The sequence below is a fragment of the Sulfurimonas sp. RIFOXYD2_FULL_34_21 genome, assembly GCF_001830805.1.
Taxonomy (GTDB): domain Bacteria; phylum Campylobacterota; class Campylobacteria; order Campylobacterales; family Sulfurimonadaceae; genus Sulfurimonas.
Genome location: NZ_MICH01000015.1, coordinates 200,326 through 257,996, shown reverse-complemented (window position 1 = coordinate 257,996; position 57,671 = coordinate 200,326). Strand labels below are relative to the sequence as shown.

At 34.1% G+C, this 57,671-nt stretch carries 54 protein-coding genes and 1 pseudogene (2 of these 55 only partly in view); 29 read left to right on the top strand and 26 right to left on the bottom strand.

What is annotated here, in order from left to right; translation table 11 throughout:
* Positions 1-105 carry the 3' end of an Hsp20/alpha crystallin family protein gene (locus A2530_RS11360; protein ID WP_294885263.1) on the top strand. 321 nt of this gene lie to the left of the window's left edge, so the window shows 105 of its 426 coding nt (coding positions 322-426); the start codon falls outside the window, past its left edge; the stop codon is at positions 103-105.
* 37 nt (positions 106-142) lie between these two features.
* Here the strand turns inward: A2530_RS11360 and A2530_RS11355 are convergent, their stop codons facing one another.
* The 7 genes from A2530_RS11355 to A2530_RS11325 form a co-directional block, all read right to left on the bottom strand.
* On the bottom strand, positions 143-676 hold the full coding sequence (locus A2530_RS11355) for a hypothetical protein (RefSeq protein ID WP_294885264.1): 534 nt from the start codon (positions 674-676) through the stop codon (positions 143-145).
* A 19-nt stretch (positions 677-695) separates the two neighbouring features.
* Positions 696-1,598 (bottom strand): uroporphyrinogen-III synthase, encoded by a 903-nt coding sequence (locus A2530_RS11350; protein WP_294885265.1) that lies wholly within the window; start codon positions 1,596-1,598, stop codon positions 696-698.
* Positions 1,599-1,670: 72 nt separating this feature from the next.
* Positions 1,671-2,438, bottom strand: coding sequence for an enoyl-ACP reductase (locus A2530_RS11345; protein ID WP_294885266.1), 768 nt, complete (start codon positions 2,436-2,438; stop codon positions 1,671-1,673).
* A 1-nt stretch (position 2,439) separates the two neighbouring features.
* Positions 2,440-3,333, bottom strand: coding sequence for a 4-hydroxy-tetrahydrodipicolinate synthase (gene dapA, locus A2530_RS11340; protein WP_294885267.1), 894 nt, complete (start codon positions 3,331-3,333; stop codon positions 2,440-2,442).
* Between the two features lie 139 nt (positions 3,334-3,472).
* Positions 3,473-3,802: a hypothetical protein gene (locus A2530_RS11335; protein ID WP_294885268.1), complete on the bottom strand. Its 330-nt coding sequence runs from the start codon at positions 3,800-3,802 to the stop codon at positions 3,473-3,475.
* 99 nt (positions 3,803-3,901) lie between these two features.
* Positions 3,902-5,152, bottom strand: coding sequence for a pitrilysin family protein (locus tag A2530_RS11330; RefSeq protein ID WP_294885269.1), 1,251 nt, complete (start codon positions 5,150-5,152; stop codon positions 3,902-3,904).
* A 38-nt stretch (positions 5,153-5,190) separates the two neighbouring features.
* Positions 5,191-6,249, bottom strand: coding sequence for a quinone-dependent dihydroorotate dehydrogenase (locus tag A2530_RS11325; protein ID WP_294885270.1), 1,059 nt, complete (start codon positions 6,247-6,249; stop codon positions 5,191-5,193).
* Positions 6,250-6,390: 141 nt separating this feature from the next.
* On the opposite strand from A2530_RS11325, the gene A2530_RS11320 reads away from it, so the two are divergent.
* The 5 genes from A2530_RS11320 to A2530_RS11300 all read left to right on the top strand — a co-directional run bounded on the left by A2530_RS11320 (position 6,391) and on the right by A2530_RS11300 (position 10,824).
* A complete protein-coding gene (locus A2530_RS11320; protein ID WP_294885271.1) occupies positions 6,391-6,951 on the top strand; it encodes a DJ-1 family glyoxalase III in 561 nt (186 codons plus the stop codon).
* Positions 6,952-7,003: 52 nt separating this feature from the next.
* Entirely contained in the window at positions 7,004-8,188 is a 1,185-nt protein-coding gene (locus tag A2530_RS11315; RefSeq protein WP_294885272.1) for a saccharopine dehydrogenase family protein, read from the top strand.
* A 9-nt stretch (positions 8,189-8,197) separates the two neighbouring features.
* Positions 8,198-9,052, top strand: a complete 855-nt coding sequence (locus A2530_RS11310; protein WP_294885273.1) for an HDOD domain-containing protein — start codon at positions 8,198-8,200, stop codon at positions 9,050-9,052.
* A 13-nt stretch (positions 9,053-9,065) separates the two neighbouring features.
* Complete coding sequence (gene nspC / locus A2530_RS11305; RefSeq protein ID WP_294885274.1) at positions 9,066-10,205, top strand: carboxynorspermidine decarboxylase; 1,140 nt, start codon at positions 9,066-9,068, stop codon at positions 10,203-10,205.
* Positions 10,206-10,269: 64 nt separating this feature from the next.
* Positions 10,270-10,824, top strand: a complete 555-nt coding sequence (locus A2530_RS11300) for a methyltransferase domain-containing protein (protein ID WP_294885275.1) — start codon at positions 10,270-10,272, stop codon at positions 10,822-10,824.
* Between the two features lie 7 nt (positions 10,825-10,831).
* On the opposite strand, the gene A2530_RS11295 is transcribed toward A2530_RS11300, so the two are convergent.
* Both A2530_RS11295 and recO read right to left on the bottom strand, forming a co-directional pair.
* On the bottom strand, positions 10,832-12,424 hold the full coding sequence (locus A2530_RS11295; RefSeq protein WP_294885276.1) for a methyl-accepting chemotaxis protein: 1,593 nt from the start codon (positions 12,422-12,424) through the stop codon (positions 10,832-10,834).
* Between the two features lie 147 nt (positions 12,425-12,571).
* Positions 12,572-13,192 carry a recombination protein RecO gene (gene recO / locus A2530_RS11290; protein ID WP_294885277.1) on the bottom strand — a complete coding sequence of 207 codons (621 nt, stop codon included), beginning with the start codon at positions 13,190-13,192 and terminating at the stop codon, positions 12,572-12,574.
* 177 nt (positions 13,193-13,369) lie between these two features.
* Here recO and gltB point away from each other — a divergent pair, with 177 nt between their 5' ends.
* From gltB to A2530_RS11255, 7 genes and pseudogenes are all read left to right on the top strand, one after another.
* Positions 13,370-17,809: a glutamate synthase large subunit gene (gene gltB, locus A2530_RS11285; RefSeq protein ID WP_294885278.1), complete on the top strand. Its 4,440-nt coding sequence runs from the start codon at positions 13,370-13,372 to the stop codon at positions 17,807-17,809.
* 2 nt (positions 17,810-17,811) lie between these two features.
* A complete protein-coding gene (locus tag A2530_RS11280; protein WP_294885279.1) occupies positions 17,812-19,197 on the top strand; it encodes a glutamate synthase subunit beta in 1,386 nt (461 codons plus the stop codon).
* A gap of 235 nt (positions 19,198-19,432) precedes the next feature.
* Positions 19,433-19,555: pseudogene (locus A2530_RS11275) on the top strand (NAD(P)H-dependent oxidoreductase); the annotation flags it as partial.
* A gap of 271 nt (positions 19,556-19,826) precedes the next feature.
* A complete protein-coding gene (locus A2530_RS11270) occupies positions 19,827-20,861 on the top strand; it encodes an HD domain-containing phosphohydrolase (RefSeq protein WP_294885280.1) in 1,035 nt (344 codons plus the stop codon).
* Positions 20,862-20,870: 9 nt separating this feature from the next.
* Positions 20,871-22,007 (top strand): FIST signal transduction protein, encoded by a 1,137-nt coding sequence (locus A2530_RS11265; RefSeq protein WP_294885281.1) that lies wholly within the window; start codon positions 20,871-20,873, stop codon positions 22,005-22,007.
* 1 nt (position 22,008) lies between these two features.
* The gene (locus A2530_RS11260; RefSeq protein WP_294885282.1) at positions 22,009-24,852 is read left to right on the top strand and encodes an ATP-binding protein; all 2,844 of its coding nucleotides are present in this window, start codon (positions 22,009-22,011) and stop codon (positions 24,850-24,852) included.
* On the top strand, positions 24,849-25,478 hold the full coding sequence (locus A2530_RS11255) for an NAD(P)H-dependent oxidoreductase (RefSeq protein WP_294885283.1): 630 nt from the start codon (positions 24,849-24,851) through the stop codon (positions 25,476-25,478). The genes A2530_RS11260 and A2530_RS11255 overlap by 4 nt, the downstream gene beginning before the upstream one ends.
* On the opposite strand, the gene A2530_RS11250 is transcribed toward A2530_RS11255, so the two are convergent.
* Positions 25,475-26,206 carry an endonuclease/exonuclease/phosphatase family protein gene (locus A2530_RS11250; protein ID WP_294885284.1) on the bottom strand — a complete coding sequence of 244 codons (732 nt, stop codon included), beginning with the start codon at positions 26,204-26,206 and terminating at the stop codon, positions 25,475-25,477. The two genes, A2530_RS11255 and A2530_RS11250, sit on opposite strands and share 4 nt — an antisense overlap.
* Positions 26,207-26,222: 16 nt before the next feature.
* Positions 26,223-27,584, bottom strand: coding sequence for a phospholipase D-like domain-containing protein (locus A2530_RS11245; protein ID WP_294885285.1), 1,362 nt, complete (start codon positions 27,582-27,584; stop codon positions 26,223-26,225).
* A gap of 97 nt (positions 27,585-27,681) precedes the next feature.
* Here A2530_RS11245 and A2530_RS11240 point away from each other — a divergent pair, with 97 nt between their 5' ends.
* Positions 27,682-28,599: a manganese-dependent inorganic pyrophosphatase gene (locus A2530_RS11240; RefSeq protein ID WP_294885286.1), complete on the top strand. Its 918-nt coding sequence runs from the start codon at positions 27,682-27,684 to the stop codon at positions 28,597-28,599.
* A gap of 14 nt (positions 28,600-28,613) precedes the next feature.
* Here A2530_RS11240 and A2530_RS11235 read toward each other — a convergent pair whose 3' ends face one another.
* On the bottom strand, positions 28,614-31,190 hold the full coding sequence (locus A2530_RS11235; RefSeq protein WP_294885287.1) for an EAL domain-containing protein: 2,577 nt from the start codon (positions 31,188-31,190) through the stop codon (positions 28,614-28,616).
* A 120-nt stretch (positions 31,191-31,310) separates the two neighbouring features.
* On the opposite strand from A2530_RS11235, the gene A2530_RS11230 reads away from it, so the two are divergent.
* The 7 genes from A2530_RS11230 to A2530_RS11200 all read left to right on the top strand — a co-directional run bounded on the left by A2530_RS11230 (position 31,311) and on the right by A2530_RS11200 (position 37,545).
* On the top strand, positions 31,311-33,086 hold the full coding sequence (locus tag A2530_RS11230; RefSeq protein WP_294885288.1) for a YgiQ family radical SAM protein: 1,776 nt from the start codon (positions 31,311-31,313) through the stop codon (positions 33,084-33,086).
* Positions 33,087-33,175: 89 nt separating this feature from the next.
* Complete coding sequence (locus A2530_RS11225; RefSeq protein WP_294885289.1) at positions 33,176-33,424, top strand: RNA-binding S4 domain-containing protein; 249 nt, start codon at positions 33,176-33,178, stop codon at positions 33,422-33,424.
* Positions 33,421-34,407: an anthranilate phosphoribosyltransferase gene (trpD, locus tag A2530_RS11220; protein ID WP_294885290.1), complete on the top strand. Its 987-nt coding sequence runs from the start codon at positions 33,421-33,423 to the stop codon at positions 34,405-34,407. Before A2530_RS11225 ends, trpD begins: the two co-directional genes overlap by 4 nt.
* Positions 34,404-34,817, top strand: a complete 414-nt coding sequence (gene tsaE, locus A2530_RS11215; protein ID WP_294885291.1) for a tRNA (adenosine(37)-N6)-threonylcarbamoyltransferase complex ATPase subunit type 1 TsaE — start codon at positions 34,404-34,406, stop codon at positions 34,815-34,817. The genes trpD and tsaE overlap by 4 nt, the downstream gene beginning before the upstream one ends.
* The gene (gene lptB / locus A2530_RS11210; protein WP_294885292.1) at positions 34,805-35,527 is read left to right on the top strand and encodes an LPS export ABC transporter ATP-binding protein; all 723 of its coding nucleotides are present in this window, start codon (positions 34,805-34,807) and stop codon (positions 35,525-35,527) included. The genes tsaE and lptB overlap by 13 nt, the downstream gene beginning before the upstream one ends.
* 13 nt (positions 35,528-35,540) lie before the next feature.
* Entirely contained in the window at positions 35,541-36,809 is a 1,269-nt protein-coding gene (locus A2530_RS11205) for an RNA polymerase factor sigma-54 (RefSeq protein ID WP_294885293.1), read from the top strand.
* Positions 36,778-37,545, top strand: a complete 768-nt coding sequence (locus tag A2530_RS11200) for a TIGR02757 family protein (RefSeq protein WP_294885294.1) — start codon at positions 36,778-36,780, stop codon at positions 37,543-37,545. The genes A2530_RS11205 and A2530_RS11200 overlap by 32 nt, the downstream gene beginning before the upstream one ends.
* Here A2530_RS11200 and A2530_RS11195 read toward each other — a convergent pair.
* Positions 37,542-37,910, bottom strand: coding sequence for a diacylglycerol kinase (locus tag A2530_RS11195; protein ID WP_294885295.1), 369 nt, complete (start codon positions 37,908-37,910; stop codon positions 37,542-37,544). The two genes, A2530_RS11200 and A2530_RS11195, sit on opposite strands and share 4 nt — an antisense overlap.
* 123 nt (positions 37,911-38,033) lie before the next feature.
* Here A2530_RS11195 and A2530_RS11190 point away from each other — a divergent pair, with 123 nt between their 5' ends.
* The 7 genes from A2530_RS11190 (at position 38,034) to A2530_RS11160 (ending at position 45,240) form a co-directional block, all read left to right on the top strand.
* Entirely contained in the window at positions 38,034-38,462 is a 429-nt protein-coding gene (locus A2530_RS11190; protein ID WP_294885296.1) for a CoA-binding protein, read from the top strand.
* Positions 38,463-38,471: 9 nt separating this feature from the next.
* Complete coding sequence (ilvA, locus tag A2530_RS11185; protein ID WP_294885297.1) at positions 38,472-39,674, top strand: threonine ammonia-lyase; 1,203 nt, start codon at positions 38,472-38,474, stop codon at positions 39,672-39,674.
* 3 nt (positions 39,675-39,677) lie between these two features.
* Complete coding sequence (locus A2530_RS11180) at positions 39,678-41,804, top strand: hypothetical protein (RefSeq protein ID WP_294885298.1); 2,127 nt, start codon at positions 39,678-39,680, stop codon at positions 41,802-41,804.
* Positions 41,805-41,883: 79 nt separating this feature from the next.
* Positions 41,884-43,578, top strand: coding sequence for an acetolactate synthase large subunit (locus A2530_RS11175; protein ID WP_294885299.1), 1,695 nt, complete (start codon positions 41,884-41,886; stop codon positions 43,576-43,578).
* Complete coding sequence (gene ilvN, locus A2530_RS11170) at positions 43,578-44,051, top strand: acetolactate synthase small subunit (protein WP_294885300.1); 474 nt, start codon at positions 43,578-43,580, stop codon at positions 44,049-44,051. The genes A2530_RS11175 and ilvN overlap by 1 nt, the downstream gene beginning before the upstream one ends.
* Positions 44,052-44,066: 15 nt before the next feature.
* Positions 44,067-45,017, top strand: coding sequence for a UDP-3-O-(3-hydroxymyristoyl)glucosamine N-acyltransferase (gene lpxD / locus A2530_RS11165; protein WP_294885301.1), 951 nt, complete (start codon positions 44,067-44,069; stop codon positions 45,015-45,017).
* 19 nt (positions 45,018-45,036) lie between these two features.
* Positions 45,037-45,240 carry a hypothetical protein gene (locus tag A2530_RS11160; protein ID WP_294885302.1) on the top strand — a complete coding sequence of 68 codons (204 nt, stop codon included), beginning with the start codon at positions 45,037-45,039 and terminating at the stop codon, positions 45,238-45,240.
* 8 nt (positions 45,241-45,248) lie between these two features.
* Here A2530_RS11160 and A2530_RS11155 read toward each other — a convergent pair whose 3' ends face one another.
* The 5 genes from A2530_RS11155 to hisS form a co-directional block, all read right to left on the bottom strand.
* Complete coding sequence (locus tag A2530_RS11155; protein WP_294885303.1) at positions 45,249-46,415, bottom strand: pyridoxal phosphate-dependent aminotransferase; 1,167 nt, start codon at positions 46,413-46,415, stop codon at positions 45,249-45,251.
* A 76-nt stretch (positions 46,416-46,491) separates the two neighbouring features.
* Positions 46,492-47,193 carry a serine O-acetyltransferase gene (gene cysE / locus A2530_RS11150; protein WP_294885304.1) on the bottom strand — a complete coding sequence of 234 codons (702 nt, stop codon included), beginning with the start codon at positions 47,191-47,193 and terminating at the stop codon, positions 46,492-46,494.
* Positions 47,194-47,202: 9 nt separating this feature from the next.
* Positions 47,203-49,032, bottom strand: coding sequence for a biosynthetic arginine decarboxylase (gene speA, locus A2530_RS11145; RefSeq protein ID WP_294885305.1), 1,830 nt, complete (start codon positions 49,030-49,032; stop codon positions 47,203-47,205).
* A gap of 9 nt (positions 49,033-49,041) precedes the next feature.
* Positions 49,042-50,760, bottom strand: coding sequence for an FMN-binding glutamate synthase family protein (locus A2530_RS11140; RefSeq protein WP_294885563.1), 1,719 nt, complete (start codon positions 50,758-50,760; stop codon positions 49,042-49,044).
* An 11-nt stretch (positions 50,761-50,771) separates the two neighbouring features.
* On the bottom strand, positions 50,772-51,983 hold the full coding sequence (hisS, locus tag A2530_RS11135) for a histidine--tRNA ligase (protein ID WP_294885306.1): 1,212 nt from the start codon (positions 51,981-51,983) through the stop codon (positions 50,772-50,774).
* Between the two features lie 186 nt (positions 51,984-52,169).
* On the opposite strand from hisS, the gene A2530_RS11130 reads away from it, so the two are divergent.
* On the top strand, positions 52,170-52,847 hold the full coding sequence (locus A2530_RS11130) for a superoxide dismutase (protein WP_294885307.1): 678 nt from the start codon (positions 52,170-52,172) through the stop codon (positions 52,845-52,847).
* Position 52,848: 1 nt separating this feature from the next.
* Here A2530_RS11130 and A2530_RS11125 read toward each other — a convergent pair whose 3' ends face one another.
* From A2530_RS11125 to A2530_RS11090, 8 genes are all read right to left on the bottom strand, one after another.
* Positions 52,849-53,406: an HPP family protein gene (locus tag A2530_RS11125; protein ID WP_363114082.1), complete on the bottom strand. Its 558-nt coding sequence runs from the start codon at positions 53,404-53,406 to the stop codon at positions 52,849-52,851.
* A 96-nt stretch (positions 53,407-53,502) separates the two neighbouring features.
* On the bottom strand, positions 53,503-54,078 hold the full coding sequence (tmk, locus tag A2530_RS11120; protein ID WP_294885309.1) for a dTMP kinase: 576 nt from the start codon (positions 54,076-54,078) through the stop codon (positions 53,503-53,505).
* Positions 54,063-54,554, bottom strand: coding sequence for a pantetheine-phosphate adenylyltransferase (coaD, locus tag A2530_RS11115; protein ID WP_294885310.1), 492 nt, complete (start codon positions 54,552-54,554; stop codon positions 54,063-54,065). The genes tmk and coaD overlap by 16 nt, the downstream gene beginning before the upstream one ends.
* Positions 54,554-55,081, bottom strand: a complete 528-nt coding sequence (locus tag A2530_RS11110; protein ID WP_294885311.1) for a UbiX family flavin prenyltransferase — start codon at positions 55,079-55,081, stop codon at positions 54,554-54,556. Before A2530_RS11110 ends, coaD begins: the two co-directional genes overlap by 1 nt.
* Positions 55,078-55,947, bottom strand: a complete 870-nt coding sequence (gene flgA, locus A2530_RS11105) for a flagellar basal body P-ring formation chaperone FlgA (protein ID WP_294885312.1) — start codon at positions 55,945-55,947, stop codon at positions 55,078-55,080. Before flgA ends, A2530_RS11110 begins: the two co-directional genes overlap by 4 nt.
* Positions 55,948-56,014: 67 nt before the next feature.
* On the bottom strand, positions 56,015-56,734 hold the full coding sequence (locus A2530_RS11100; RefSeq protein ID WP_294885313.1) for an energy transducer TonB: 720 nt from the start codon (positions 56,732-56,734) through the stop codon (positions 56,015-56,017).
* A complete protein-coding gene (locus A2530_RS11095; protein ID WP_294885314.1) occupies positions 56,712-57,518 on the bottom strand; it encodes an acyl-CoA dehydratase activase in 807 nt (268 codons plus the stop codon). Before A2530_RS11095 ends, A2530_RS11100 begins: the two co-directional genes overlap by 23 nt.
* A protein-coding gene (locus A2530_RS11090; RefSeq protein ID WP_294885315.1) for a 2-hydroxyacyl-CoA dehydratase family protein crosses the window boundary here: on the bottom strand, positions 57,518-57,671 show its 3' portion. Its footprint extends 1,112 nt past the window's final position; the window shows 154 of its 1,266 coding nt (coding positions 1,113-1,266); its start codon lies beyond the right edge, outside the window; it ends in the stop codon at positions 57,518-57,520. The genes A2530_RS11095 and A2530_RS11090 overlap by 1 nt, the downstream gene beginning before the upstream one ends.

Sequence of the window (57,671 nt, the reverse complement as noted above, 5' to 3'; positions counted from 1 at the left end):
AACATTAACAAAGAGAATGTAGATGCAAAATATGAAAATGGCAGATTATATATAACTCTTGAAAAAACAGAGTCAAAAAAAGCAAAAAAAATAGAAATAAAATAGAGTAATCGATATATTGCCAATAGGCGGTATATCGATTTTAAAACATATTTACCACGCCGTATTCCAGCAGTTCTTCGTATTGTTCTTTTGTGAGTACTGCTTTTACCTTTTCAATGCAATCTAAGTGAATTTTAGTCAGTTCCGCTTTTAGTTTTGCTATTTCATCAACAGTTGGATAGAACTCTGTTACTTTTGGGCTTTTATATTGTAAAGATATTTTTTGCATCATGTCAAGTTCAAGTTTTTTAATAACAAGTGCTTTTTTTGCAGCTTTTGAAGTTAACTCCTGTTTAATCTTTAAAATAGAATCTATCTGTTCTTTAGATAAGTTTAGTGTTGAGCTTGACGGGTCATAAAGAGATAACCCGACTAGGTAAGGCAGATTTTTTGGTATCAAAAAATAATCTTTAGGAAAGTTCTCTTTTACCGTAAATGCTCCCGCAGGACCTGCCATTTTTTCAAGTTTAACAAAATCCTCAACTGGAGGCGGAAGATTTGGCTTTGCTGCCGCAACAGTAGCAAATAATATAGTATATGATAGTAAAGCAGATGTTGTTTTGTTTAATTTCATTGAAGAATCCTTTTTTTGTTTAATTTATTAATTCAAGAGCTTTTTTTACACATGAATCAAGCGATGTAGTTTCTGAGATATGCGGTTTTATATAACTAGGAAAATACTTTTCAGTCGTATGTCCTATCGATATCGCTTTATAACTCTCATCCCAAGTCATGTTTTGTAAAAAACACTCTATTGTGGATGGAGAAGAAAATATAATTATAGAGTTTTTTGGGAGTTTTATTTTATTTTTTAGGTTTATACATGTAGTTTGATATACGATTAATTCATCACATAATACATCGTTTGAATTTAGCGTATCAACTAAATCTGAAACTATCTTTGAACCTCTTACATAGAGAACTTTTTTGTTTTTTAAAGGAGTTATTAACTCTTTCGCAAACTCGTTGCCATGTTTTTCTTTGCCTACAAATTTTACTTTTCCACCAAGGTCGCTTGCTATTTTTGCAGTTTGAGGGGCTATAACATAAAGAGGTTTTTTCTTCCATGTTTTATCAAAACTATTTAGTGAAGATACGGCATTTTTAGATGTAAAAATTAAAGCGTCATAGGAAGAAAAATCAACATTACTTTTAATGGTCTCAATTTTAAAAACAGGTATATTTTTTGCCCACTTTACCTTTTTATCGCTTAGTATATATATGTTTAAATTATTGTTTTTAATATTTTGTATAAATAAGTTTAGATATCTTTTTATCTTAAGCAAAATAGTATCTTTCGCATTTAAGACTAATGACTTTTGCTCATCTACAAAAAAAGTTATATTATGCTTACTTAACATGTAGGTTATTTTTATTAGTTCTTCAAAGATATGCTCATTAGAGTAGTTTCTATCAAGCACAAAAGAGTTACTAACTTTGTCGTACTCATAGTAGATAAGATTGAGAGGCTCTATTAATTTTTCTATGTTTTTCATAGAGCAGATGATATCATCATATCAGTAAATATTTTTCAAAAAAAATTGAAAAATATTTAAAAAAAAGAGGGGTTATTGAAAAGTAGTTCCGCCGTCAATTACGATAGTTTGACCTGTAAGCCATGATGATTCATTTCCGCAAAGAAATAGACATGCACCCGTTAAATCGTTAGCTTCACCCATACGAGAAAGAGGAGAACGTCTCACAACTTCGCTCTTTACCTCTTCATAGTTTGGAAATGCTTTTAGTGCGTCAGTGTCGATAGGACCGCCGCTTACAGCGTTTACTCGTATGTTTTTTTCGCCAAGCTCAGCCGCGGCATATCTAACCATAGCTTCAACTGCCGCTTTATTTGTACCGTGTCCTGCATAGTTTGGCGTATATACAAGATTTCCTGTCGAACTCATACTAATTATACTTCCGCCACCTGTTTGCTCCATCCTTTTTGCCGCTTCTTGAGCGCCCACTACAAACGCATCAACAGTAGCAGTATAAATGTTGTTTAAACCTTTTGGTTTTAGTCTCATAAAAGGACCGAATCCTCCGACAACGGCGCGACCTGAGATAATTGCATTTGATATAAAAAAATCAAGTCTATCAAAATCTTCATCAAAAAGTTTATATACGTCTTTATAAGTATCCGGTTCTAAAATATCCAAGTTATAGGCACGTGCTTTAACACCGTATTTAGCTTCTACATCAGCAATAATCTCATTTGCAGTATCTGCTTTTGTTGCATAGGTAAATGCCACATTACACCCTTTTTGCGCAAAAGCATATACGATAGCTTTGCCGATTCCACGAGTTCCGCCGCTTACAAATAGAGTTTTACCTTGCATATTATAATCCTTTGATTTCATAGTTTTTCATAACTGTTTCTAGCTTTTTCATATTTTCCACACTTGGAGCAACAAGAGGAAGTCTGTATTCCAATGTATCAATAAGTCCTGCAATATACATTGCAGCTTTTATCATAATCGGATTTGACTCTAAAAACAGAGCTTTATTTATAGGAAATAACATGTCATTAATAGCTTTTGAACCTGCAAAATCTCCGCTTAATGCTTTTTTTACTAATTCACTTTTTAAATCAGGAATCAGATTTGATGTAACCGAGGTAATTCCCGCTCCGCCGTTTGCAAGTATAGGGTAGTCAATTGCATCATCACCGCTAAATACTTTAAGCTCAGGTCTGCGTGATAGCAGTTCAATAGTTCTCTCTAAACTACCTGTTGCCTCTTTGATACCATAAATATTTTTAACATCGTCAAAAAGTCTTATAACGGTATCTGCACTTATATCAACAACCGTGCGTCCTGGAACATTGTAGAGCATAAAAGGAAGCTCACTTACCGATTCTGCGATTGCTTTATAATGTTGATAAAGTCCCTCTTGAGATGGTTTTACATAGTACGGAGCAACAGAAAATATAGCATCTACACCACACTTTTGAGCAGTTTTTGCAGCTTCTATCGCTTCTGCCGTTGAGTTACTTCCGGCACCTGCTAGAACTTTAGTATTTGTGCCTTTACATACTTCAACTGCAATTTCTATACATCTTCTATCTTCATCATATGTAAGCATTGCGCTCTCACCGGTTGTTCCTACGGGGCATACAGCATTTATACCGTTGTTAATTTGTCTTTTTATTAAGTCTGCATAAGTTTGTTCATCAAGTTTTTTATTTTTAAAAGGAGTTATTAATGCAGTGGTTGAACCGGTTACGATATTCATCTATATAGCCTTATTAAATTAATGTGCAATTATATCAAAAAAGTATTAAAAGGAGAGGGAACGAACATTTTATTTTGTACGAATATTAGTGGGAAAACTCATTCCAAATCCGTAATGATTGGAACGAGCTATATGTTAATTAATTATTGCGACCTCTACCGTTGCCAGGTCCCATTCCTTGTCCTTGTCCTTGACCCATTCCTCTTGCAGGCGGTTCATCTGGAATTGTTACACCCTTTTCCTTAGCTCTAACCTTCATCTGTTCATGATGCTCTGCACGAATTTTTTCTCGTTCTTCTGCAGATTTTGCATCACGCATCTTAGAGCGGTACTCAGTTCTCTCTTTTTGTGTCATAAGCTGACTTCCGTAAACACTCTCTTTAGCTTGTGTTTCATCAGCCGCTGATAAACCTGTAAATAGAAGCATTGCAGCTGCCAAAGCAGATATTATTAATGGACTTTTTATCATCTTAAACTCCTTATAGTACGAGTGATTAGATTTGCAATATTTGATATTGCAATTCGCCTACAAAGATTATATACTCAATAACCTTAAACAAATTTATCTCTACTTTTTTAAAATTAGTGTCGTAGATTTATCAAAGTTAAAATATTTGTTTGCAGCTTCTTGAATCATATCTACTGTTATCTTTTGTATGTTTTCTTCATAATTCAAAAGAGGTGTCAAGTCACCTCTAACAAGATAACTTCCAAAAAGTTCCGCAACAGATGTTGAACTCTCTAAGGAATAGATAAAATCAGCTTTTGTATTTATTTTTACCTTCTCTATCTCTTTCTCATCTACTTTTTTATTTTTTATAAGCTCAATCTCTTTTACTAGCTCTTTTTCTACATCTTCAGCTTTTACACCTGGATTACATGTTGCTAAAAATATAAAAAGACCGGGGTCTATATTTTCCATATTATATGCATAAATAGTGTTTACAAGACGTTTTTTCTCTATTAACTCTTTGTATAATCTTGAGCTTTTACCTGAAAATAGTATTTCTGAAATTACGTTTAGTGTAAGTTGATCTTTGTCTTTAAAATCAGGAATATGAAAAGTTATAGCTAGCATCTCAACTTCGCTCTCTTTATGAATCACTACTCTCTTAGCACCGTTTTGCTCAGGTTCTATAAACTTAAATTCAGGAATTTTTGCTCTGTTTTTAATCTTTGAAAATTCTTTGTCGGCTTTTTTAAAAACTTCTTCTGCCTCAACATCGCCGGTTACCATAAGAATTGCATTGTTTGGTTGATAGTACGTTTTGTGAAAATCTTTTATATCTTTTAATGTCCAAGTTTTGATATCGTTCATAAATCCTATCGGAGTCCAATGGTATGGATGATATACATATGCATTATTAAATAAGGCAAAATATAAATAGCCCATAGGAGAATTTTCAGTTCTCCATCTTCTTTCTTCGGCAACAACATCGCGTTCCGGTTGAAACTCTTCATCTTTTAGTTTGAGGTTTTTCATAAGTTCTGCATATAGTTCTAATGATTTTCCAAGATTTTGTGTACTTGATTTAATATAGTAGTGCGTATAGTCAAAGCTAGTTGATGCGTTGTTTACACCGCCTATGCTTTTTACCTCTTTATCAAACTCGCCTGCATCTAAGTTTTTTGTAGATTTAAAGTTCATGTGTTCTAACATGTGGGCAATGCCGGTTTTACCCATAACTTCGTTTCTGCTTCCCACCTTATAGAAAATATCAGTACTAATTACATTTGTACTATTTTTGAGAGGAATAACAACAATTTGCAGTCCGTTTTTTAGAGTTTTTGTTTCATATTTTGGTAGTGAAGATGCCATTAAAGTTCCTAAAATTAGAGTAAGGATTAAGAAAATTTTCATTTTCTATCACTTCCTATAGCCTCTGTAATATTTGTATATCCGTCAGCTTTTATAAGTTCGGTGAGTCTTATATTTATATTTTTAATCATGTCAAACCCGTGAAATATAAGTCCGCTGTATATTTGTACAAGTGAAGCTCCGGCTTTTATGCGTTTATAAGCCTCTTCCGCAGAATCTATACCGCCAACGGAGATAAGTGTTGTTTTGCCGTAAAGTTCTGATGCTATTGCATCAAATATTTCAAAGCTTTTTTTCTTTAAAACTGCTCCGCTAAGACCGCCTATATTTTTTGGATTTTTTACAAGAGAGTAGTCTATTGTCGTATTTGTAGCTATTATTCCATCAGCACCTTTATCAACCGCCATAGTAGTGAGTGCAACAGCATCTTCAATTGACATGTCAGGTGCAATTTTTAGTAAAATAGGTTTTTGTGTAATGGCTTTAGCTTCGGCAAAAAGTCTTGTAATAAACTCCTCATTTTGCAAATCTCGCAGACCGGGAGTATTTGGCGAAGAGATATTTATAACTAGATAATCACCGAGAGAATGAAGTGCTTTTATAAGTGTCGTATAATCATTTATAGCTTCACTCTCCGGAGTTAGTTTATTTTTTCCTATATTTACTCCAATAGGAGTAGTAAAAGGAAATCTTGTTTTTAATCTTTTTTGAACTTTTAATAGTCCTTCGTTATTGAATCCCATGGCATTTTGAAGACTCTCCTCTTCTACATGTCTAAACATTCTAGGTTTAGGATTTCCCTCTTGAGGTTTTGGTGTAACTGTTCCGATTTCGGTAAAACCAAATCCTAAAATCTGCATACCGCGAATCATGGTTGCATTTTTATCAAATCCGGCGCCAAGACCTACAGGGTTGAAAAATGTACGCCCAAAAAGCTCTTGAGTCAGTATATCGTTTGTAATAAAGTGAGATTCTAAAAACGGATTAAAAGGTATTTGACAAATATTAGGCAGTCTCAATACACATTCAGCAACATAGTGAGCACTTTCCGGCTCTAGTTTATATAACCAAGGTTTTATACTTTGATAATTTATCATGAGATTGTCTCTTTATTCTTAAAAAATTTAGTGATTATACTAAAAAAAAGTAAAGAGCAGTTGATAGTAGTAAAGTACTTTGCTTGTAAAAGTAACCAAAAAAGTATAGAATAAAAAGATAAAAAATATTAGGAGATAGCAATGAGCAAAGTTTTAATACCTCTGGCAAATGGGTTTGAAGAGATAGAAGCGATTAATATAATCGATGTTTTAAGAAGAGCGGAAATAAAAGTTTATATTGCCTCTTTGGATAATAAGGCCGGCGTTAAAGGTGCTCATGGTATTACAGTTCTTAGTGATATAGAGATAAAAGATGTAGATATCGATGGACTTGATATGATAGTTTTACCGGGTGGATGGGGTGGAACTCTTGCTCTGTGTGATGATAAAAATGTGCAAAATATTCTTAAAGTTATGGATAAAAAAAATAAAAGCATAGGTGCAATTTGTGCGGCACCGCTTGCGCTTCATAAAGCCGGAGTACTAAAGCATAATTATACATGTTATCCTTCAATCGAAGAGCAGATAAGAGAGGATGGTTTCTTTGGAGATAAAGCAATGGTTGTTGAGGATGGCAATGTAATGACATCGCGTGGACCGGCAACTGCCATATGTTTTGCACTGCAAATTGTAAAAAAATTAAAAGGACAAGAGAGCTACAACCTAGTTAAAGAGGCACTTTTGGCTAATTATTGTAATTAAAAAAAAGCAAAAAAATGCTAAAATAAGGTTAGTAAATTAAAGGATATAAATTTTGAGAACAACATTAATTATTGGTGCAGGCGGAGTAAGCCGTGTGGTTGTATATAAATGCGTACAAAATGCAGATGTTTTTGGCAAGATAGTACTGGCTAGTAGAACGCTTAAAAAGTGTCAAGATATAAAAGACGAGTTGCCAAATGCGGATATTGAGGTTGCTTCAGTAGATGCCGATAGTACAGAAGAACTTGTAAAACTCATCAATACATGTAAGCCTAGTATTGTTATAAACGTTGCTCTTCCTTATCAGGATTTGACAATTATGGATGCATGTATTGCTACAAAAACACCATATCTTGATACTGCAAATTATGAACATCCAGATGAAGCTAAATTTGAATATAAACTTCAATGGGCAAGAGATGCAAAATTTAAAGAAGCAGGGATTATGGGGCTTTTAGGAAGCGGATTTGACCCTGGGGCTACAAATGTATTTTGTGCATATGCCCAAAAACACTACTTTGATGAAATACATACTATAGATATACTTGACTGTAATGCCGGTGATCACGGTTATGCTTTTGCTACAAACTTTAATCCGGAAATTAACTTAAGAGAAGTATCTTCAAAGGGTCGTTATTGGGAAGAGGGCAGATGGATAGAGACTGAACCGATGGAAATTATGCAAGTTTGGGACTATCCTGAAGTCGGTCCAAAAGATAGTTATTTGCTTTATCATGAAGAGATGGAATCACTTGTAAAGCACATAAAAGGACTAAAGAGAATTAGATTTTTTATGACATTTGGACAGAGTTATCTTACTCATATGAAGTGCTTAGAAAATGTAGGTATGCTTGGAATTGAGCCTGTTGAACATAAAGGGATGAAGATTGTTCCTATGGAATTTTTAAAAACACTTCTTCCAGATCCTGCGTCTCTTGGACCTCGTACAAAAGGAAAAACAAATATCGGTATTGTAGCTGAAGGTATAAAAGACGGCAAAAAGAGAAAGATTTACATCTATCAAGTAAAAAATCATGAAGAGTGTTTCGCTGAGACAAACTCTCAAGGTGTTTCATATACGACAGGAGTTCCTGCTATGATTGGTGCAAAACTTATGTTAAAAGGTATTTGGAACGGTGTTGGAGTTTTCAACATGGAGCAGATGAATCCAGACCCGTTTATGGATGAGATGAACACTAGTGGGCTTCCTTGGCAGATAAAAGAGTTAGAAGTATAGAGTTTACAGATGACTTTTAAGCATATAATATCAAATTTAGAGTCATTGCCTCCGTTGTCAAATACGGCATTTATGATACAAAAGCTCTATAGTCGCGGTGCTAAAAATATTGATATTATAAAACTTGTTAGAGTCATAGAAGGAGATGCCGTTTTAGCCGCAAATATTTTAAAAATGATAAATGCACCTATATACGGCTTTTCAAGAAAAATTATTTCAATTTCGCAAGCCGTAACACTTTTTGGTACTGATGAAATATACGGCTTAGTCTTAAAATATGCCATACAAGAACAGTTAAAAGCAAAAACAAATATATATGGCGTTGATAATGAGAAATTTAATGATATTTGTCATCTTCAAAGCACTCTAATGATGCAGTGGTACTCTAAAATAGACCTTAGACATGCCCAGTTTTTATCTCCACTGGCTCTAATAATGGAGACTGGAAAGCTTATTTTGGCAAAAGAGGTTATGCAAAGTAATTTTTCAAAAGAGTTTACTTCAGGATATATAAAATCTAACAATAGTACTGAGTTTGAGTATCGTTTATTAGATACAACAACATACTATCTCACAGGATTGCTTTTTGAACATTGGAATTTAGAGCCACTCTATGTAGAGATATTAAAAGGACTAGATTTTGAATCAGACAACTCTTCTAAGGTAGAATCATATATAAACTCTTTAGATATTGTGAGAACTGCAGTAAATTTAAAAAATGTTTTAACAGATACTTCCATTAAAGATGCTTGCGAAATGGTAGAAGATATTGAGCTTGATGTTGAACATTTTAAGAGAGTTGCAAATAGAGTTAAAGAGCAATACGGTAAAATTTTAAAAGATAGAGTAAAAAATATTAGATAAGTGTAGATAAATTATGAATCAATTAAAAACACCATACTATATGTGTGAAGAATCACTTTTAAGAAAAAATCTTGAATTGTTGGATTATGTACAAAGACAAAGCGGGGCGAAAATTATTTTAGCTCTAAAGGGTTTTGCAATGTGGAGTACATTTCCACTAGTAAAACAGTATTTAAAAGGGTGTACTTCAAGCGGATTGCATGAAGCATTGTTGGCTAGAGAAGAGTTTGCAAAAGATAATAAAAATCTTGAAGTTCATACTTACTCTCCTGCGTACAAAGACGAGGATATTGATGAGATAGCGCGCATATCCGATCATATTGTATTTAACTCCCCAAACCAGCTTTTTAAATATGCCACAAGAGTAAAAGAGATAAATAGACATGTAAGTCTCTCTTTAAGAATAAATCCCGAGCAGTCATCATCTCCAAAAGATATATATAATCCGTGCGGACTTTATAGCCGATTGGGAACAACTCTTGCAAATTTTGATGAGAGAGTGTTGGAGCATATAGACGGGCTTAATTTTCATGCACTTTGCGAACAAGATGTTGACGCATTAGAGGATGTTTTAGAGGTATTTGAAGCAAAGTTTTCAAAGTACTTTAAAAATATGAAGTATATAAATTTTGGCGGCGGACACCATATAACTAAAAAAGGTTATGATGTTGAGAAGCTTATCGGTGTAATTAAAGAGTTTAAAGCAAAATATAATGTTGATGTATATTTAGAACCCGGTGAAGCAGTTGGATGGCAAACCGGAACTTTGGTAAGCAGTGTATTGGATATTGTGCATAACGGCATGGATATAGCAATTTTAGACACTTCCGCGGAAGCGCATATGCCTGATACACTTGCAATGCCTTATCGTGCAATGGTGCGAGGAAGCGGTGAAGCAGGAGAGAAGAGATATACATACCGTTTTGGCGGAAATACATGTCTAGCGGGAGATATAATGGGTGATTACTCTTTTGAAGAACCTTTACATGTGGGCGATAAAGTAATATTTGAAGATCAAATTCACTACACTTTTGTAAAAAACACGACGTTCAACGGTATAAAGTTACCCTCATTGGTTATACTAAGAGAGGATGAAACTGTTGATGTTATAAAAGAGTTTGGATATCAAGACTACAAAGGAAGACTTTCATGAAAATATTAGCTATATATCGTATGAATATAATAAATAAACTTTGCTTACTTGTGGGAGAAGATTAATGATTGAAGATAAACAGAGATGGAATGAGAGGTATTTGGATAATCCAATGCCTCAGAGTGTTTCACCATTGGTTGAGAAATATATACAACATGTAAAAGTCGGTCATGCAATAGATATTGCCTGTGGAACAGGTAGAAATACGCACTATTTAGCTGACTTGGGATTTATTGTCGATGCCGTTGATATATCAGATTATGCATTAAATAAAGTAAAAAAAAGTTCGACTATAAATAAGATAGACACTGATTTAGACAAATATAACTTAACTCCAAATAAGTATGATTTAATAGTTAATGTAAACTATTTAAATCGCAGATTGGTATCTCAGATGAAAGATGCTCTAAAAAGTGGCGGTGTTATAATGTTTGAAACTTTTATAGTTGCTCATGGCGATTTTAAACTTCCGACTACAAATTTAGATTATCTTTTACGTAAAAATGAGCTTTTACACTCTTTTATCGGTCTTGATGTAATTTACTATGAAGAGAAGATAGACACAAATCTAAGAGGAGAGCGAATTAAAGTCGCTTCTTTAGTGGCTAAAAAAGTTTAATACTTTTTTAGCTTTTAAATTCATTTATACTAGAATCAAGCGAGTTCGCAACTTCGAGCAGACTTTTAGAATCATTTTCTATACTAAGTACTCTCTCTTTGTTTGAAGTTGATAGATTGTTAATTTCCGAAATTTTGCTTATGATTTCATCAGTGTGTTTTACAATAGTCTCAGAATCATTGACAGACTGTATTGCCACTTCAATAGAGTGTCTCATTTCATACGATGTGTCGTTTATTTTTTCTTCAACATCTTTAGATATAGCCGTAAGTTTTTCCATTCCTTTTGCATTATTATTCATTTTATCGCTAACATCATTGATTGATTGAACAATAGTGCTTACACTAATCTCTATCTCTGAAAGCGATTTTTGCGTTCTCTCTGCAAGTTTACGTACTTCATCTGCAACGACTGCAAAACCGCGACCGTGTTCTCCCGCACGAGCAGCTTCAATAGCGGCATTAAGAGCAAGAAGATTAGTCTGTTCTGCTATATCTTTAATAACAAGTAAAACACTTTTTACCTGATCTGCATCTTGTTTTAAGTGAGACAGTTGACTTGAGAGATCGTTTTCTACCTCTATAAACGAGTCAACTTCGTTGACCAGTTCATCAAGCGCTTTTTTTGATGACTCAAGATTTTCATTTGCCAGTGAAACTTTTTTCTGTGTTTCTCTAGCCATCTCTATAGATTTATCAAGAATATCTTTTATAGATTTACTTTTATGTGTAGTGTCAGAGACAATTATACTTTCATTCTCTATGCTTTCATGAATAGAATAAGACGCTTTTGTAATTGTATTTGCAATTAAAACATTTCTACTTCCAAGAGATTTTACATCATTAATTGTATTTTGTATAGCAGCAACAAAGTCATTAACTGCGTATGCGGATTCTGCAAACTCATTTTTTTGTACTATTTCAATTCGTCTAGTTAAATCTTTATCTCCGTCAACAAGTGCACGAATACGAGCACGAAGTTCATCTAAAGGTGCAAGAACCTCTTTTTTAAAAAACATACTAATTATAATTGCAAAAGCTACAAATACTATAATTAGAGTTATTAATAAAATCATTTTTGTATTATCAATCTCTTTGTCATTAGAATCAAGAGAGATAACAAGATTCATAACACCCAGTATATCGCCTACTTTCGCATTAGCATGACAGGATAAACATGTATTCTCGGCTACCATAGGATTAAGAAGTTGAATTGAGTGGTGCTCGGCATCTTTCTTTTCAATTGTTCTTGATTTTTTTGTAGCAAATATCTCTTTAATTAATGGGTCATTTGTAAAAGTTTCACCATCTTGTTTATATAGTTCTAATACAATTTCAGATTTATACACGTCAAGTAAATCAATTCCGTTGATATTTTTCGCCTTACTTAGTGTCTCTTCAACAACTTTTGGGTCACCTGATAACATACTCTGAGTAACTGTTTGAAATATAGATTGGCTCAACATTTCCAGAGACTGCTTTGCTGTTTTATTTGAAAAATCATTAAAAGTATAAGATATATAACTATACATAGAAACTATTGCGAGAGCGCCAAAAAATAGAATTGTAATTATAATGCGAGATTTTACAGTTGCTAACATGTGTTACCGTCCAAAATTAAAATAATAGTTATTTTATCATAACAATGTCTCAAAATATGTTTTTTTTCTTATTTTTTAAGATTAAAGTGAGATTGTTGTTTTATAGTATTTTCTATGGACAATTTAAGTTAAATAGTGTGTAAAATATCACAGACCTTCCAATAAAATATACCAAAGTCTATCTACTTCTTCATTGCTTAAAAATAGGGTAGATTTATTTTTAAGCAATTCTCCTAATGCATCTTTTTTTATACTAAATGTATTTGAACACTGTTTGTGAACAGGTAAAAAAGCACGAAGAAGCGAAACGTCATCTTCAATTATTTTATTTGAACATAAAAAACACTCAAACTCATTATGTAATCTTCCTTCATGTTCTAATAATTTTATGTATGATTCAACGGCTACTCTTTTTGGATTTTGCCTATTCCAGTTTATTGAAGCACTCTCTAAAAGTTCAAAGTAAAATGCATCTAATTCATCTGCATCTTTTAGATGTTTATAAAATAGAGTAGTAAAATCCTGCCATACTCTTAGAAGTTTATAATCATTTATCCATTTAAAACCAATATGAATTACATCTTTTAATCTATATATAGTTGATTTAGGCGAATTCTCCTTTTCATAATCAATTTTAAATCCAAGATTGATTACGCTATGCCTTGCTCCATAGAATCTGTAAAGAGTATCTAAGCTCTCTCTTGATACTATTGTGACTATCAAATCTTCATCTTTTACTCTGTTAAGATTTAGAATAAAACCTTGCATGTCTAGCTTCTTTTATACTCATATTTTATTTTTTGTTAGAAAATCATCTGGATATTATAATTTTTTAAACCTTTAAACTGTATAATGCAACTCTTGTCTCTAAATAGGCTAAGTTTCTTTAAAAAGAGATTAAATTTGTAATAAAATTACAAAAAAATGTAAAATATAGGAGTTAATATGGTTGAATATCATGACTTATTGAGATCATTCAAAGATAATTGTGGTTTTGGTCTCGTAGCAAACATTAAAAATAGAGCGTCTCATAAAATTTTAAATGATGCTATAACTGCATTGGAAAGAATGATGCACCGCGGTGCAGTAGCGGCTGATGGCAAAACGGGAGACGGAAGCGGATTGCTTTTATCTTTTCCTGAAGAATTTTTACGCAAAGAAGCTACTAAAGAGGGCATTGAATTACCAAAACAATTTGCAATAGCTTCTATTTTTACAAAAGATATCAAAAACTTAGATATAGTAGAGAATATCTGTGAAGCAAATGACTTGAAAATTGTATTTCGCAGAACGGTTCCTATTGATGTAAATGCACTAGGCGAACAAGCTCTTGCGTCACTGCCTAATATGGTTCAACTTTTTATTACTCCAAACTCAATAATGGCTACAAACAGATTTGATGCACTTTTATACCTTTCTCGTAAAGAGAGTGAGCATAAACTTGTAAATGATAGAGATTTTTATATTGCATCAATGAGTTCAAAAGTTCTTTCATATAAAGGACTTGTTATGCCTACCCATATTAAAGAGTTTTATAAAGATTTGCAAGATGAGAGTTTTAAAATATCTTTTTCACTTTTTCATCAGAGATTTTCAACAAACACGCTTCCGGAATGGAGACTTGCACAGCCGTTTCGCTCAGTTGCTCACAACGGTGAAATAAACTCCGTAGAAGGAAATCGTTTTAATGTTGAAATAAAATCAGAATCAATAAAAAGTGAAGTTTTTACTAACGAAGAGATACAAAGAATACTTCCTATTTTACAATTGAAATCATCAGACAGCGCAAGTGCCGATAACTTTTTTGAATTTCTTCTCGTAAACGGTATGGATTTCTTTAAAGCTGTTCGTGCAGTTATCCCGGCTGCTTGGCAAAATGCTCCACATATGGATCCTGAACTTCGTGCATTTTATGAGTTCCAATCAACGGTTTTTGAAGCTTGGGACGGTCCGGCGGCATTTTCCGTTACTGATGGCAGATATGTAGGATGTGTGTTAGATAGAAACGGTCTTCGTCCTTCAAAATATATAATTACAAAAGATGACACTCTTTTGATTGCAAGTGAATACGGTGTTACAGATATTCCTGAAGAGAATATTAAAGAAAGAGGTCGTCTTCAATCCGGAGAGATGTTAGGGCTTGACCTTAAATTTGGAAAAATATTTAAAAACAGTGAAATTAACGATTATTTAAAAAGTTCAAACCCATATATGAAGTGGTTAAATGAGCATATGATATATCTGCAAGAACATGTAAGCGAACAGTACATGTCAGATTCTGAGTATGATAAACAAGAGTTGATAAACAGACAGAGATATTTTAACGTAACGCATGAAGTTATAGAGCAAGTTATCGAGCCTATGATTGTTGAAGGAAAAGAGGCAGTAGGCTCTATGGGTGATGATACTCCGCTTGCCGCATTTTCAAACAAACAAAGAGCATTTAGTGATTTCTTTAAACAAAAATTTGCTCAAGTGACAAACCCGCCGATTGATCCGATTAGAGAGAAAGTCGTTATGAGTTTAAATACGGGCTTTGGAGAAGTTCACAACATACTTGATGAAGTTCCTTTTCATGCGCATCGTTTAAAATCAATTTCTCCAATAATAACAAGTGAAAAATTAAAAGTATTAAAATCTTTCGGAGATAAAAAATCTCCTAGTTATCAAGATTTTTACCGTAATAAAACATTTTCGACAGCTTATGAACAAGATTTGAAAAAAGCATTAGACTCCTTAGTTGAAAATGTTATTAATTCTGTTAAAAATGAAGGTACCAGAATTGTTATTTTAGATGATTATGAGTTTAGTCAAAAAAATAGAGTTATGCCTATGGCTATGGCAATAGGACGTTTAAATATAGCACTTTTAAAAGCTAAAATTCGTCATCTTGTATCTATGGTTGCAGTTACATGTGAAGTGCATGATTCTCATAGCGCAGCTGTACTTATCGGTTATGGTGCAAATGCGATTCATCCTAAACTTTTGGCAGAAACGGTAATAGAACATACGAAAAGGTCTAAAGCGATAACGCTTGACTGTAATGCAGCTTTAAAAGCTGTTCATTGCTCTTTAAATGCCGGAATTTTAAAAATAATGTCTAAAATGGGTATATCTACTATTGCATCGTATAGAAACGCGGGTCTGTTTGACGTTATGGGACTTAGTAATCAAATAGTAAGAGAGTGCTTTGAGATGTCAAATTCTGCACTTGGCGGACTTGATTATAACGATATTGATGAGAGACTTAAAAAATATCATACGGAAGCGTTTAGCGAGAGTGGGTTTAATAAAATTTTCCCGCTAAATATCGGCGGATATTATAAGTTTTATAGCGATCAAGAGCATCATGATTTCGGTCCTGCAGTCATCCACGCTATACATGCTACGGCAGAAAGCGGAAGTAAGAAAGATTATGAAAAACTAAGAGATTTGGTAAATAAAAGAGGATTGAAATTTATTCGTGATTTCTTTGAATTAAAATCAGACAGAAAAGCTATTGATATCTCCGAAGTTGAACCAAAAGAAGAGATATTTAAAAGATTTGCTTCTGCTGCAATGAGTCTTGGTTCAATCTCTCCGGAAGCTCATGAGACTATTGCTATGGCAATGAATAGAATCGGCGCTCAGTCAAACTCTGGAGAAGGTGGAGAAGACAGCGAGCGTTTCGGAACTGATAGAAACTCAAAGATAAAACAAGTGGCATCAGGAAGATTCGGTGTTACGCCTGCTTATTTGCGTTCGGCTGAAGAGATTCAGATTAAAGTTGCTCAAGGTGCAAAACCAGGTGAAGGCGGACAGCTTCCAGGACATAAAGTTTCAGCTCTTATCGGTAAACTTCGTTATACGATACCGGGTGTTACTCTGATTTCTCCTCCTCCTCATCATGATATCTACTCTATTGAGGATTTGGCACAACTTATTTTTGACGTTAAGCAGGTAAATCCAAAAGCTAGAGTTGCAGTAAAACTTGTTTCTACAATCGGAGTTGGTACGATTGCAGCCGGTGTTGCAAAAGCGTATGCAGATAAAATTATTATTTCTGGTGGCGATGGCGGTACAGGTGCTGCACCTCTGACTTCTATCAAGTTTGCAGGAAATCCTTGGGAGCTTGGGCTTAGTGAAGCGCATAATGCGCTTAAAGCAAATAACTTAAGAGGGCTTGTAGAAGTTCAAGCAGACGGCGGTTTAAAAAGTGGACTTGATGTAGTTAAAGCGGCACTTTTAGGTGCTGAGAGTTATGCATTTGGAACAGGTGTTTTAACTATCGTAGGTTGTAAAATGCTTCGTATTTGTCATGTAAATAAATGTTCAGTAGGTATTGCAACTCAAAACGAAAAACTTCGTCAAGAGTTTTTTAAAGGACATGTAAACCAACTTATTAACTATTTTACTCTTTTGGCTGAAGATATTCGTTCTATTATGGCTGAACTCGGTTTTAAAACTATGGAAGAGATGATAGGAAGAAGCGATATATTAAAAGTTGTTGATGATAAGTTTGCTCAAAAATTTGATTTCTCATCTGTTCTTCATCAAGAGCAAGGTGTTAATACTCATCAGCAAAAATTTAATCATCCGTTTGATGATAATGCTTTTGAAAAAGATGTTTTAAGTGAGGTTATGAGTTCTATAAAACATCCTGAACATCCTGCTAGAATCAGTAGAGAAATAAGCAATATACATAGAAGTTTCGGAGCATTAATAAGTGGTGAAATTGCTGAATACTACGGTAATAAAGGCTTAAGTGCAGATACAATTAGAATAAATTTAACAGGTATTTCAGGACAAGCTCTTGGTGCGTTTTTAATTCCGGGAGTATCAATTTATTTGAGCGGTGTTGCAAACGATTATATTGGAAAAGGTATGCACGGCGGTAAAATAATTATCACTTCAGTAAATGAGGGCGAAGAATTTGCTGCAGGAGGAAACACATGTCTTTATGGTGCAACAGGCGGTAAGCTTTATATTTCGGGAAGCGTGGGCGAGAGATTTGCGGTTCGTAACTCTGGTGCATTAGCCGTTGTTGAGGGAACAGGAGACAACGCTTGCGAATATATGACAGGCGGTGTAGTAGTTATTTTAGGCAAAACGGGGATTAACTTCGGTGCAGGTATGACAGGTGGAATCAGCTTTGTTTATGATGAAGAACATAAATTTGTCGAAAATGCAAACCGTGAACTTGTAGAGTTAGTAAGAATTGATACGGATGAGACGGATGAAGCAAGACACTATCTAAAAAAACTTTTAAAAGATTATGTTGTTGAAACAGGAAGTAAAAAAGCAAAAGCACTGCTTGATAATTTTAGAGTAGAAGTTAGAAGTTTTTGGTTAGTAAAACCTAAAAACTTAACTAAACTGCCTATGAATTTAGAGATTGGAGATTAATCATGAGAGAGTATTTAACAATAGATAGAATAGAAGCCAGAAAAAGATTAGTCGTCGAGAGAACAAAAGATTTTGGCGAAATTTATGAGGTTTTTGACCGCAATGAAGCAGCAACTCAAAGTGAGAGATGTATCCAATGCGGAGACCCGTTTTGTTTAAATAAATGCCCGCTTCATAATTATGTTCCGCAATGGTTAAAAGCTGTAGCTGAAAAAGATTTGGAGTTTGCGTTTAAACTTTCAAACGAACCCTCTCCGTTTCCAGAAGTAATGGGTAGAGTTTGTCCTCATGACAGACTATGCGAAGGGGATTGTACCCTAAATGACGGACATGGAGCTATTACAATCGGCTCTGTTGAGACACATATTACAGAAGAGGGATTTAAAGCAGGTTTTAAACCTGAATTTCCCGGAATAATTACTGATAAAAAAGTTGCTATTATAGGTAGCGGTCCTGCCGGACTCTCTGCTGCAACGTATCTTTTACGCTCAGGAATAGCTGTAACTATGTATGAGAGAAGTGATAGAGCAGGTGGGCTTTTAACTTATGGAATTCCAAATTTTAAATTAGATAAAAAGATAGTAGAACGTCGTGTAAAGTATCTTGTAGAAGCAGGTATGAAACTTGTGCTTAACTGTGAAGTTGGCAAGGATATAAGTTTTGAAGAGATAGCTGATAAGCATGATGCTATATTTATAGGCGTCGGGGCTACAAAAGCTAAAAAAGCCTCTATTAACGGTGAAAGAGCTGCTAATGTTTATAATGCAATGGATTATTTAACTGCCATTCAGAAGAAAAATTTTAAAACTTCATACGATAAAAAATTTGATTTTAAAGATAAAGAGGTAGTTGTAATCGGCGGTGGAGATACTGCCATGGACTGTTTAAGAACTGCTAAAAGAGAGGGCGCAAGAAGTGTAACATGTCTATATCGCCGTGATGCACATAATATGCCAGGGAGTCAAAAAGAGTATAAGAATGCTATGGAAGAGGGTGTCGATTTTACATTTTTTGTCTCTCCAAAAGAGATTATCTTAAATGATAAAGGCAATGCTATTGCAGTTGAAGTTATAAAAACTACTCTTGGTGCAAAAGATAATAACGGACGTCAAAAGATGGAAGAGATAAAGGGTAGTGAATTTAGAGTTAATGCTGACGTAATTATCTTATCTTTAGGATTTGACCCTGAAATACCATCTTTTTTGGCAGAAAACGGTATTGATACAAATAAGTGGGGTGGAATTATAATAAACGAAGATACCCATGAAACGACAACTTCTGGAATATATGCCGGCGGTGACTGTTATAGAGGTGCCGATTTAGTAGTAAGTGCAGCATATGACGGTCGTGAAGCGGCAAAAAGTATAGCCAAATCTATACTAAAATAGTAAAACAAACTTTTTACATGTAGCTAATTTACATGTAAAAAGAAGTATCTTTTTTTGGATGCGTTATAACCTTACCCATAGCTTTTAATAAATCATACACTAAACAAAACAGTGCTGTTATGTTCTCTTTTATAAGAATCCCTCTGCTACGAGTCTTTCTTATGGATTAAGCCTTTTTGTTTAACTAGCAATTTGGGGTATATAATTTTTTTATAAAATTGTAGAGGAGTATATTATGCAAAAAACATTTAAAGAGGCGATGGATTTTAGACATGCATGTAAACTTTTTGATGAAAACAGAAAAATATCTAATGAAGATATAAGAGAGATACTAGAAGCAGAGCGCAAATCCCCATCATTTTCAAAATGATTCTTTTTATCTGTAGTTTTTACTATGAAATAACCGTCTTCTAAAACATAAGCGCTGTATCAACTTCTTATAAGTTGTTCTGGTGTAGATGGTTTTTATGTATTATTTAAAAAAACGATTCGCGACCCTTACTAAACTCTTTTTTACTATTGCAATAACACAGCATAAAATCTTCTTTTTTAAAATATTATCACTATTTGACAAAAAATTATTTAAAGTTATTTATGATATATTAAAAAATTAAATAAGGATAGAATATATGAACGGTTTAAAAGTAATCTCTGTCGATGATACTCTTATGAATCTGATTCTAATAGAAGAAATAGCAAAAGAGATGGGTATATATGTACAAAGCTTCCAAGATCCTATTGAAGCCTTAGAACATATAAAAAATAATCGGGTAGATATGATGTTTGCGGACTACATGATGCCTCAGATGGATGGATTGGAACTTATAACACAAGCACTTCGTATTCAAGATGAACTTATTCCTATTATGGTTACCGCAGTTGATGATGATCATGATTTAAAGATAGAAGCTCTAAGAGTAGGTGCGGCGGATTTTTTGACAAAACCGGTAGATATAGCGCAGCTTGAAGCAAAAATAAAGAATTTTACAAAAATAATCCAACTTAAGCTTCAGCTGAAAAATTTTAACGACATACTTAAAGAAGAGGTTAAAAAAGCTACCGAAGACCTTATTGACAGAGAACATGAAGCACTTGAAATCATCTCAAGACTAGCAGAGTATAGAGATCCTGAGACAGGGAGTCATATTTCAAGAGTTGCACACTATTCAAAGCTACTTGCTAAAGAGTACGGTTTTAGTGAAAAAGAGCAGGATATAATATTTTTTGCTTCACCTCTGCACGATATAGGAAAAGTAGGTATAAGAGACAATATTCTATTAAAACCGGCAAAGTTAGAAGATGATGAATATGAGATAATGAAAACTCACTCCGTCATAGGGTATGAGATACTAAAGAATAGTAAAAATCCATATCTTCAAGCAGGTGCGCTAATAGCAAAAACACATCATGAAAAGTATGAAGGAAATGGTTATCCTGAAGGATTGAAAGGTAATGAAATCCATATATACGGGCGAATAACCGCTATTGCAGACGTATTTGATGCCTTGACTTCTCAAAGACCTTACAAAGATCCATGGAGCTTTGAAGATGCAAAAGATTTTTTAGTAAAAGAGTCTGGAAAACATTTTGATTCGGAGTTAGTAGAGTTGTTCGTTAAAAATATCGATAAGATAAAAGAGATATATTTAAAATTTGAAGAGTAGGAGAGAGTGATGTTTATAGATAATTTGATACTTGATAAAAACGGTAATTGGAAATATGTTTCTGATAACATAGAAAAAAAAGAGGATGCTGATATAGTATTTGTCTTTGGTGATACTGATATAATTAAAAATAAAGATACGTTTTATAAAATAAAAAGCAGTTATCCAAATGCTCATATAGTGGGTTCTTCATCATCAGGCAATATACTGGGAAAAGAGATATCCAAAAATTCTCTTGTAATGACTGCCGTAGAATTTGAAAGCTCGAAAGTAGAGGTATGCAGTGTGGATTTTACAGATAGTACTACTTTGGAAGAGCTCTCATCTGAACTTGTTGATAAATTAAGTAAAGATGGGTTGAAGCATGTATTTGTGCTCTCAGACGGTTTAAAAGTAAACGGTTCCGAACTGGTCAGAGGTATGAACGCTTCACTGCACGGTGTACATGTAACAGGCGGTTTAGCCGGTGACGGTGCAAGATTTCAAGAGACTTTCGTCTTAAGTGACGATGAGGCAAAAGAGGGGAGAATAGCAGCTGTAGGTTTTTATGGAAAAGATCTAAAAATAAGCAGCGGCTGTTTCGGTGGTTGGAGTGAGTTTGGAACATACAGAACTATAACCAGATCTGAGGGTAACGTAGTGTACGAAATAGATGGTGAACCTGCACTTGATCTATACAAAAGATATTTAGGACAATATGCGGATGATTTGCCAAACAGCGGTCTTCGTTTTCCTCTTAGTATAAAAAAAGAGAGTAACGATCCTGAAATCATAAGAACGCTTTTGGCGATTGATGAAGATAAAAAGTCTATAACGTTTGCAGGAGACGTACCTAATGGATATTCGGCAAGATTAATGAAGCCGGATATTGATAAACTGATAGACGGGGCTGGAAAAGCAGCAAGCGAGATAACCATCGCTAACTCTAAACCGGCACTTGGTCTTGTAGTTAGCTGTGTTGGTCGTAAGATAGTGTTGGGTCAGTTAATAGACGAAGAGCTAGAAGAGGTGGGCAATATTTTAGGAGATAATATAAATCTTGTAGGTTTTTACTCCTACGGTGAAATAGCACCGTTTAAAAAGGACAAAATGAGATGCGAACTGCATAATCAGACTATGACCCTAACGGCAATATACGAAGACTGATATGAATCGTTTATTAAAAAGACAATTAAAGAGATACTTTGGAGAAAGTTTCGATATCTCCTTGATGCCTGAAAATTTCTCCGAATTCATTGAGGATGTTTCTAGTAGTTATGATGATTTTTATGAGGAAAAAAAATTTTTAGAACATACCATAGATATAAATTCTCAAGATATTGAAAAAGCTAATATTAAGATAAAAGAGCAAAATATCCATCTTCAAAAACTTCTAGAAGAAACATCAGATGAAAACGAAGAGATGATCTACATGTTAAAGCAGTACAAAGAGGCTATAGATACTTCGCTCATAGTAAGCACTACCGATACGCACGGAATTATCAGGTATGTGAACGATAATTTTGTACAGATAAGCGGATACTCTCAAGAAGAGCTCATAGGACGCCCCCATAACATAGTAAGACATCCTGATACTCCTGAATTAATATTTGAAGATATGTGGAAGACAATCTTAGATAAAAAAGTATGGCAGGGTATCATACAAAATAAGAAAAAAAACGGATCGACATATTACGTAAATGCCGTGGTAGTTCCTCTTTTAAATAGAAACGGCGATATTGTTGAGTTTATGGCTTTAAGAGAAGATATAACCGCCGCCATAGAATATCAAAACAAGCTTGAATCTCAAAAACAAAGAGTATCTGTTATATTGGATAATCAAGAGAGCATTATAGTCCTTTTTGATGAAAAAGACGGGGTAATAGAGGTAAATAGAAAGTTCTATGAAGTATTCGGATTTAACTCTTTTGCAGAGTTCAAAGAAAAACATAAATGTATATGTGAGCTTTTTGAAGAGAGAGAAAACTTCTTAAAATCTAGCACAGATGAGAAACTTTGGGTTATCCCTATTTTAGAAGAATCCCAAAAAGTTCATCTTGCTATGATAAATAAAAGAGTTTACAGCGTAAAGGTAGCGATAATAGATATAGAGAATAAAAAAACATATCTTGCCACATTTACGGATATTACAGAAATAGAAGAAGCGAGAATAAAATCTCAAGAAGCAGAGAGAGAAAAAGCTAACTTTTTAGCTAATATGAGTCATGAGATAAGAACTCCGATGAACTCTATCTTGGGTTTTTCAGAGCTTTTGTCAAAGACACAGCTTGATCCAAAACAGAGTAAATACACAAAGCTGATAAAAAGCTCTACGGCAACCTTGATACAGATAATAAACGATATACTTGATTTTTCAAAACTTGAAAGCGGGCAGAGCGAGATTGAGATATCGAATGTAAATCCTTTTATGGAGTTTGAAGATACTCTTATGCTTTTAGCCGAAAAGGCCAGAGAAAAAAACCTGTCATATATAATAGACATCGATTCTGCTCTTCCTGAATGTATAGGAATAGATAGTTTCCACATAAAACAGATATTGATAAATCTGATAGGTAATGCTATAAAATTCACTCATGAACATGGAACAATATATATAAAAATAGAAAGTATAGTCACTAAGGATGAAAAAAAAGTAAGGTTCATAGTTCAAGACAGCGGTATAGGTATTCCTAAAGATCGCCAAGATAAGATATTCGAGCCGTTCTCACAGGCTGACAGTTCGACCACGAGAAAATTCGGCGGAACGGGTCTGGGTCTTAGCATATCAAGCTCTTTGAGCAAGCTTATGGGAAGCCGGCTTCAATTAGAGAGTGAAGAAGGAAAGGGAAGCAAGTTCTATTTTGATATTTCTTATATAGATTGTGCGGCAAACAGTACATTAAAAGAGCATCTAAATGATTTTAAAGTATATGTTTATAACATGAACGAAACCTTGCTCAAGTATTTATCGACGCAGCTAAACTCTTACAAAGTTGATTATATCGTTATAGACGACTTTGATAAAAAATTAGATATTCCTAATTCAGTAATTATTTCAAAAGATGAAAAGTTTTCAAAAAAATTCAAAAAAGCCAGAATATTACTGCTTACAAAAGCAGATAAATGTGTGGAAAACTCAAGATGTCAGCATATTGAAATATTTGATGATTTTCCGTCTATATTATATAACGAACTTATGCGTTTAAAATTAATAGATACAGACGTTCAAAAAAGCAAAGATTATAATAATATAAATTTAAAAATATTGATAGCCGAAGATTATGAAATAAACAGGATTCTTGTATCTGAACTTTTAGGACAATTTGAAAATATAGAATATGCTTTTGCATTAAACGGGCAAGAAGCAGTAGATATGGCTATAAAAAATAAGTATGATTTAATACTTATGGATATAAATATGCCAATTATGAACGGTATGGATGCAACTAGGATATTGGTTAATGAATTTAATATACAAACACCCATAGTAGCTTTGACCGCCAATGCGCTTGAAGGAGACAAGGAGAAGTTTTTATCCGCAGGAATGGCAGATTATCTGACAAAACCTATAGATATAAAAGCATTTGAAACTATACTACTTAAATATAGCAATAAAATCTCAAAAGAAACGAAAGTAGCCTTAAAGATTGAAAGTAAAGAAGGTACTAAAGAAAACAATGAGATGCTTGATATAGGATTGTCTCTTAAGATGGCGGAAAAAAAGATGGGTTTAGCACAAAATATAATCGAAAAACTTTTTAAAAGTTATGCTTCTTCTTTAGAAAAAATAGTTACAAATTTAGAAAATGCAATCGATAAAAAAGATTTTGGCGTAATTCTTATAAATGCTCATAATTTAAAAAGTGGCGCAGCTTCTTTATGTTTTGAAAAAGTTATTACAATAGCACAAGAAATAGAATCAAATGCTAAGAACAAAAATGAGGATTTCGATTTTTTACAAAGATTAGAAAATCTAAAACCGTATCTTGAGACAATAAGAGAGTATAAATGAATAAAACATTTAAAGAGGCGATGGATTTTAGACATGCATGTAAACTTTTTGATGAAAACAGAAAAATATCTAATGAAGATATAAGAGAGATATTAGAAGCAGGGCGCAAATCTCCATCATCTTTTGGAATGGAGCCATGGAAGTTTTTAGTCATAACAAATGAAGAGCTAAAAGCTAAAATAAGACCTCACTGCTGGAATCAGCCTCAGATTACTACATGTTCTCATTTAGTAATTGTTCTTGCTGCGATTAAGAGTTTAAAAGTTGAGAGCGGAGTCGTAAAGCAGAGATTTTTAAGAAGAGAGATGCCTCAAGAGAAACTTGACTTTTACATGGATTTGTACGCAAAACATCTTAAAAAAACACTAAGCAGTGATGAAAATATACTCTGCTGGAGTGCAAGACAGACATATATAGCAGCGGCAAATATGATGACATGTGCGGCAACTTTAGGAATTGACAGTTGTCCTATAGAAGGTTTTGACAAAGAGGACGCAGAGAGAGTTTTAAACCTTGATACTAATAAATATCAACTATCTTTAGTGCTACCTTTTGGATATAGAGTAAATGAACAATCAACGCAGTTAAGGCTTGATTTTAACGATGTTGTAGAGTTTATAGATTAGTATCTGAATTTTGCGATAATTGGGTTATGGTCTGAAATATTTTTACTGTTAATGACTTCTGAGTATGTTAGTTCCAAGTCTCTGTAAAATATATAATCTATTGAGTTTGAAAAAATCTTTTTAAGATTTTTATCATCTTCAAACTCAACTTTTTTAAGTGATAAAGCTTCTGTAAACTCTTTTAAAAATTGGACTCTCTTTAAATTCCATGTATTAAAATCACCTGCAACTATCATAGCTCCTTCATGGGATTTAATAGCTGTATATATATAATTTAACTCATTTCTAAAATCACTGTTATTTACAAAATTTATAGCATGTAGATTAACCATGAGAATAGTTTTATCGTTTGATACTTTATGATGTGTTATTAGCGATACTTTATGGGTTGCATACTTTAGCTCCTGCTTTTTTGTAAGCAGAGACAACTCACTTTCACATGATGTTTTAAAAGCACTTAAAACACCGAAAACATGTCTTTTTGTTTGGATATTAGGAGACAATATATATGAATAATTTGATAAATCAAACTCTATTGAAATGCTCTTTTTCACTTCCTGTAAAAGCAGTATATCAAAATCATAGTTTTTTATAAGCAAATCAATAAAATTTTTGTATGAACTCTTTAGTGTAAGTTTTGCTACATTCCAGCATAAAATGCTAAACTCGTTTTGGAGTTTTATATCTTGATGTTGTAGTGATTTTATTAGATTTTGCGGTTTAAACATGAATCTTACTTTACCTTTAAAGCTGCGGTGCCAACACACGCATAAGATTTTCAAAAATTCTCTTAGGTGCAGAGACCTCTTTTGTGCCAAGGGATGAATTTTGTAGAAGTGTTTGAACCCATAAATCTATCTCTTTTATAGTGTTTTTAGAATATACAAAAGTAGCAATTTCATAGTTTAGAAATAGGCTTCTATTGTCAAAATTTACACTTCCTAGCATTACGCACTCTTCATCAAATAGCATCGCTTTTGCATGTAGCATTGAACCGTTGTAGAGATATATCTCAATACCGGACTCTTCAAGTTCTCTCATGTATGAGCTTCTGACTAAATTTACTATAGTGTGATTTGACTCTTTTGGTGTAACCAGTTTTATATCTACACCCCTATGATGTGCAATAATCAGGGCTTGAATAAGCGCATTGTTTGGTATAAAATATGGAGTAATAATATAAATCTTTTCTTTTGCTAAGTAGATGGCGGAAAGAAGCATCTCATAAAGAGTATCTCTATCTACATCCGGTCCTGAAGGAATAACTTGCAAAAATATTTCGCCTTGCTCCTCTTTATAATTATTGGTAAAGTCTAGTTTTTCTTTAGAAGCATAAAACCAGTCAGATGCAAAGACATCAAAAAAATGCTCTACAGATGAGCCTTCTATTAAAAACATAATATCTTCCCATCGTTTTTTACTATATTTTTCTCCTAAATATTCATTGGATAAATTTATTCCTCCGCTTAAAACTTTTTTATCGTCAAAAATATAAATTTTTCTATGGTTTCTTAAGTTTATATAGTTTCTAAAAGGCATCTCAAATATAGGCATAAAAAACTCAATTCTGACACCTGCATCTCTTAGCTCTTTGAGTCTGTTTTGAAACAGATACAAGATAATTGAACCCAGTGAATCAATGAGTATTTTTACTTTAACGCCATCTTTTGCTTTTTTTGTTAGTGCTTTTATAATTTTTTTTGTAACTTCATCGTATCCAAAAATATATGTACTTATATAGATAGAATTTTGACTCTCTTCAATACACTGCATAAAGGTTTCATAAACTTTTGTAGAGTCTGTGTACAAGATTAACTCTCTATTTTTTGTAGTATTAAAAATATTATAAACAAATTTACCGTTTTGCAGTTTCATACTCTCTTTTTTATATCTATTTTTTCTTTTTCTGGAACCGAAAATAAAATATAAAACGGCAGACACATACGGTAGAAGTATCATTGAAAGAAGCCAAGCTATTATGCTTGCAGGAGAACGTCTATTGTAGAGCATATGTACTAAAACAGATATTACCAAAAGCTCGCCGAAAATGATTAGTCCATGGTATAAAAATATATCAGGTGTAATATTCTTTAGCTGTTCATTCATTTAAAAATTATATCATTATTGCAATAAATGATACTCCTAAGTTTTTTCATCTGAAAAAATTTAGTATAATTGCAAAAAAAATTCAAAAGGTAACTCAATGTCAACATATATTTTCGGTCATACAAATCCGGATTCTGATTCTATAGTCGGAGCTATCTCTTTAGCATATCTTAAAAATCAATTAGGCGAAAATTGTATTGCAACACGTCAAGGTGATATATCTCCTGAGACTGAATTTATATTAAACAAATTCGGGGCAACTGCTCCCGAACTTAAAACATCTTACGCAGGAGAGAGCGTTTATTTGGTTGATTTTTCTGACCTTGCTCAAGCGCCAAAAGATATAAAAGAAGCAACAATCTTAGGTATTGTAGATCATCACAAGTTAGGAGATATTACGACTGATACTCCCTTAGAGTGCTGGATAAGACCGATTGGTTGTTCAAATACCGTTATAAAAGAGATGTATGATTATCATAAAGTTTCTATCCCAAAAGATATCGCGGGTATGATGATGTGTGCGATTTTGAGTGATACGGTAATTTTTAAATCTCCTACATGTACTAAAAATGATACAAAAGCGGTTAAAGAGCTTTCCGTAATTTGCGGCATAGAAGATTATAAAGCTCTTGCAATGCAAATGTTTATAGCTAAATCTGCAGTAGAAGGTGCAAGCGCTAGAAATCTCAATACGAGAGATTATAAAGCATTTGATATGAACGGCACTAAAGTAGGAGTCGGTCAATTGGAGATGGTTGATATTTCTGTACTAGAGAGCAGAATAAATGAACTTTTTGAAGATATGAAACTTATGAAACAAGAAGATGGTCTTCATACAATTATAATTCTTTTAACGGATATTATGAAAGAAGGGTCACAACTTCTTTGCATTAGTGATGATATAACTAAAGTGGAGAATGCATTTAAAGTAAAAATTCAAAATAACCAAGCATGGCTTGATGGAGTTTTGAGCCGTAAAAAGCAGGTTATACCTTTTCTTCAACCTCAGTTTTAATAATGCACGAGCTTTTATAGCTCGTATGCCATGCATGGTTTTGCAAAAAGATAGCCTTGAAAGTATTTACATCCAAGACTTTTGAGCATATCAAACTGCTCTTTTGTCTCAACCCCTTCTGCAATAACTTCAAAACCAAACTCTTCACCCATTGCGATTATAGTTTTAATAATAGTTTTGTCGGAACTGTTTGTCTCAAGTCCAAAAACAAAAGATTGATCAATTTTTAGTTCATTTATCTTAAGGTGTTTTAAATATACAAGACTGGAGTACCCTGTTCCAAAATCATCTATTGAAACGGATATACCAAGTTTGCTCAGCTCTTTTATCTTTTGCATAGCATCTTCTTGATTTTTTATTAGTACGCTCTCTGTTAATTCAACTCTTAATTTTGTCGGGTTCATAGAAGTTGAAGATATTAGATTTTTAATATTTGTTACAAAATCAATGTCTCTAAATTGTAGCGGACTTACATTTACGGAAATTCTCCACTCTTTTTTTATTTCGTTGTTTTTCCAAGCAATGAGTTGGTTTGCAGCTTCACGAAGTACATAAGCACCGAGTTCTTTTATGATACCGGACTCTTCTGCAAGCGGAATAAATTGTGCAGGAGAAATAAGCCCCATAACAGGATGCTGCCATCTCAGTAGCGCTTCAACCCCTGTAACTTTTGAGTCTGAGTCAACCTGTTTTTGATAATTTACAAAAAACTGATTTTCCAAGAGAGCTTCTTTTAAATGCTGAAGCATTGAAGATCTTGATTTTGTCATATTTTGAAGAGACTCATTATAAAAACGTATGATATTTTTTCCATCGCTTTTTGCTGTTCTTAAAGCGTATTCGGCTTGATTTAAGAGTGTATCTATATTTACGTTATGGTCAAAAAATAGAACTATCCCGATACTACTTGTTAGATAAAAGAATTGCTCTTTTATGCTAAATGGCTCTTTTGTCAGTAGAAGTATCTCGTTCGCAAATTCCTCTGCAATAATTGCCGCTTCATCTTCTGAAGACGAGATGTTTTCTAAAAGAATTAAAAACTTATCACTTGCGTATCTGGAGATTATAGAGGCTTTATTTAAAGTTAGAATTAGCCTATCGGCAGTATTTGTTAAAATAAAATCACCTGCTTCTTTTCCCATCAGGTCGTTTACATTTTTAAAATTGTCAAAATCAAAAAATAAAACTGCCCCGTAATTTTTACTGTTATTGCTGTTTGTAAGTGCTTGTGTTAAATGTTTTTCAAACAGCTTCTGATTTGGCAGGTTTGTAAGCAGGTCATAAAATGAGAGGTGATTTATGGCATCTTTTTGATGAAATGAGTTTATAGCAAAACCGACATCTCCTGCAAGTTCTTCTATCATTTCTCGCTCTTCTTCACTTAGTCCTTTTATTTCTGTTGTGCAAATAGAAATAACACCTATTGCCTCTTTTGCATAATGCTCTTTTCTAAGCGGTAGCGAATAAATTTCCGTAATATTATATTTTTTTACTTTTTCTCTGCACTCATCAGGTAATGTCTCATCAAAACTTTTTAAAAGTACGGCACGATTATTTTTAAAAACATCATATTCTAGCGGTGTAATATTAAAATCTTCATCTAGTCCTATTGAGCTTTTTACTGTCAACTGATTGTTTTGAAAAAGTGAGATTTTAACGCTTGCAAAGGTTGTGTTAGAGTGCATAGAGTGCGCAGTATTATCAATAAGTTCATCAATATTTTTAGAAGTAATTAGAATTTGATTACAGTCTGCTACGGTTCTTAGTATTGAAAAAAGATGCTTTTGATTTATATTTGCAATTTCTAACTCATTTTTTTGGTACTCTAAATGAGCAGTTTTTTCTCTAACCTCTTGTTCTAAAACTATTTTTTGTTTAACATCTTTTAGAGTTAAATTTTTAATTGCAAAATATATCAGTATCAACAATAAAAGTATGCTTGACCAAGATAAAAACGTGATTTCATAAAAACCGTCCATTGTTTCACTAGTTAAATTTTCAAGTGGAATCTTAATACTTGTAACCCCTCTGATATCGCCTATTTTATAGTCGTATCCCGCATCATACATTTTTACTATAGATGGAAAAACTTCCTCTTTGCTTCCATGACAACTTATGCAGTATTTATCTATAATCAACGGTGAGGTGTAATTAATAATGTCTTTATTATTTTGTTTTATCTGTTTTATCAACACTTTTTTATCAGGATTTTGTTTAAAATACTCTATCGCTTCTAATTCAAATTTATCGGCTTTATTTTTTGGATTTCTATATCTATCGGTAACATTTCTTATTGTTATTTTGTCTTTTGAAATTTCTGCAAATTTGTCGCTTATTAGTGTAGAAGCATGAGCAGGTAAAAATCCGACAGTAGTTTCGTTTATATCAAAACTGCTATTTAAAAACTGATGATGGTAAACATATCTCATAGAAATAAAATAGTCTCTTAGAGAGTCTGCTCTTGAAGCCGCTCTTAATTTTACAAGGTTCTTATTCTGAGTGTACATGTAAAAAGTCAAAAGAGAATTAGAAATAATAATAAGAGAGGCAACAATCCAAAAAAGTTTCTTATTCAAACTTATATTAAACATGTTTAAACCTTAAAAAAATTTATATAGTATAACACAAATTTATAACCTCTAATTTTAAATTCATTTAGTATTATTATAGATACAGAATATAAAAATATAGTTTCATTAAAAGGTTGAATTTTGAGTAGAAGAAGTAAGGCGCAAGTACCAAAAAAAGATACGGTTTCATTTACGGCAAAAGACTTTCTTCCTACTACAAAAGAGGAGATGGATGCTAGGGGATGGGATAGGTGCGATGTTATTTTAGTTAGCGGAGATGCATACATAGATTCCCCTTTTATAGGCGTTGCCATGGTCGGACGGATGCTTGAGCGAATGGGTTATCGAGTGGGTATGATAGGTCAACCTGACATTAACAGCGATATAGACATTACAAGACTAGGCGAACCGCGTTTATATTGGGGAGTAAGCGGCGGAAGTGTTGATAGTATGGTTTCAAACTATACCGCGACAAAAAGATTTAGAAATACGGATGATTATACTCCGGGCGGTAAAAATGATAAAAGACCCGACCGTGCACTTAGTGTTTACTGTAATCTAATTAGAAGATATTTCAAGGGTACCGTTCCGCTTGTTTTAGGCGGTATTGAAGCAAGTCTTAGAAGAGTAACTCATTATGACTATTGGGTAGATAAGCTTAAAAAACCGATACTTTTTGATGCAAAAGCAGACATCCTTATTTACGGAATGGGCGAAATAGCACTAGAACAAGTTACCCGCGCGTTGGATGAGGGAAGAGACTATACCGATATAAGAGGCGTGGCATACATATCAAAAGAGCCAAAGTATGAGTATATACAGCTTCCTTCACATCAAGAGTGTTTAGAAAACAAAGAGAAGTATATAGACCTATTTGATGATTTTTACGATAATAACGACCCGATTACCGCAAAAGGACTTTGCCAAGCGGTAGATAGTAGATTTTTAATCCAAAACCCACCATGTGACTATCTTGATGAGAGTGAAATGGATGCAAACTCAAATCTTCCTTTTACAAGAGAACTTCATCCGTATTATGCGCAGTTTGGAAAGGTAAAATGTTTAGAGACTATAAAGTTTTCCATAATGACACATCACGGATGCTGGGGAGAGTGTAACTTTTGTGCCATTGGAGTTCATCAAGGCAGAACTATCAGAACTCGCACAGAGGGCAATATTTTACAAGAGGCAAAAGAGTTTAACAAATACAGAGATTATAAAGGAATCATCTCGGATGTCGGCGGACCGACTGCCAACATGTACGGTTATGAGTGCGGAAAAAAACTTAAAAAAGGTACATGTGACGATATAAGATGCGTAGATGCAGATAGACTTTGCAAAGTTATGCATGTAGATCACGGCAGAAACCTAAATCTTCTTAGAAAGATAAGAGAGGTTGAAGGTGTAAGAAAAGCCTTTATCGCTTCAGGGGTAAGATACGACTTGATAACGGCGGATAAAAAACATGGTTACTCTTATCTAAAAGAGATGGTAAAGCACCATATATCGGGACAGCTAAAAGTTGCTCCCGAACACACGCAACAACATGTACTATCACTTATGGGAAAACCGGGCAAAGAGACTTTGGTTGACTTTAAAAAGATGTATGATCAGTTAAACAAAGAAGAGGGTAAAAATCAGTTTTTGACATATTATCTAATTGCCGCACATCCGGGATGTGAAGAAAAAGATATGCATGAGCTAAAACGCTTTACGACAGAAGAGTTAAAGATGAATCCGGAACAAGCTCAAGTCTTTACTCCGACACCCGGAACTTACTCGGCAGTTATGTACTATACGGAACTAGACCCAAAAACAAGAAAGAAAATCTTTGTCGAAAAAGACACAAAAAGAAAAGAGAAGCAAAAAAGAATAGTAGTCGAAAAAGATTGTTTCAAAAGTGGGTTTGCTTCATAATAAAAAACAATGCAAAAATTGTTCCAATTCTTACATTCTTTTCAGTTTCAATACTCTACAATATAAAAAATATTATATTGTAGGCATTTATGAGAATAGATAAATTTTTAAATTCGGTAAATATTACGAAAAGACGCTCAATATCTCAAGATATGATAGAAAGCGGGGTAGTGTTAATAAACGGTGTAGTTGCAAAAGCCAGTAAAAATATTGCAATAGGTGACGTAATAACTATAAACTATTTAAACTCTACAAAAAAGTATCAAATTTTGCAGATTCCTCAAACAAAATCAACACCAAAAAGTCTCCAAAATGAGTATATAAAGGAGATTTCATGAGTTATGAAGAGGCGAAAAAATTATTTACCTCACTCTTTAACCATGAGATGAGCGATGAGCAAATGAGAGAATTTTTGCTTAGTCTAAAGCTTGATGAGAGTACTAAAATTGAAGTAATTGCCGCTGCCGCAGAGGTTATGCGCTCATTCGCAATTCCTCTGCCTATATCCGATGATTTACGTCATAGAGTAGTTGATATAGTAGGTACGGGCGGAGATAAGATAGGAAGTTTTAATATCTCTTCTACGGTTGCAATACTTGTCGCATCATGTGGAAGTATGGTTGCAAAACATGGTAGCCGCTCGGTTACATCAAAGTCAGGCAGCGCAGATATGTTTGAAGAACTTGGAGTCAGACTTGATTTAAGCATCCAAAACAGTGCAAAACTGCTCGAAGAGACAGGTTTTACTTTTATGTTTGCCGCAAATCATCATCCTGCCATGAAATTTATAATGCCTGTTAGAAAAACAATACCTGATAAGACCATCTTTAATATATTGGGACCGCTTACAAATCCCGCAGGTGCAAAAAAATCTCTTCTTGGCGTATTTAATAAATCATTTGTTCCTAAGATGGCGAAAGCTCTTCAGATAAACGGTGCGACTTCGGCTATGGTTGTAAGTTCGTCTGAAGGAATGGATGAAATCAGTCTAAGCGATATTACTTATGCGTCACAGTTAAAAGGCGGAGTGGTTAATGGGTTTATAATTGATCCTCAAATGTACGGTATAAAAAAAGCTCCTCTATCTGCAATAATCGGAGGAGACGCAAAAGCTAATGCAAAAATTTTATACAATATTTTTGATGAAAAATCAACAGATGCTCAAAGAGATATTGTACTTATAAATACGGCTTGTGCTTTAATGGTTGATGGATTGGCTCGTGATATCCAAGATGGGCTTGAAATGGCACGAGAAGCCATAAAAATTAGAAAAGCCAAAGAAAAACTAGAAAATATTATTGAAATATCGAATAAATTATGAAAAAATATCTACTTAAATTAGATGAAATCGATACTATTGTTGAATATATTACACAAAATTTTACAAATGGAGTGATAATTTTACGTGGAGATTTGGCAGCAGGAAAAACTACTTTTGTAAAAAGAATGGTTAAATACTTAGGTATTGAAGATGAAGTGACTTCGCCGACTTTTTCACTTCAGCAGTGCTATGGGGATAAAATATTTCATTATGACATGTACAATCACGGGCTTGAGCATTTTATCTCTCTTGGTATGTTAGAAGAGCTAGAGAGAGACGGACTTCATTTTGTGGAGTGGGGAAATGATGAACTCGTTAAAATATTAAATTCTGCAGATATAAAGACAATGACGATAGATATAGAAAAAATTTCCGATGATAAAAGAGAGTACAAAATATGCATATATTAAAAGCGGTAGATTTAAAGAAAAAAATAAAAGATTTAGAGATAGTAAAAGGTATGAGTCTTGAGGTAAGAAGCGGCGAGGTTGTAGGGCTCCTTGGACCAAACGGAGCCGGTAAGACCACTACGTTTTACATGATATGCGGACTTGTTGAGTCAAGTAGCGGAGAGGTGTTTTTTGATGATAAAAATCTCTCAGGAATGCCTCTTCATCAGAGAGCTTTAAAAGGTATAGGCTATCTTCCTCAGGAAGCCTCTATTTTTAAGGATTTAAGCGTAGAAGAGAATCTTTTAATTGCCGCAGAAGTAAAGATAAAAGATAAAAAAGCTCAAGAAGAGAGAATTTTAGAGCTTCTTGACATGTTTAATATCGAGCCGATTCGTTATCGTAAAGGAATAAGTCTTAGCGGCGGAGAGAGACGCCGTGTCGAAATTGCCCGTGCACTTGTAAATAAGCCGAAATTTCTGCTTCTTGACGAACCGTTTGCAGGGGTTGACCCGATTGCCGTCATGGATATTCAAACAGTCATAAAACAACTTGTTTCATACGGGATAGGAGTTCTAATAACAGACCATAACGTGCGTGAAACTTTAGATGTATGCGATAGGGCTTACGTTATAAAAGCAGGCTCACTTCTAGCAAGCGGTACAAGCGAAGAAATCGGTAAAAATCCTGATGTACGTACCCACTATCTAGGCGAGGAGTTTAAGCTTTAGGAAGCTTAAAAAAATGGCAGCACTTAAACAGACGCAAAGCGTAGAAAATAAGCATAAACTCTCAAATACTCTGCGTAATTGGCTGCCGATATTACACTCTAGTTTAAGTGATTTGGGCGAGGCAATGTCTCCTTTTGTCGAAGCTAACCCCGTGATAGAAGTAGTCTCCGGGTATGAAGAGAGTTTTGAGAGTAAAATACCAAAAAAAATTATAAGCAGCTCGGTAAGCAATACAAGAACAGAGCAAATAGAAGCACTGACAATAGCAAATCGCTCTTTATACGATGTACTTGACGAACAGATAGAAGCGCCTTTGTTTCCTACACCGCTCTCACAAAAAATAGCCTCTTTTGTTGTTGCTAATCTTGATGAAAACGGATACTATGAAGGCAACAGCGAAGCGTTTTGCAAAGATAATAATATTAATGAATATGAATTTGAAAAAGTCCGAAAAAGATTTGCACATGTAGAACCTGTCGGAATTGCCGCAAAGAATCTAGCCGAGTCGTTTATATTTCAGTTGGATTACTCTGATATAAGTGATGAGGCATACTCTCTGGCCGTTAAAGTTATAGAAGATATAGAGAATATCTATGCTTACTCAAATGAAAAAAATTTTCAAGAAGTTATGCGTGTTTTAGGAACGTTTAAAAATCCTCCCGCAATCGAGTATCTTGAAGAGTCGTCACAAATTATTCCTGATTTGATGATATATTTTAATGATGATAATTCAATAGAGGTAAAATTAAATGACGCCTATTATCCTACAATAAATATTGATATGAATTATGGGGTTGAGCATGAGTTTGTATCACAAAAGATAAAAGAGGCAAAAAGTTTGGTTGATGCGCTTGATATGAGAAAAGCTACTCTCTATAAAGTCGGGCTTATGATAGTCGAGTATCAGTATGAATTTTTTACGGGCGGCGCAATAATGCCGCTTACTCTAAAGACATTAGCAGATGAGTTTGGACATAATCCATCTACCATTTCAAGAGCAATAGCCAATAAGTATATAGCCTGCAACAGAGGTATATATGCAATGAAAGAATTTTTTACTACGGCAATAGATGAAGATGTTTCAAATGCGGCTATAAAAGAGTTTTTAGTCGGTGTCATTAAGCAGGAAAATAGAAAAAAACCATTAAGCGATATGAAACTTTTGGAACTTATTCAAGAAAAATTTAAAGTCCAAATGGTTAGAAGAACAATTGCAAAATACCGAAAACAATTAAATATAGCAGGTTCAAGTGAGCGAAAAAAACTCTATCATTTACATTAAAGATAAACTAGACGCAGAGGTTGCTAAACGCAACTGTGAAGGTGAAGTTTGCGAAGAGCGTTTAGACCCTATTATGGTTGCGCATCGCTATAAAGATGAGACTGTCTCGCTGATTTGCGCTTTTTTTGCTTATGGAAACGTAAAACAGATTGTAAAATTTTTAAACTCTCTTGATTTTTCACTTCTTAAAAAAAGTGACGATGAGATACAAGAAGGTTTGAAAAATCACTACTACAGATTTCAAAAAAGCGAAGATGTTATAGCTCTTTTTATAGCACTAAAACGCTTAGGCGAAAAAACAACTATAGAGGAAGTTTTTAAAAAGGGGTATCTTAAAAATGCAAATGTAATTGAGGGGATTAATGAGCTGATAAAAACGCTACATGTACTCAATCCATACTCAAGTATGGGGTATAACTTTTTAATCTCTCAAATCACTACAAAAACAAAGGGAGCAGGGGCGTTAAAGAGGTGGATGATGTATCTGCGTTGGATGGTAAGAGAGGACAACATAGACATGGGTTTGTGGAGCGGAGTCGATAAAGCGGATTTGATAATTCCTCTTGATACTCACACTTTCAATGTTTCAAAAAAACTGGGGCTTTTAAACAGAAAGAGCTATGATTTAGAAGCGGCTATAGAGCTTACATCTAAACTCAAAGAGTTTGATAAAAATGACCCTTTGAAATATGATTTTGCACTTTATCGTATAGGGCAGGAGAAACTTGCACTTTAATTTTTACTAAAAATATCTAGTAAAATTACTGCCCATGTTATAACAAACACAAAAATACTCAAAAAGACTACAGTACTTCCTACATCCTTTGCACGACCTGCCATATGATGATGCTCCAGCGTAACCAAATCAACCACTCTCTCTATAGCGCTGTTAATAGCTTCTGCTATTAGCATCCCCATCAATGATATAAACATTAAAACTTTATAAACAATTGTTGCATCAATAACTAAAATAACAGGTAGTAACACAATCGCTATAATTAATTCAATCTTAAAAGATGTCTCATTTTGAATTAAATCTATCAATCCTTTCAATGCATAACTTGTATTTTTAAAAAAATTATATTTAGGCTGATTTCTCAATTTGTTTTCTCTTCTTTATCTAAATTCTGTGATTGTAACTATACAACAATTTTACATATATTTTTTAATTCATAGATAAGTTGGATATAATTACTAAATTTAATAAAAAAACAAGGGATTTTTATGGAATGTGAGTTTCCTGCGATTAATTCTAATGAACAAGAGATAAAAGAGATTTTTGATAGTGTAAAAACAATAGCTGTTATAGGGCTTTCTCCGGATGATAGCAAAGCTAGTCACAGAGTGGCAGCGTATCTGCAACAGCAGGGTTTTAAAATAGTTCCTATCTATCCCAAAGAGGATACAATCCTTGGAGAAAAAGTTTATCGCTCACTTTTAGAAGTCCCTTTTGAAGTTGATATGGTAGATATTTTTAGAAAACCAAAAGAGCTTAATAATGTTGCCGATGATTGTATAAAACGCGGCGATGTAAAAGTTTTTTGGGCACAAAAAGAGATTGTAAATAATGAAGCCGCGGCAAAAGCCAAAGAACATGGAATGAGAGTTGTTCAAAATAAGTGTACGATGGTAGAACATCGCACTTTACGCTAGGAGTTTTATTTGTTTGATGTAAAAAAAATTTATGAGGCAAAAGAGCGAATAAAAGATGTAGTAGTAGATACGCCCCTCTCTTATGCACCGCATTTAAGTGAAAGTTCCGGATGTGAGGTCTATCTTAAAAAAGAGAATCTTCAGGTTACAGGTGCATTTAAAATTAGAGGTGCGTATAACAAAATAGCTCTGCTAAGCGATGAACAAAAAACATGCGGAGTCGTGGCAGCAAGTGCAGGAAATCACGCGCAGGGCGTTGCTCTTTCAGCTTCAAAATTCGGTATAAAGGCAGTTATAGTTATGCCTGAATCAACACCTCTGACAAAAGTAAACGGCGTAAAAAAATATGGTGCAGAGGTTATTTTACATGGAACAAATTACGATGAAGCTTATGCTTACGCTATAAAGCATGGCGAAAAAAACTCACTAACATTTGTACACCCTTTTGAAGATGCCGATGTTATAGCAGGACAAGGTACTCTGGCTTTAGATATCTTAGATAGATGTGATAATTTTGATGCTGTTATTATTCCAGTTGGCGGGGGTGGACTTATATCAGGCATGGCGGCAGCATTTAAGAGCATAAACTCTAAAATAGAAGTTATTGGAGTTAGTGCTAAAGGTGCTCCTGCGCTTAAAAATTCATTTGAGCTTAAAACGGCAGTCGATAGTTTAAGCGTAAGAACAATTGCAGATGGGATAGCAGTTCGCGATACATCTACTATAACATTAAACTACATGTTAGAGAGTGTTGACAGATTTATAAGCGTGGACGACGAAGAGATAGCCAGTGCTATATTGTTTTTACTAGAGAAACAAAAACTTGTTGTTGAAGGTGCCGGAGCAGTCGGTGTCGCTGCACTTTTGCACAATAAACTTGAGCATTTAAAAGGTAAAAAAGTAGCAGTTGTTTTAAGCGGCGGAAATATGGATGTGACGCTTCTTTCTGTTATCATAGAAAAAGGTTTGTTAAAATCAGGCAGAAAAATGAAACTAACGGTTACACTTATTGATAAGCCCGGTTCACTTATGCGATTTACGCAGATACTTCAAGAGTTAAATGCAAATATTGTACATATTGCCTATGACAGAACATCTATATCGCTTGACTACGGCGATGCTAATGTAACTGTACATGTGGAGACAAAGGGCGAAGAGCATCAACAGATGATTTACAAAGTGTTGAAAGAAGAAAATTACATAAGAGATTAGAAAATGGATTATATAAAAAATAGTAAGTTTGAAAAAGCAGTAATAGATATAAAAATATTAGGCGATAATTACCTGCTAGTAAGTGATTCTGCTACAACCATAAGGTATTTGGACTATGAAACACTTGAAATAAAAAATCAATTAAAAGCTAATGCCGTTCATGAAAGATATGTTAACAATGTAGTATATCTCAGTCCGGATGCAGATTATCTTGCTCTTATAAGTACGGGAGCAAGAGAGTCTAAACTATATGATACAAAGACAAAAAAATTAATCGGTATGGTAAATAGACATCAAGGCGAAGTTTCATGTGTCGCTATTGACCCAAAAACAAAGTACATGTTCTCCGGTGGAGACGACGGGATTACGTTTGGAGTAGATATTAAAAGTGGGCAGTTGGCTTTTACGCTTCCTAGACATATAGATACTATAAACGATATAGCTTTTAGTAAAAGCGGACAGTGGGTTGCAACTGCTAGTTATGATAAAAACATAGCTATTTTCAATTTAATAACTATGACACCAAAAGATAGGCTAAAGGCTCACTCTGCACCTGTCGTAAAATTACAATTTTTAAGCAAAAATAGATTAATAAGTATAGATAAAAAGAGCAGTGCAATAGTTTGGGATATTATTAGCTCAAAAATAGTAGCAAGATTAAACGGCATACATGATGATGTTACGGCAATAGCGGTGGGATGTGATGAATCATTTTTATTTTTAGGAACAAAACTCGGTTATATTTTAGTTTATGATTTGAAAACATATGAGCAAATTTCAATGAAATATATAAAATTAGAGAGTACCGTTACAGCTCTTAATTTTGATGAAGCAAAAAACCATTTGTTGATAGGTACTGAAAATGGGGATCTTCTTATCTATGATATATTTGAAGATGAAAAAGCCATGTATGAGATGATTAGTTATAAAAAATATCATTTATTACAGGGATATATAGATAAAAATCCTCTTTTGGTTTATACAAAAGCATATTTGTCTTTTGACGAATTATGGGTAAGTACACTGCAAAAAGCTAAAGAGCTTATTGAAAGCGGGAACAAACAAGGTACCACAAAACTCTTTGAAGGCTTTATGGAGATTCCATCGAAAAAACAGCAGATTCAAAAATTATTGGCGCAGTATGCAGAATTTGATAAATTTTTACTTTTAGTTACTCAAAATAGATATGCTCTTGCATATCCGCTAGCAAACGTTAATCCTATTTTTAAAGAGACAAAAGCATATAAAACTATGGAAATGCAGTGGAAAAAAAGTATTTCAATAGCTCAAAAATATATGTTAAATTCCAATAATCATGAAAAAATAAAAGAGATTTTTGCTCCATATAGAGGTGTTGCCGAGAAAACTGCTATTATTCAAGATTTGATGGTCAATTCAGCACTGTTTAATAGATTTAAATCTGCATTAGTTCAAAAAAGTTTTAAATTGGCATTTGAACTTGCAAAAAAACATCCGTTTTTAAAAGAGACTGCGGAGTACAATGCGCTAATTAATTACTCGGATACTATCTATATGAAAGCAAAAAACTTTGAAAAATCAGGAGACACGCACGCTGCCGTAAAAATATATCGTATTTTAGTTGATTTTGAAGACTTCAAGGATGAAGCTAAAGAACTTATAGACGATATGGAACATCAGCATAAGTTTTACGCCGCTTTGGCAGAGAAGGATATTGCTACGGCATATAATATTTTAGATGATTCAGACACTCTGCAATATTCTCAAGAGGGTATGAAACTTGAAGAAGCGTGGGAAAATGATTATCTTACTGCAAGCAGATTTGCCGCAAAAGCCAGTGTTGATGGTGTAAAAAATACTCTTTTAAAATATATGAACATAAAATCAAAATTTATGGCTATTGCTACGGCTGTATCTTGGTGTTATATTACACAGTTAAATATTGCTCTAAAAAATAAAACAGAACAAAAAATTATAGAAAACGGAATAAAAAATTATATACTTTACTATGGTTTGAGCGATCAGATAACAACTTTTTTTACTGCATTTGTAAAAGAGTATCCAAATACAAAGTTAGTTTTAGAATCTCAGGTTCAAGGCTCTATTGAGGTTTGGAAACCATCCATGATAGTTAATTCAATATTAGATTAAAAAGTTGTATTCACTTTTAACTTATAATATAGTTCAATTTATATATAATTGGCGAATTTTTTAAAATAGGAGACTTTTCATGCAGATAAGTGGCGCGCAGATGGTCATTGAAGCTTTAATTGCAGAGGGTGTTGACACAGTGTTTGGCTACCCCGGCGGAGCAATTATGAATGTCTATGATGAAATTTATAAGCAAACTAATTTTAAACATATACTTACTAGACATGAACAAGCTGCCGTGCATGCTGCCGAGGGTTATTCAAAAGTAAGCGGAAAAGTCGGCGTTGCAATGATAACAAGCGGTCCGGGCTTTACAAATGCCGTAACAGGACTTGCAGATGCATATATGGATTCAATACCGTTAGTTGTTATAAGCGGGCAGGTTCCTATGAGCCTAATCGGCACAGATGCGTTTCAAGAGATTGATGCAGTCGGAATTAGTCGTTCATGCACAAAACACAACTATCTTGTTACGGACGCAAGTGATTTGCCAAGAGTTCTTAAAGAGGCTTTTTATATAGCAGCAAGTGGAAGACCGGGACCGGTACATGTTGATATTCCAAAGGATGTAACTGCACAAATAGCAGAGTTTGATTACTCTATAGAGTTAAATCTTGAGACATATAAACCACATGTAAAAGGTAATCCTCGTCAAATCAAAAAAGCGATGGAAGCGATATCAAAAGCAAAAAGACCAATCTTTTATTTAGGTGGCGGTATTATAAACTCGAATGCAGCTTATGAAGTAAGAGAGTTAGTCCATGCAACAGGTATTCCTGCCGTTGAGACATTTATGGCTAGAGGAACACTCTCGCATGATGATGAGTTGTTAATATCTATGCTTGGTATGCATGGAAGTTATGCTGCGAATATGGCTATGAGTGAGACTGATTTAGTTATCGGTCTTGGTGCTAGATTTGATGATAGGGTAACAGGCAAATTAGCTGAATTTGCTAAAAATGCTGGAGTTATACATGTAGATATAGACCCAGCAAGTATATCTAAGCTTGTAAATGCGGATTATCCGATAGTTGGCGATGTCAAAAATGTTGTTAAAGAGATGATTGAACTCTTATCCATGATTAATCCTACCAAATATAAGGCTTGGAGAGAGACGATAAGAAATTTTGATGAACTTCATCCTTTGACATATCACGAAGACAGTGAGAGATTAAAACCTCAATGGGTTATACAAAGAGTAGGCGAACTTTTGGGTGATAGTGCAAATATATCAACCGATGTCGGACAGCATCAGATGTGGACAGCTCAATTTTATCCGTTTACGCGTCCTCGTCAGTTTATAAGCTCTGGCGGACTCGGAACAATGGGGTTTGGTTTTCCTGCAGCTATGGGTGTAAAAGCGGCATGCCCTGAAAAAATTAGCATAAACTTTACGGGAGACGGCTCAATTTTGATGAATTGTCAAGAGTTGATGACGGCAGTTGAGAAAAAACTTCCTGTAATCAATATTATTTTGAATAATAATTTTTTAGGTATGGTTAGACAGTGGCAAACTCTTTTTTATAACAAAAGACATAGCGAAACAGACTTGAGCGTTCAGCCTGATTTTGTAAAACTTTCAGAAGCTTTTGGCGGTCTTGGCTATAGAGTAAACACAAAAGATGAGTTTGATGCGGCATTAAAAGATGCAGTTGAGAAAAATGTTGTTACTTTTATAGAGGTTATTGTTGAGAGACTTGAAAACGTTATGCCTATGGTACCTGCCGGCGGTTCACTGTTTAATATGATGTTATTAGAGAAGAAGGAGAAGTAATGGAAGCTAGCGAAAGAAGAGTTATCTCCGTTATTGTAGTAAATGAAGCGAGCGTATTGTCACGTATAACTGACCTTTTTTCGGGTCGTGGATATAACATTACGTCGCTTACGGTTGCTCCGATTCCTGATAGCAAATACTCAAGACTAACAATCGTAACATCAGGCTCTATTAGAGTTATAGAGCAGATAACAAAACAGCTTCATAAGCTTATACCTGTTTTAAGAGTTTATGAACATGCTGATTTAGTTGAAAAAGAGATGGCGTTGATTAAATTTCCTATCTCTGAAAATATTAGTGATATTGCCGCTTTATGTGCTGCGTACAATGGCAAAATCGTTAATGTAGGAGATAATGTATTTATTGCTATGGTTGCCGATGAGCCAAAAAGAGTTGATAACTTTTTAAAAATTATAAATAAATATAACCCAAAAGAGATAGTACGAAGCGGTGCGGTAGCCCTAGAGAGATAGCATAGGAGTTTGAAAGTGGATTTAAAAGAGATAGCAAAAATAATAGGTTGTGAATTTAGCCGAGATAGTTTTGAAGTAAATAGATTAAATACTTTAAAGGATGCTAAGCACGATGAGATCTCTTTTGTTGCGAGTTCTAAATATGTAAAAGATATTCAAAGCTCAAAAGCAGGTGCAATAATAGTCGATAAATCTACAAAAGAGTATGTTCCTAATGGGTCTATAGCATTAGTTGTGGATAACCCTTATTGGGCAATGGCTACAATTTCTAAATATTTTGCTCCGCCGATTGAAGATAATACTTTAGTTGAAGCGCAAATGGGAGAGGGAAGTGTTGTATCTCTAAAAGCTGAGATAGCGAAGGGCGCTACGATAGGCAAAAACTGTACAATTATGGCACATGTATATATAGGTACGAATGCCGTTGTCGGAGATAATACTGTTTTATATCCAAGCGTAACAGTTTATAGGGATTGTAAAATTGGAAATAACTGTATCATACATGCAAATACTACTATAGGAAGTGACGGTTTTGGTTTTGCAACAAACAAGCTTGGAGAACATAGAAAAATTTATCAAAACGGTAATGTTGAGATAGAGGATAATGTTGAAATCGGTAGTTCAACTACAATTGATAGAGCTGCATTTGGAACTACTCTTATAAAACATGGCGTTAGAATTGACAACCTTGTTCAAGTAGGTCATAACTGTGTGATAGGCGAACACTCCGTTTTGGTTGCACAAGCCGGAATTTCAGGCTCTACAACGATGGGAAGAAATGTTGTAATGGGTGGTCAAAGTGCTACTGCAGGACATCTAAGTATTGCTCCGTTTACTACAATGGCGGCAAGAAGCGGCGTTACAAAGAGCATCACTCAAAGCGGATTAACATTTGCAGGATTTCCTTTAATGGAACACAAAATATGGCTTAAACTTCAGGCTAAAATTGCTAGACTTATCAAATAAATAATACATAAGGATTTACATGTCAAAAATTATTTCATTAAATGGAACAAAAAAAGGTGTTATATCTATAGCTAAAATAGATGAACCGTATGGTAAAGGTACTCATAGTGTAGCTAGTATCGGGATATCTTTAGTAGGAAATGAGAGTGAACCGGAGTGGAAAGTTCATATTCCGCTTGAAAATATTGATGAAGTTATTCAAGCTTTAAATGAATTAAAGTAAGGTTGTCCTTACTTTAACTCTTGTACGAACTCTTCTATTCTTTTAATGCCCGTGCGGATACTCTCTATATCTGTCGCAAAGCTAAATCTAAAGTATCCTTCGCTTCCAAAACCTACACCTGGAACTACTGCAACGCCTTTTTTCTCTAAAAGCTGTTTACAAAATTCCATTGAGTCGTTGCTTATTTTTTTAATATTTACAAAAAGATAAAAAGCGCCGTCAGGTTTATAAACGCTAAGACCATCAATAGCATTAATAAGCTTTACAGCCTCATCACGGCGTTCTTTAAATGCAACTCTCATCATCTCTATATCAGTATCTGCCTCGCCGTTTAAACCGACTATCGCAGCTTTTTGAGTTATAGAGTTAATGTTTGAAGTGCTTTGACTTTGAAGTTTTTTGGTTGCTTGAATAATCTCAGTATTATGAGCAGCCATATAGCCGAATCTCCAACCGGTCATAGCAACAGATTTGCTAAGTCCATTTATGGTTATTGTTCTTTTATACATGTCATCGCTAACGGCAGCAGCAGAGGTAAACTTACCGTCATAAATAAGCTTTTCATACATCTCGTCACTTGCGACTATAACGTCAGTTCCCTCTAAAACTTTTCCCAATGCACTTAGTTCATCTTTTGTATAAACTGAACCGGTAGGGTTTGAAGGAGAAGTTAAAACTATCATTTTTGTTTTTGAAGTAAGTGCATTTTTTAATTGCTCAGGAGTAATTTTAAATGAATTCTCGTCATTAGTCTCTATTTCTACAACTGTTCCGCCAAAATATAGAACTAGCTCTGGGTACGTAACCCAGTAAGGAGCTGGGATAATTACTTCATCGCCTTTTTGGATTGTCGCTGCAAATAGGTTAAACAAAGAGTGTTTAGCACCATTGTTTGTTATGATTTGATTTGGAGCATAAGTTAAGCCGTTGTCTCTTTTTAATTTATTAGCTATAGCAACTTTCAGAGCAGGAATACCATCAACTGCAGTGTATTTTGTAAAGCCTTCGTTTATAGCTGCTATTGCAGCATCTTTGATTACTTGTGGTGTATCAAAGTCAGGTTCACCTGCAGAGAAGCTAAGAATATCTTTACCTTGTGCTTTTAACTCTCCGGCAAGTGTCGAAATAGCAATTGTAATTGATTCAGATAGTGTATTTACGCGATCTGTAAGCATAATTAACCCTTTTTAAAAATATAGGGCGAATTATACTAAAATAATTCTGTTTAATGTAATTTTTTGTATAAAAATTTTAGTTTTTCATCGCTTTAATAAATGATTCATAAATTTTTTCAAGCTCCAAATCTTGTTCAAGTAGCTGTTTATTATCTTCAACCAAGATGTGTTCAAGTACTGCGACACGCTTGAGCATATATTCAAACATCTCTTTATTTATATCAGGAAGCATATTGTGCATAAGAGGGTCTTTACATCTCCCTTTCTCAATAACATGTGCAGGAATACCGATAGCAGTAGCATTGTTTGGAACAGCTTTTACAACAACGGAATTTGCACCTATTTTTGCATACTCACCAATAGTAATATTTCCTAGAACTTTTGCTCCTGCACCTAAAACGGCACCTTTTTTTACGGTAGGATGTCTTTTACCTTGAGTTAATGAAACTCCGCCAAGGGTAACACCTTGATATATTAAAACATCATCCTCTATAATTGCAGTCTGCCCTATAACAACACCTGTGCCATGGTCTATAAATACTCTTTTACCGATTTTTGCACCAGGGTGTATATCAATGTTCGTAAGTATTTGAGTTAAACCCATTACTATTCTTGCGAGACTTTTAAAATTGGAGATATATAGTTTATGTGCAACTCTATACCAAGCAACAGCCCAAACTCCCGGATAATTAAATAAAAAATCAAGTTTAGAGTTTAGTGCCGGATCATTTTTATAAGCGTTTGAAAAATCTTCTTTGATTTCAGCATAAAGTCCCACTGCTAACTCCTAATTTGTAGTTCTTAAATAGCCGTTTTGTTGTAAAAACAGCTCTAATTTTGCAAGTGTATCATTTTTTTCTTGTTCTGTAATAAAGTCAGAATTTGACAAATCATTTTTAAGTTTATTTGATAGTACGCTAACGTTATATCCGAGTGAATCCAATATATCTAAGATGCTTTTTGATTCAACCGCATTTTTAATCTCGTACGAATACTCATCAATGGTAATTGTATATTCGCTAGGATGCGTAAATAGATTGTGATTCATACCTAAAGTTTCTTGATAAGCACCGACATTAAAAAATCCTAAGAAATAGTCCTCTTCATCCAAATTAACATCATGTAAATATAAAGGTTTGTCAGGATTAAAACCTATCTCTCCGTCGCTATCACATGTAATATCCCAAAGTGATGCTGCTCGTAGAGGTGTCGTATTTAGGTGATGAAGCGGCATAACCGGAAAGTGTTGATTTAATCCCCAATAATCAGGTAAGCTTTGAAATATAGAAGCGTTGATAAGGTAACGCTCTTGAAGTTTTACCTGCAATTGTGCTAACTCATCTGTCGGATTTGATGATTTTAAATAAAGTGCTCTTTTTATAATGCTGTGAACTAAAATTTCAGCATTTGAGCGGTCTTGCAAATCAATATAACCTAAGTCAAATAACGTAAGTACAGACTCCATATGATCAAGAGCATCGTGAAGATACTCTATACAGTTTGTATTGTTTAAAAGTTTATTTAACTCAATAAGCTCCTCTATTAGAGGCGGATTTGTTTTTTTGAAATTAAGCAATTTTTCTTGAAAGTCTTGCGTAAAAAGCTCTAAAACAGGAGTTATGAGTACAGCATGCGAAGCTACAATAAATCTTCCTGATTCAGTAAAAATATCTGGATGCGTAACATTTTTGGCATTCATAATTTCGCCAAGCAAGAAAACAACACTGCTTGAAAACTCATCTATTGAATAGTTGCGAGAATTTGATAGTGTATGTTGGTCATACTCTACTGCCAAACCGCCTCCGATATTTATACTGTTTAACTTTGATGCACCCATTTTTTTAAGTTCTGCATATATATTTCCGGCTTCACGAAGAGCTTTTTTAAGAGGTGCTATATCGGACATTTGTGAACCGATATGAAAATGAATCATGCTTAGATAATCTAACAGATTCGCTTCTCTAAGAAGAGTAATTGCTTCAATAATCTCTGTTGATGTTAAACCAAACTTTGCGTCCATACCGCCGCTTTTCGCCCATATACCGCTTCCTGTACTATGTAGTCTTACTCTAATACCGATATTTGGAACTTTTAGACTACATTCGTTTGCAACTTCTATGATAGTCTCAAGTTCGCCCAGACCCTCTATGGTAATCGTAATGTTATGTCCGCTTTGAGCGGCAATAAAACCAAGGGTAATCATCTCCTTGTCTTTAAAGCCGTTTACCGTTATGCTTGCTCCTGTGGGAGTTTTGCTCATAGCTAAAATCAATTCTGCTTTTGAACCTGCTTCCAGACCGTAGTTAAATTGTGCGCCCTGTGAAGTAATAGCTTCAACGGCATGTGGAAACTGGTTTACTTTTAGAGGAAAAACAGCGTTAAAACTCCCTTTATAGTTGTTTTGTTGTATAGCTTTGTCAAAGTATGAATAAAGAGTTCTTATTTGACTCTTTATTAGATGAGGAAACCTAAGTAAAATAGGTCCTCTTACATCGTTTGAACGAATCTCTTCTACTATTTGCAATAGAGAAGGCATACATTTGTAATTTAATTTTATTTGACCGTCTTCAATTATAAAATTTTTATTAGACCAAATATCTAGACCGAAATTATCCATACTATTATCCTATACATGTAATTTGTGATGAAAATATTTATCAATGTCAAAATATATTTCACCGCTTCTATTTTTAAAAGTAAGATTTGATTTACTAAGCTTGCTTATATGATTTACGCCCATAACTGCTAAAACCACCTTCATTCCTTTGATTAGATTGATATGGTAGTTACCTATCTCTTTACCCTCTTTTATTACAAGGTAAGAAGCTCTCTTCTTCTCATCTTGCGTTGCCATTCCGACTGGGCATACATGTGAACCGAAACCTGAACACATTCTAGCTCGAATACATCCGCCGCTCATCATAAAACCTCTGGCAATACCTACTGCGTCAGCTCCCATACACATCGTTATGATTATATCATCCGGAGTTAGTATTTTTCCACTTGCTATAATTTTTATATCTTGTCTGATATTATGTTTTTTAAGAATAGTGTCTAAAATGTATAAAGCATTGTTAGTTGTCAGTCCCACAGACTCCATAAGTTCAAGAGGCGCCGTAGCACTTCCTCCTTCTCCGCTGTCGATAGTTATAAAATCAGGTATATTTCTTCCTAAAAGCTTTCTTGATGCAATTTCGCATACCAGCTCTTCAACAGCATTTGCATCTGATATTACAATTTTAAAACCAACTGGCTTTAAAGAAAGTTTTTGCAATCTCTCGACAAAATCAAGAAGATGAGAAGTAGTATCTGCATAGGGAAATCTGTTTGGCGAAAAAACATCTTTACCCTCAGGTACGCCTCTATAATAAGCTATATCTGCGCTAACTTTAGCACCTGCTAGTTTGCCGCCGGTCTGTTTTGCACCTTGAGCGATTTTTATCTCAGTCATACGACAAAACTTCATTATTTTTTGGTATTTCATTTCATCAAATTTTCCATCTGTGTCACGTACGCCGTATAATCCTGAACCCATTTGAAATATTATATTTGGTATATCGGAAGGCACCTCTTTTGGAAAAGATTCTAAAGAAGCACTCCAGTTAATGCGAAAAAGTACATGAGATATTGTGTCGTATATATAAGTGTTTTGGGTTTTTTTATTTAATAAAATAGTTCTATACAGCTTTAGAGCAAGGGCTCTGTTAAATAGTCTGTTTACTGTCTTAAAAGCTAACTCTGAAATTGGAGAACTTTTGACAATCTCAAGGTAGTCACAGTTTTTCAAATCAGGCTTATGTGTAAAAAGATGATTTGAAGTAAGAGAACCTTCCCCTGTATTGATAGTTAAATCTGTTTTTGCACCTGCAATAGAAAAAGCACGTATTGCTTCAGGACTTAGCGCGCCGTCGCTCATAGCTGAACGTATAACAGGCGTATGAGACACAAACGGTATCTCTCTATCTTTGCCAAATACTACGCTAGTATCTTCGCTTACTTCATTTTCATTTAATACATTATTTGAATGTTTTATAATAAATCTGGAGCCTGAGAACGGTTGTGAAACTGAAAATGATTTATAGTTTGGAACATTTTTGGCAGCTTTATAAACCCAATCAACTTTATCTTTTGAGTCATAAAATGTCTCATCTGCAAAATATTGGCGAAGAGGTTCTCTTAATGCTTCAAAAAAGTATCTAAATCTTCCAATTACCGGATAGTTTATAAGCAAGGCATGTTTGCGTTGAACATATTTGTCATAAATATACAAAAAAACTACGCCTATAAAACCGATTAAAATAAAAAATTCTATAAATTCAACAAATATACTCCACAAATAATGCATTGCTTCCAAAATTAGAAATCCTCGATTAAAACAGTTTGTTCTGTTTGATTTTCCAAATTTTTTACCCAAATATTACTATTTTTTAATTCATCGGAACCTATAATGGCGCAGTATTTTGCGTTTGCTTTGTCTGCGGCTTTTAGATGATTTTTTAAATTTTTAGCTTTATAGTCAATTGTTACTTTATAGTCTGCTCTTTTTTTATGCGCAAGTTTTACTATAAAATCTATCGCCTCACTCTCCATTGCACCGATATAATAACCCTCTCTTTTTGACTCAGGCATAACGATAAGCTCCATAAGTCTCTCAATACCCATCGCAAAACCAACGGCAGGAGTAGCTCTACCGTCTAAAAATTCCACAAGTCTGTCATATCTTCCTCCACCTGCTATTGCACTCTGACTACCGATATTATCACTTACAAATTCAAATGCGGTTTTAGAGTAATAATCCAATCCGCGAACAAGATTTGTATCAATCTCGTATGCAATACTATTCTCTTGAAGTATTTTTTTAAGAGTTCCGAAATCATCACTACATGTAGAACATAAATGCTGTATAAGCTTCGGTGCACCGACGTATAATTCTTGACACTTTTCATTTTTGCAATCTAATACTCTAATAGGATTTGTGTCTAGTCTTCTTATACAATCTTCACAAATACCGTCTTTGCACTCTTGCACAAAACCTACCAATTTAGTTCTATAATCAGGCATACAGTTATTGTCGCCAAGAGAGTTTAATTTAAGTCTGTATCCTATTCCTAATTTTTTTAAAATATCACCGACCATCATAATCATTGTTGCATCTTCATAAACGCTTGCTTCGCCAAAACTCTCTACTCCGAATTGATGAAACTGCCTAAGTCGTCCTTTTTGCGGTCGCTCATATCTAAACATTGCCCCATGATAAAAAAAGCGGTGTATGCCGCCCGCGCGGTCTAGTTTTTTTTGAACAAATGCACGTACAACACCAGCTGTTCCCTCAGGGCGAAGACATACGTCATTTTCGCCTTTATCTATAAACTGGTACATCTCTTTACCGACAATATCGCTAGATTCGCCTACTGAACGCTTAAAAAGAGCCGTCTCTTCGAGTAGAGGAGTCTGTATAAAATGAAAACCGTATTTTTGAGCTATCCCTGTAGCAGTATTTATGAAGTATGTAAACCTCTCATAATCTTCACTCAAAATATCGTTCATTCCTCTTAATGAATTAATCATCTCTTTCCTTAATTTATTAATCTAAATTTACAGTTTATCTATTGTGAAAGGATACCATTTTTTGCTTATAGTTGATTTACTAAGGTTATGTATTTGAAAAAAAATATAAATTTTATTTAAATTAAATTTAATTATAAAACCTTATACTACTAGCATACTATTAAGTTTAAACAAAAAGGATATACGATGATTGAATTACCAAAACTACCATTTGCAAAAGATGCACTTGAGCCTTTTATTTCGGCTGAGACTATAGAGTATCATTACGGTAAACATCACACGGCTTATGTAAATAAGCTAAATGAGTTAATAAAAGATACTGAATATGAGGATATGTCTTTATCATCTATTATTCGCTCTTCTGATGGAGCTATTTTTAATAATTCTGCTCAGGTTTTTAACCATACTTTTTATTGGAAAAGTCTAAGTGCGTCAAAGTCTGCTCCAAGTGGAAAACTTTTAGCTAAAATTAATAATGATTTTGGGTCTCTTGAAGTCTTAAAAGAGGAGTTTATAAAAGCAGGAACTACACTCTTTGGTTCAGGCTGGGTATGGCTGGTGAGGGAACCAAAAGGACAGTTGGCAGTTAAGAAGACAGAAAATGCGCATAATCCGCTAGGCTCTCATCAGATACCTCTATTTGTATGCGATGTTTGGGAACATGCATATTATATTGATTATAGAAATCTGCGTCCAAAATATTTAGAAGAGTTTTGGAACCACATAAATTGGGATTTTGCAACAAAAGCGTTTGATAAAACAGATAATGATATTTTTATTGGAACTGAACCTTGTAATGATATCCATGACCCTTTTTGTCAGGTATTGGATGAGCTTCAAAATCAAGACAGAGTTACTAGCTAAATCAGTACCAATACATAGGGTAGTGTCTTTTACTGTTACTTGACATGTTGTTTACAAGGAGCGCTATTGAAAGCATCATCGCAGTTCCAAGAGCTATAGGCGTTAATGGGTATAGCCAGCCTAGTGATTGGATTTTATCGCTGCCTATAACGTATATCAGAGCTGTAGCTCCTCCAGGAGGATGAATCGTTAGAGTTAGATGCATTGCCAAAACGGAGAGGGCAACACTAAAAGCACAAAGTAGCTCTAAGCTTAACATGTTGCTGAAATTTTTTACTAAAAATACAGAGATAAAAGCAGATATAACATGTCCTCCAATTAGATTTCTAGGCTGTGAAAACGGCACTTCCGGCGCTCCGTAGATGAGTACAGCTGATGCGCCAAAAGAGCCGAGGAGAAAAAAACCGTCTTTAGCAGAAAAAGAGTTGCTAAAAATCGACATAACATAGATACCGATAAATGCGCCGATTACAGACCAGATTATTTTACTTGCAGGTTTTCTCGATGGTCTAATACTCTTTGACTTCATTCTAGCAAAATATCTGCTTATCAACAACACACCTTTTAACTATAAAATATGCGAAATGATAAGCCTTTTTTATATAATATTTGTTGATATATATCAACAATTCTAAGAAGTAAAATTTTAACTGATTTACTGTTTTATATTATTTAGTATTTCGTTATATATTTCTTCAATACTTTTTGTGGCATCTATTATAATAAGCTCTAAATTTAGGAGCTTTGCAGCCTCTATAATTGCATTTTGTATGTTTAAAAGGTACTCTACGCCTCTTAACTCAATTCCATCTAATTTTTTTTGTGAGAGTCTAAATTCAAGCTCTTCTTTTGTTAGCTTAAGTAGAAAAATTTTTTGTGGATATATGCCACCAGTTGCAAATCTATTTAAGTGGAGTATGGCAGTTTGGCTAATTTCACTTTGAACAAGAGCATAAGCTACCCCGCTTACAACACTTCTGTCTGAAATTATAAGTTTACCTATATTTGGCTCTATAATCTCTTTTACATGTTCGGCGCGATCTGCTAAAAATAGTAAAAATTCAGCCTTTTTGCTCTTTGCTTTTGTGCTTAAGACTATCTCTCTAATCTCTTTTCCGACTTCGGTACCGCCAGGCTCTTTTGTGATAATAGCATCTTCAAAATGCTTTTGAAGTTTTTCAATCTGAGTGCTTTTCCCTGCAGTATCAATTCCCTCTATTGCAATGTACATGATTTCATTTCCGTAATAATCTCTTGAACCTCTTTTGGAACTAGATGCTCAGTTTTTGCATTGAATTTTAAAAGATTTCTGACAATTGATGAGCTTATAAACGCATGTTGAAGTTTTGGCATAAGATATACTGTTTCAATCTTGTCATCAAGCGAATTATTTAAGTATCCAAGTTGCAGTTCATACTCAAAATCACTTACCGCTCTAAGCCCACGGATTAAGACGGTAGCATTATGCGTACGTGCAAGTTCAACGGTAAGGTTGTCAAAACCTAGAACTTTTACATTTTTTAGATTTTTAACTGCTTCTTTGGTCATATTTATTCTCTCTTGAAGCGTGAACATAGGTTTTTTGTCCGTTGAAATCGCAACTGCTACTATAACTTCGTCAAAGAGTTTTAAAGCTCTTTCTATTATGTCGTAATGACCGTTTGTAATTGGGTCAAATGTTCCGGGGTATAGTGCTATTTTTTTCATCATTCCCATCTTTTATAAAGGTTATTTTCAATGCCAAGCAAATCAAACCATTTGCCGATTATAAAGTTTTCCATCTCGTCTAAAGTTTGTTGTTCTGAATAGTATGCCATGACAGGAGGTGCAATTATTACGCCCAAAGTTGCTAATTTATGCATATTTTCTAACGCTATGGCAGAAAACGGCATCTCTCTTGGAGCTAAAATCAATTTTTTATGCTCTTTTATCATAACGCTTGCGCATCTTGTAACTAGGTTGTCGGAAATCCCACATGCTATTTTTGCTAATGTATTCATACTGCAAGGTGCTATTATCATAGCATCAACTCCAAAAGAGCCTGAGGAAATACTCGCTGCAATATTCTGATCTTCATGCAGTGTTATATTCATCTCTTTGTCTAAGACAATTTGTGAGTTTTTTGTCATAATAAAATGTTTATCTATCTCTTTTGGAAGAAGTTTAAGAGTTTTTAACCCTAAGTTTACTCCACTTGCACCGCTTGAGGCTACTACTATTTTTCTATTTTTCACTCTATCTCCGCCGTATTCTTGCCTGTAACTCTTGCTTTTAAAATTTTTTGGTTACTGTTTTGAACTTTTATTATATCATTTACTTTAGCATCTTGAAGTGCTTTTGCGCTAAATGTAATGCCCATGCCATCTTTAAATAGACTGACATTGATTATGGAATCTTTTTTAACCACATCTAGCGATTCTACGTCTCTTATGGTTAAAATCATATCTTTTGGTATATGACGTTTTGACTGAAGTAGATTTGCTTCTATGTTTTGCAGCGGTTTTGCTCTAAATCTATCTAAAACAACATTTTGTCTCATAACATTTAATAGTGAAATTTGGGTATCTTTTTTGATTATACTTCTGCTTGTATAAACTGCAACACTAGCCTCTATATCATAATCAAAAAAAATCTTTTTATTTTGAGAAGTTTTAATGCTTATAATCCCGCTTCTTGATAAATAATCTCTGCTGTCTATATCAAAAATATAATCTTTTGGCAAACTTGTTATATATCCTCTTGGATGTACCGATATATTTTTTATCTCAATGTTGTCATATTTTTTTCTGTAGTACTCTTTTACATGTTGCTCAAGGGCAGAGGTGTTTACGGGGCTTTTAATTATAAAATTGATATAACTGCTTTTAGAAGTGTAATTTTTATACCCCTTTTTATCAAGCAGTTTTATCAAATCTTTTGCTTTAACTCTTTTTGAGTATCTGTTTGCCTCAATCGTGTATAACTCAAAATCATTTTTTATTTCCGGAATAACGGTGCTTATGTTAATTGTGCTTGTTTTTACATAATACACGCTCTCAAGAGAGTTGTTAGCGTATATACTAACCGAGAAAAGAATCAATATAAAAAATTTTACAAACATTGCTACACCGTACTCTATATTTTTTATAATTTTAACATAGAGTAGATAATATGGTCATTTTTGGATATTACTTTAGTATATATGCGATTTTAACCTTAAATTTTTTAGGAAAATCAAATAGCGTTTTTTCAATTTCAATTGGAAAACTGTTCTCTATTGCCTCTGTAGCTGATTTTTCAAAAATATTTTTGCCTGAGACCATTTTTATATAATCTACATTTCCATCTGCTAGTATAATAAACTCTACTTCAATAGTATCTTGAATAGACCTTCTTCTAGCAGTATGAGGATATGATTTATTCTCATTTATTCGTTTGATTAAATTTTGGATAAATATCTCTCTATCTCTCTCTTTTGTATCATTTTGCACTACTTTATCTACATGTGGAATAGGTTTTTTATCTTCTATATGCTTTTTTTGTATCGGTTCTTCTTGAGTTTTTTGAACATGTTTTGGCTCGGCTTGCTCTACAACAGGCTCTTTTTTAAGTGGTGTCGGAGTAGGTTTTTTTTCAATCGGTTTTGAAATTTGTTTTTTCTCGGTAGGTTTAGTAAGAGGCTCTTTTTTAATAGGTTTTAAAATCTCCTCTTTTTTTATCTCTGTTGCTTGTGAAATTATAGAAAAATTAATTTTTTGAATTTTTTCGACTTTGTGATTTTTGTCATTATCATCTTTTTTTATTATAAAAAAGTAAAAGAGAGACGCTCCTACAAATGTGTAAAATATAGTGCTGATAATAAATGAGGAGAGATATCTGTTCATATTAAACTTTATTCTCATATTCATAAGACTCTAACGCCAATATTGCCGCTCCGTATGAGGTTGTGATTTGCGGAAACTCCGGGATAAATATCTTTTTACCGAGTTCATTCTCAATAGCATGAACTAAACCGTTATTTAGAGCCGGTCCTCCATCAAAGTAGATGCCTTCGTTTATACCTACTCTTTTTACTAGTTTTATAATTCTTTTTGCAATTGAGTAGTGAACTCCTGCGACGATATCTTCAATACTGTGGTCATTTCCTAGTAGTCCTATTATCTCTGACTCTGCAAATACGGCACATGTACTATTTATTGCAAGCGGCGTACCTTGTGATTTGAAGTGATATTCGCCTAACTCATCAACCTCTATCTCTAAATTCATGGCAACAACATCCAAAAACTTTCCAGTTCCTGCCGCACATCTGTCATTCATAGCAAAATTTACTACATTTCCCTCATCGTCCAACGAGATGGCTTTAGAGTCCTGACCGCCTATATTTATGATAGTTTTGATATTGCATTTACCCTCAGCCGCAGCTATTGCACCCATTGCATTTGCGGTGATTTCGCTTATATTTTCGTCTGCTTCTTTAAAAAGTTTTCTTCCATAACCGGTTGCAACCGTATAGAGTAAATCTTTTTCATCAATATTTAGCTCATCGAGCATCTCTTTGAGTGCCTGTTTTGCATATTTGTAAAACATACTTCCACTCGCACTGATTTTATGACCTGCTAATTTTTTACTCTCATCAACAATAGCAATTTTAATTGCCGTTGAACCTATATCTATTCCTGCAAAATAGCGCATTATCCTCTCCTTTTTCTATTTTTAAGCGACTCTACAAATGCTTCAATTCTAGTTGTTAGTTGCCCAGACTGGCTTGGAGAGTAGTCGCTCTCAAGATAGAGTATAGGTATCTGAGCCTTTTGCATTGCTTCTAAAACAGAGCGTTGTTCCATC

Coding starts and splice junctions, on each gene's coding strand:
- A2530_RS11270 (WP_294885280.1), top strand. CDS start 19,827: ATGAACGGTTTAAAAGTAATCTCTGTCGATGATACTCTTATGAATCTG.
- A2530_RS11140 (WP_294885563.1), bottom strand. CDS start 50,760: ATGCATTATTTGTGGAGTATATTTGTTGAATTTATAGAATTTTTTATT.
- A2530_RS11295 (WP_294885276.1), bottom strand. CDS start 12,424: ATGTTAGCAACTGTAAAATCTCGCATTATAATTACAATTCTATTTTTT.
- A2530_RS11250 (WP_294885284.1), bottom strand. CDS start 26,206: ATGTTTAAACCGCAAAATCTAATAAAATCACTACAACATCAAGATATA.
- A2530_RS11260 (WP_294885282.1), top strand. CDS start 22,009: ATGAATCGTTTATTAAAAAGACAATTAAAGAGATACTTTGGAGAAAGT.
- dapA (WP_294885267.1), bottom strand. CDS start 3,333: ATGAATATCGTAACCGGTTCAACCACTGCATTAATAACTCCTTTTAAA.
- A2530_RS11180 (WP_294885298.1), top strand. CDS start 39,678: ATGGATTATATAAAAAATAGTAAGTTTGAAAAAGCAGTAATAGATATA.
- A2530_RS11240 (WP_294885286.1), top strand. CDS start 27,682: ATGTCAACATATATTTTCGGTCATACAAATCCGGATTCTGATTCTATA.
- A2530_RS11175 (WP_294885299.1), top strand. CDS start 41,884: ATGCAGATAAGTGGCGCGCAGATGGTCATTGAAGCTTTAATTGCAGAG.
- A2530_RS11335 (WP_294885268.1), bottom strand. CDS start 3,802: ATGATAAAAAGTCCATTAATAATATCTGCTTTGGCAGCTGCAATGCTT.
- recO (WP_294885277.1), bottom strand. CDS start 13,192: ATGCAAGGTTTTATTCTAAATCTTAACAGAGTAAAAGATGAAGATTTG.
- A2530_RS11320 (WP_294885271.1), top strand. CDS start 6,391: ATGAGCAAAGTTTTAATACCTCTGGCAAATGGGTTTGAAGAGATAGAA.
- flgA (WP_294885312.1), bottom strand. CDS start 55,947: ATGTTTGTAAAATTTTTTATATTGATTCTTTTCTCGGTTAGTATATAC.
- hisS (WP_294885306.1), bottom strand. CDS start 51,983: ATGATTAATTCATTAAGAGGAATGAACGATATTTTGAGTGAAGATTAT.
- ilvN (WP_294885300.1), top strand. CDS start 43,578: ATGGAAGCTAGCGAAAGAAGAGTTATCTCCGTTATTGTAGTAAATGAA.
- tsaE (WP_294885291.1), top strand. CDS start 34,404: ATGAAAAAATATCTACTTAAATTAGATGAAATCGATACTATTGTTGAA.
- A2530_RS11095 (WP_294885314.1), bottom strand. CDS start 57,518: ATGCGCTATTTTGCAGGAATAGATATAGGTTCAACGGCAATTAAAATT.
- A2530_RS11265 (WP_294885281.1), top strand. CDS start 20,871: ATGTTTATAGATAATTTGATACTTGATAAAAACGGTAATTGGAAATAT.
- A2530_RS11325 (WP_294885270.1), bottom strand. CDS start 6,249: ATGATAAATTATCAAAGTATAAAACCTTGGTTATATAAACTAGAGCCG.
- A2530_RS11205 (WP_294885293.1), top strand. CDS start 35,541: ATGGCAGCACTTAAACAGACGCAAAGCGTAGAAAATAAGCATAAACTC.
- coaD (WP_294885310.1), bottom strand. CDS start 54,554: ATGAAAAAAATAGCACTATACCCCGGAACATTTGACCCAATTACAAAC.
- nspC (WP_294885274.1), top strand. CDS start 9,066: ATGAATCAATTAAAAACACCATACTATATGTGTGAAGAATCACTTTTA.
- A2530_RS11255 (WP_294885283.1), top strand. CDS start 24,849: ATGAATAAAACATTTAAAGAGGCGATGGATTTTAGACATGCATGTAAA.
- lptB (WP_294885292.1), top strand. CDS start 34,805: ATGCATATATTAAAAGCGGTAGATTTAAAGAAAAAAATAAAAGATTTA.
- trpD (WP_294885290.1), top strand. CDS start 33,421: ATGAGTTATGAAGAGGCGAAAAAATTATTTACCTCACTCTTTAACCAT.
- A2530_RS11235 (WP_294885287.1), bottom strand. CDS start 31,190: ATGTTTAATATAAGTTTGAATAAGAAACTTTTTTGGATTGTTGCCTCT.
- A2530_RS11160 (WP_294885302.1), top strand. CDS start 45,037: ATGTCAAAAATTATTTCATTAAATGGAACAAAAAAAGGTGTTATATCT.
- A2530_RS11100 (WP_294885313.1), bottom strand. CDS start 56,734: ATGAATATGAGAATAAAGTTTAATATGAACAGATATCTCTCCTCATTT.
- A2530_RS11225 (WP_294885289.1), top strand. CDS start 33,176: ATGAGAATAGATAAATTTTTAAATTCGGTAAATATTACGAAAAGACGC.
- speA (WP_294885305.1), bottom strand. CDS start 49,032: ATGGATAATTTCGGTCTAGATATTTGGTCTAATAAAAATTTTATAATT.
- A2530_RS11130 (WP_294885307.1), top strand. CDS start 52,170: ATGATTGAATTACCAAAACTACCATTTGCAAAAGATGCACTTGAGCCT.
- gltB (WP_294885278.1), top strand. CDS start 13,370: ATGGTTGAATATCATGACTTATTGAGATCATTCAAAGATAATTGTGGT.
- A2530_RS11155 (WP_294885303.1), bottom strand. CDS start 46,415: ATGCTTACAGATCGCGTAAATACACTATCTGAATCAATTACAATTGCT.
- A2530_RS11280 (WP_294885279.1), top strand. CDS start 17,812: ATGAGAGAGTATTTAACAATAGATAGAATAGAAGCCAGAAAAAGATTA.
- A2530_RS11245 (WP_294885285.1), bottom strand. CDS start 27,584: ATGAATGAACAGCTAAAGAATATTACACCTGATATATTTTTATACCAT.
- A2530_RS11310 (WP_294885273.1), top strand. CDS start 8,198: ATGACTTTTAAGCATATAATATCAAATTTAGAGTCATTGCCTCCGTTG.
- A2530_RS11345 (WP_294885266.1), bottom strand. CDS start 2,438: ATGCAAGGTAAAACTCTATTTGTAAGCGGCGGAACTCGTGGAATCGGC.
- A2530_RS11350 (WP_294885265.1), bottom strand. CDS start 1,598: ATGAAAAACATAGAAAAATTAATAGAGCCTCTCAATCTTATCTACTAT.
- tmk (WP_294885309.1), bottom strand. CDS start 54,078: ATGTACATTGCAATAGAGGGAATTGATACTGCAGGGAAAAGCACTCAG.
- A2530_RS11300 (WP_294885275.1), top strand. CDS start 10,270: ATGATTGAAGATAAACAGAGATGGAATGAGAGGTATTTGGATAATCCA.
- A2530_RS11355 (WP_294885264.1), bottom strand. CDS start 676: ATGAAATTAAACAAAACAACATCTGCTTTACTATCATATACTATATTA.
- A2530_RS11330 (WP_294885269.1), bottom strand. CDS start 5,152: ATGGCATCTTCACTACCAAAATATGAAACAAAAACTCTAAAAAACGGA.
- A2530_RS11190 (WP_294885296.1), top strand. CDS start 38,034: ATGGAATGTGAGTTTCCTGCGATTAATTCTAATGAACAAGAGATAAAA.